The sequence below is a fragment of the Acinetobacter sp. AS167 genome, assembly GCF_037152175.1.
GTDB lineage: Bacteria > Pseudomonadota > Gammaproteobacteria > Pseudomonadales > Moraxellaceae > Acinetobacter.
Window position 1 is genome coordinate 57,672 of sequence record NZ_JBBCMP010000014.1, and the last position, 48,192, is coordinate 105,863.

Annotated in this window: 46 protein-coding genes and 4 tRNA genes (1 of these 50 cut by a window edge); 35 read left to right on the top strand and 15 right to left on the bottom strand. The window is 38.3% G+C overall.

Features of this window, described 5'->3' with window-relative positions; genetic code table 11:
* The 10 genes from WFN33_RS17715 to WFN33_RS17760 form a co-directional block, all read left to right on the top strand.
* On the top strand, nt 1-59 hold the 3' end of the coding sequence (locus tag WFN33_RS17715; RefSeq protein WP_336954347.1) for a hydrolase. Its footprint begins 661 nt before the window's first position; only the last 59 of its 720 coding nucleotides appear in the window; its start codon lies off the left edge, out of view; it ends in the stop codon at nt 57-59.
* A 104-nt stretch (nt 60-163) separates the two neighbouring features.
* Nucleotides 164-1,498, top strand: coding sequence for an adenosylmethionine--8-amino-7-oxononanoate transaminase (gene bioA / locus WFN33_RS17720; RefSeq protein ID WP_336954348.1), 1,335 nt, complete (start codon nt 164-166; stop codon nt 1,496-1,498).
* On the top strand, nt 1,495-2,664 hold the full coding sequence (locus WFN33_RS17725) for an 8-amino-7-oxononanoate synthase (protein ID WP_336954349.1): 1,170 nt from the start codon (nt 1,495-1,497) through the stop codon (nt 2,662-2,664). Before bioA ends, WFN33_RS17725 begins: the two co-directional genes overlap by 4 nt.
* Before the next feature lie 7 nt (nt 2,665-2,671).
* A complete protein-coding gene (gene bioC, locus WFN33_RS17730) occupies nt 2,672-3,448 on the top strand; it encodes a malonyl-ACP O-methyltransferase BioC (protein ID WP_336954350.1) in 777 nt (258 codons plus the stop codon).
* Entirely contained in the window at nt 3,445-4,089 is a 645-nt protein-coding gene (gene bioD / locus WFN33_RS17735; protein WP_336954352.1) for a dethiobiotin synthase, read from the top strand. Before bioC ends, bioD begins: the two co-directional genes overlap by 4 nt.
* Nucleotides 4,090-4,204: 115 nt before the next feature.
* Entirely contained in the window at nt 4,205-4,663 is a 459-nt protein-coding gene (locus WFN33_RS17740; protein ID WP_336954353.1) for a hypothetical protein, read from the top strand.
* A gap of 241 nt (nt 4,664-4,904) precedes the next feature.
* On the top strand, nt 4,905-5,246 hold the full coding sequence (locus WFN33_RS17745) for a YegP family protein (RefSeq protein ID WP_336954354.1): 342 nt from the start codon (nt 4,905-4,907) through the stop codon (nt 5,244-5,246).
* 637 nt (nt 5,247-5,883) lie between these two features.
* Complete coding sequence (locus tag WFN33_RS17750) at nt 5,884-6,348, top strand: YybH family protein (protein ID WP_336954398.1); 465 nt, start codon at nt 5,884-5,886, stop codon at nt 6,346-6,348.
* Nucleotides 6,349-6,525: 177 nt separating this feature from the next.
* Nucleotides 6,526-7,695 (top strand): low temperature requirement protein A, encoded by a 1,170-nt coding sequence (locus tag WFN33_RS17755; RefSeq protein WP_336954355.1) that lies wholly within the window; start codon nt 6,526-6,528, stop codon nt 7,693-7,695.
* 22 nt (nt 7,696-7,717) lie between these two features.
* Nucleotides 7,718-8,122 (top strand): NUDIX hydrolase, encoded by a 405-nt coding sequence (locus tag WFN33_RS17760; RefSeq protein WP_336954356.1) that lies wholly within the window; start codon nt 7,718-7,720, stop codon nt 8,120-8,122.
* Between the two features lie 143 nt (nt 8,123-8,265).
* Here WFN33_RS17760 and WFN33_RS17765 read toward each other — a convergent pair whose 3' ends face one another.
* From WFN33_RS17765 to WFN33_RS17775, 3 genes are all read right to left on the bottom strand, one after another.
* Nucleotides 8,266-10,653, bottom strand: coding sequence for a glucose/quinate/shikimate family membrane-bound PQQ-dependent dehydrogenase (locus WFN33_RS17765; RefSeq protein WP_336954357.1), 2,388 nt, complete (start codon nt 10,651-10,653; stop codon nt 8,266-8,268).
* A gap of 153 nt (nt 10,654-10,806) precedes the next feature.
* Complete coding sequence (locus WFN33_RS17770) at nt 10,807-12,060, bottom strand: carbohydrate porin (protein WP_336954358.1); 1,254 nt, start codon at nt 12,058-12,060, stop codon at nt 10,807-10,809.
* A 377-nt stretch (nt 12,061-12,437) separates the two neighbouring features.
* Nucleotides 12,438-13,556, bottom strand: a complete 1,119-nt coding sequence (locus WFN33_RS17775) for a CaiB/BaiF CoA transferase family protein (RefSeq protein WP_336954359.1) — start codon at nt 13,554-13,556, stop codon at nt 12,438-12,440.
* A gap of 211 nt (nt 13,557-13,767) precedes the next feature.
* On the opposite strand from WFN33_RS17775, the gene WFN33_RS17780 reads away from it, so the two are divergent.
* The 6 genes from WFN33_RS17780 (at nt 13,768) to WFN33_RS17805 (ending at nt 21,255) form a co-directional block, all read left to right on the top strand.
* The gene (locus WFN33_RS17780) at nt 13,768-14,778 is read left to right on the top strand and encodes an AraC family transcriptional regulator (protein WP_004724010.1); all 1,011 of its coding nucleotides are present in this window, start codon (nt 13,768-13,770) and stop codon (nt 14,776-14,778) included.
* 148 nt (nt 14,779-14,926) lie between these two features.
* A complete protein-coding gene (locus tag WFN33_RS17785; protein ID WP_336954360.1) occupies nt 14,927-15,388 on the top strand; it encodes a GNAT family N-acetyltransferase in 462 nt (153 codons plus the stop codon).
* Between the two features lie 114 nt (nt 15,389-15,502).
* Nucleotides 15,503-16,021 (top strand): GNAT family N-acetyltransferase, encoded by a 519-nt coding sequence (locus WFN33_RS17790; protein ID WP_336954361.1) that lies wholly within the window; start codon nt 15,503-15,505, stop codon nt 16,019-16,021.
* Between the two features lie 153 nt (nt 16,022-16,174).
* On the top strand, nt 16,175-17,380 hold the full coding sequence (locus tag WFN33_RS17795; RefSeq protein WP_004724005.1) for an acetyl-CoA C-acetyltransferase: 1,206 nt from the start codon (nt 16,175-16,177) through the stop codon (nt 17,378-17,380).
* Between the two features lie 11 nt (nt 17,381-17,391).
* The gene (locus WFN33_RS17800) at nt 17,392-19,524 is read left to right on the top strand and encodes a 3-hydroxyacyl-CoA dehydrogenase NAD-binding domain-containing protein (protein WP_336954362.1); all 2,133 of its coding nucleotides are present in this window, start codon (nt 17,392-17,394) and stop codon (nt 19,522-19,524) included.
* Between the two features lie 735 nt (nt 19,525-20,259).
* Nucleotides 20,260-21,255, top strand: a complete 996-nt coding sequence (locus WFN33_RS17805) for a DUF2804 domain-containing protein (RefSeq protein WP_336954363.1) — start codon at nt 20,260-20,262, stop codon at nt 21,253-21,255.
* Nucleotides 21,256-21,283: 28 nt separating this feature from the next.
* Here the strand turns inward: WFN33_RS17805 and WFN33_RS17810 are convergent, their stop codons facing one another.
* The gene (locus tag WFN33_RS17810; RefSeq protein ID WP_336954364.1) at nt 21,284-22,159 is read right to left on the bottom strand and encodes a metal-dependent hydrolase; all 876 of its coding nucleotides are present in this window, start codon (nt 22,157-22,159) and stop codon (nt 21,284-21,286) included.
* A gap of 71 nt (nt 22,160-22,230) precedes the next feature.
* Nucleotides 22,231-23,106 carry a metal-dependent hydrolase gene (locus tag WFN33_RS17815; protein ID WP_336954365.1) on the bottom strand — a complete coding sequence of 292 codons (876 nt, stop codon included), beginning with the start codon at nt 23,104-23,106 and terminating at the stop codon, nt 22,231-22,233.
* Nucleotides 23,107-23,260: 154 nt separating this feature from the next.
* Here WFN33_RS17815 and WFN33_RS17820 point away from each other — a divergent pair, with 154 nt between their 5' ends.
* Nucleotides 23,261-24,295 (top strand): AraC family transcriptional regulator, encoded by a 1,035-nt coding sequence (locus WFN33_RS17820; protein WP_336954367.1) that lies wholly within the window; start codon nt 23,261-23,263, stop codon nt 24,293-24,295.
* Nucleotides 24,296-24,454: 159 nt separating this feature from the next.
* Here the strand turns inward: WFN33_RS17820 and WFN33_RS17825 are convergent, their stop codons facing one another.
* On the bottom strand, nt 24,455-25,786 hold the full coding sequence (locus WFN33_RS17825) for a Na+/H+ antiporter NhaC family protein (RefSeq protein WP_336954369.1): 1,332 nt from the start codon (nt 25,784-25,786) through the stop codon (nt 24,455-24,457).
* Nucleotides 25,787-26,207: 421 nt separating this feature from the next.
* On the opposite strand from WFN33_RS17825, the gene trpA reads away from it, so the two are divergent.
* Genes trpA through WFN33_RS17845 form a run of 4 tightly spaced genes read left to right on the top strand, consistent with a single transcriptional unit; the run spans nt 26,208 to nt 30,191 of the window.
* On the top strand, nt 26,208-27,011 hold the full coding sequence (gene trpA, locus WFN33_RS17830) for a tryptophan synthase subunit alpha (protein ID WP_336954370.1): 804 nt from the start codon (nt 26,208-26,210) through the stop codon (nt 27,009-27,011).
* Nucleotides 27,008-27,904 carry an acetyl-CoA carboxylase, carboxyltransferase subunit beta gene (gene accD, locus WFN33_RS17835; RefSeq protein WP_336954371.1) on the top strand — a complete coding sequence of 299 codons (897 nt, stop codon included), beginning with the start codon at nt 27,008-27,010 and terminating at the stop codon, nt 27,902-27,904. Before trpA ends, accD begins: the two co-directional genes overlap by 4 nt.
* A complete protein-coding gene (gene folC / locus WFN33_RS17840; RefSeq protein WP_336954373.1) occupies nt 27,901-29,190 on the top strand; it encodes a bifunctional tetrahydrofolate synthase/dihydrofolate synthase in 1,290 nt (429 codons plus the stop codon). Before accD ends, folC begins: the two co-directional genes overlap by 4 nt.
* The gene (locus tag WFN33_RS17845) at nt 29,181-30,191 is read left to right on the top strand and encodes an SPOR domain-containing protein (protein ID WP_336954374.1); all 1,011 of its coding nucleotides are present in this window, start codon (nt 29,181-29,183) and stop codon (nt 30,189-30,191) included. The genes folC and WFN33_RS17845 overlap by 10 nt, the downstream gene beginning before the upstream one ends.
* 10 nt (nt 30,192-30,201) lie before the next feature.
* Here the strand turns inward: WFN33_RS17845 and WFN33_RS17850 are convergent, their stop codons facing one another.
* From WFN33_RS17850 to WFN33_RS17870, 5 genes are all read right to left on the bottom strand, one after another.
* A complete protein-coding gene (locus WFN33_RS17850) occupies nt 30,202-30,807 on the bottom strand; it encodes a dual specificity protein phosphatase family protein (protein WP_336954375.1) in 606 nt (201 codons plus the stop codon).
* Entirely contained in the window at nt 30,800-31,618 is an 819-nt protein-coding gene (locus tag WFN33_RS17855) for an MBL fold metallo-hydrolase (RefSeq protein WP_336954376.1), read from the bottom strand. Before WFN33_RS17855 ends, WFN33_RS17850 begins: the two co-directional genes overlap by 8 nt.
* Before the next feature lie 105 nt (nt 31,619-31,723).
* A complete protein-coding gene (locus tag WFN33_RS17860; protein WP_336954377.1) occupies nt 31,724-32,179 on the bottom strand; it encodes a hypothetical protein in 456 nt (151 codons plus the stop codon).
* Between the two features lie 357 nt (nt 32,180-32,536).
* Entirely contained in the window at nt 32,537-33,154 is a 618-nt protein-coding gene (locus WFN33_RS17865) for an L-threonylcarbamoyladenylate synthase (RefSeq protein WP_336954379.1), read from the bottom strand.
* Nucleotides 33,155-33,238: 84 nt separating this feature from the next.
* Nucleotides 33,239-33,901 (bottom strand): elongation factor P hydroxylase, encoded by a 663-nt coding sequence (locus WFN33_RS17870; protein WP_336954380.1) that lies wholly within the window; start codon nt 33,899-33,901, stop codon nt 33,239-33,241.
* A 97-nt stretch (nt 33,902-33,998) separates the two neighbouring features.
* On the opposite strand from WFN33_RS17870, the gene WFN33_RS17875 reads away from it, so the two are divergent.
* The 6 genes from WFN33_RS17875 (at nt 33,999) to lysM (ending at nt 37,800) form a co-directional block, all read left to right on the top strand.
* Nucleotides 33,999-34,562: a YceD family protein gene (locus WFN33_RS17875; RefSeq protein WP_336954381.1), complete on the top strand. Its 564-nt coding sequence runs from the start codon at nt 33,999-34,001 to the stop codon at nt 34,560-34,562.
* 74 nt (nt 34,563-34,636) lie between these two features.
* Nucleotides 34,637-34,822, top strand: coding sequence for a 50S ribosomal protein L32 (gene rpmF, locus WFN33_RS17880; protein WP_004723964.1), 186 nt, complete (start codon nt 34,637-34,639; stop codon nt 34,820-34,822).
* Nucleotides 34,823-34,986: 164 nt separating this feature from the next.
* Nucleotides 34,987-35,973 (top strand): ACP S-malonyltransferase, encoded by a 987-nt coding sequence (gene fabD, locus WFN33_RS17885; protein WP_336954383.1) that lies wholly within the window; start codon nt 34,987-34,989, stop codon nt 35,971-35,973.
* Nucleotides 35,970-36,704 (top strand): 3-oxoacyl-ACP reductase FabG, encoded by a 735-nt coding sequence (fabG, locus tag WFN33_RS17890; protein WP_336954385.1) that lies wholly within the window; start codon nt 35,970-35,972, stop codon nt 36,702-36,704. Before fabD ends, fabG begins: the two co-directional genes overlap by 4 nt.
* An 86-nt stretch (nt 36,705-36,790) precedes the next feature.
* Nucleotides 36,791-37,027, top strand: coding sequence for an acyl carrier protein (gene acpP, locus WFN33_RS17895; RefSeq protein WP_004723957.1), 237 nt, complete (start codon nt 36,791-36,793; stop codon nt 37,025-37,027).
* 299 nt (nt 37,028-37,326) lie between these two features.
* Nucleotides 37,327-37,800 (top strand): peptidoglycan-binding protein LysM, encoded by a 474-nt coding sequence (lysM, locus tag WFN33_RS17900; RefSeq protein ID WP_336954387.1) that lies wholly within the window; start codon nt 37,327-37,329, stop codon nt 37,798-37,800.
* Nucleotides 37,801-38,002: 202 nt separating this feature from the next.
* Here the strand turns inward: lysM and WFN33_RS17905 are convergent, their stop codons facing one another.
* Nucleotides 38,003-38,641, bottom strand: a complete 639-nt coding sequence (locus WFN33_RS17905; protein ID WP_336954388.1) for a peroxiredoxin — start codon at nt 38,639-38,641, stop codon at nt 38,003-38,005.
* 336 nt (nt 38,642-38,977) lie between these two features.
* Here WFN33_RS17905 and secA point away from each other — a divergent pair, with 336 nt between their 5' ends.
* The 8 genes from secA (at nt 38,978) to WFN33_RS17945 (ending at nt 45,378) form a co-directional block, all read left to right on the top strand.
* Nucleotides 38,978-41,695 (top strand): preprotein translocase subunit SecA, encoded by a 2,718-nt coding sequence (gene secA / locus WFN33_RS17910; RefSeq protein WP_336954390.1) that lies wholly within the window; start codon nt 38,978-38,980, stop codon nt 41,693-41,695.
* A 148-nt stretch (nt 41,696-41,843) separates the two neighbouring features.
* Complete coding sequence (locus tag WFN33_RS17915) at nt 41,844-42,206, top strand: hypothetical protein (RefSeq protein ID WP_336954391.1); 363 nt, start codon at nt 41,844-41,846, stop codon at nt 42,204-42,206.
* 165 nt (nt 42,207-42,371) lie between these two features.
* Nucleotides 42,372-43,592 (top strand): bifunctional glutamate N-acetyltransferase/amino-acid acetyltransferase ArgJ, encoded by a 1,221-nt coding sequence (gene argJ / locus WFN33_RS17920; RefSeq protein ID WP_336954392.1) that lies wholly within the window; start codon nt 42,372-42,374, stop codon nt 43,590-43,592.
* A 149-nt stretch (nt 43,593-43,741) separates the two neighbouring features.
* Complete coding sequence (gene nadA, locus WFN33_RS17925; RefSeq protein ID WP_336954393.1) at nt 43,742-44,809, top strand: quinolinate synthase NadA; 1,068 nt, start codon at nt 43,742-43,744, stop codon at nt 44,807-44,809.
* Nucleotides 44,810-44,961: 152 nt separating this feature from the next.
* Nucleotides 44,962-45,038 (top strand) — tRNA-Pro (locus WFN33_RS17930).
* Between the two features lie 45 nt (nt 45,039-45,083).
* Nucleotides 45,084-45,160: transfer RNA gene (locus tag WFN33_RS17935), tRNA-Arg, on the top strand.
* Between the two features lie 41 nt (nt 45,161-45,201).
* Nucleotides 45,202-45,277: transfer RNA gene (locus tag WFN33_RS17940), tRNA-His, on the top strand.
* Between the two features lie 24 nt (nt 45,278-45,301).
* Nucleotides 45,302-45,378: transfer RNA gene (locus WFN33_RS17945), tRNA-Pro, on the top strand.
* A 141-nt stretch (nt 45,379-45,519) separates the two neighbouring features.
* On the opposite strand, the gene WFN33_RS17950 is transcribed toward WFN33_RS17945, so the two are convergent.
* Genes WFN33_RS17950 through WFN33_RS17960 form a run of 3 tightly spaced genes read right to left on the bottom strand, consistent with a single transcriptional unit; the run spans nt 45,520 to nt 47,740 of the window.
* Nucleotides 45,520-45,999 (bottom strand): OmpA family protein, encoded by a 480-nt coding sequence (locus WFN33_RS17950; RefSeq protein ID WP_336954394.1) that lies wholly within the window; start codon nt 45,997-45,999, stop codon nt 45,520-45,522.
* Nucleotides 46,000-46,014: 15 nt separating this feature from the next.
* Nucleotides 46,015-47,232 (bottom strand): sensor domain-containing diguanylate cyclase, encoded by a 1,218-nt coding sequence (locus WFN33_RS17955; protein WP_151958163.1) that lies wholly within the window; start codon nt 47,230-47,232, stop codon nt 46,015-46,017.
* Nucleotides 47,233-47,236: 4 nt separating this feature from the next.
* Nucleotides 47,237-47,740 (bottom strand): YfiR family protein, encoded by a 504-nt coding sequence (locus WFN33_RS17960; RefSeq protein ID WP_442892816.1) that lies wholly within the window; start codon nt 47,738-47,740, stop codon nt 47,237-47,239.
* Between the last annotated feature and the right edge of the window lie 452 nt (nt 47,741-48,192).

A 48,192-nucleotide genomic window follows, 5' to 3' on the forward strand; every position in this document is an offset into this window, starting at 1 on the left:
TTTTTGATTTTTTAAGTCTAAGTGACAAAATCTGCCAATATTTACAAAAAATAGAATAAATCTATGGATCAGTGGTGAATCTCGCAATTTATTTTTATTGCGCGCAGGTTTAACATCGCTAAACTGTTTTTTGCTGTAATTGTAATGCACATGGAGTGAACGGATGACCGATTTAAACAATGGGTTTGATGATGTCAATCTTGAACAATCAAAGTTAGATGATCTGGACTTTGATCGGCAACATATTTGGCATCCATATACTTCTATGACCAATCCGTTACCGACCTTCAAGGTTAAAAAAGCCTATGCTGCAACTATTGAACTTGAAGATGGCCGCCAATTGATAGATGGGATGTCTTCGTGGTGGTGTGCCATTCATGGTTATAACCATCCTGAGTTGAATCAAGCGGTGACAGATCAGTTAAAGGATATGTCACATATCATGTTTGGTGGATTTACTCATGATCCTGCGATTCAGCTTGGAAAATTACTGGTTCAACTGACCCCGCCTAATTTAGATAAAGTGTTCTTTGCCGATTCTGGTTCTGTCGCTGTAGAAGTGGCATTAAAGATGGCGGTACAGTTTTGGTCTTCACAGGGCTATACAGAGAAAACTAATTTTGTCACTCCGCGATCTGGCTATCATGGCGATACTTGGAATGCGATGTCTGTCTGTGACCCTGTAACAGGCATGCATCAAATTTTTGGTTCAAGTTTGCCCAATCGCTTATTTGTTCCAGCACCCCAAGTCGGATTCTATGAGCAATGGGATCAAAGTGATATTACTGAACTTGAGAAAAGCTTGGCTGAACAACATGCAACGATTGCAGGTTTAATTCTTGAACCGATTGTGCAAGGTGCGGGAGGGATGCGTTTTTACCATCCTGAATATTTGCGTCAAGCCAAACTACTTTGCGAAAAATACAATGTTCTGCTGATTTTTGACGAAATCGCTACGGGTTTTGGGCGTACAGGGAAACTATTTGCTTGGGAGCATGCACAAGTTGAACCTGACATTATGTGTATCGGTAAAAGTTTAACCGGTGGCTATATGACGCTTTCTGCGACATTAACCACCAAACATATTGCTGAAACGATAAGTCAGGGTGAAGTGGGGGTGTTTATGCATGGCCCAACCTTTATGGCAAATCCCTTGGCATGCGCGGTTGCTGTCAAAAGTACACAATTATTAATTTCTCAAGATTGGCAGAGCAATATTCAACGAATTGAAGCTCAGCTTAGACATGCTTTACAGCCCTTACAGTCCTTTAATCATGTTCATGACGTGCGAGTTCTTGGTGCGATAGGGGTGGTTGAATTGACTGTGAATGTCGATATGAAAACCTTACAGCAGGAGTTTGTACGTCGTGGTATCTGGATACGACCATTTGGTAAATTGGTCTATGTTATGCCTCCATATATCATCACAGCACAAGAATTACAAACTTTACTTGAGCAATTGGTTGAGGTGGTCAAGGCTATGGAGCAAAGCGCATGAGCTTGATCAATACACATCTTGAACATTTTTCACAGCAGCTTGATGGGCTTAAGCAGCAAGGCAATTTACGCCAATTTCGTTCGAATGTTCAGCAAGGTCGCTATATCTGCCTTGATCAGCATCAAATGCTCAATTTGGCTTCAAATGATTATCTAGGATTGGCATCTGATCTCACATTACGTGAACAGTTTTTTGATGAAACACCCCATGATCAACGACGAATGAGTTCTTCATCCTCACGTTTGTTGACGGGAAATTTTCCAGAATATGAACTACTTGAAAATAGTTTAAGTCAGGCTTTCCATGGTCGGGCGGCATTGTTATTTAACAGCGGTTATCATATGAATATTGGTATTTTACCTGCACTTGCAGACAGTAAAACGCTGATTCTGGCAGATAAATTGATTCATGCCAGTATGATTGATGGCATTCGTTTATCCTCAGCCAAATATGTACGTTATCGCCATAATGATTTAAATCATTTGACTCAGCTTTTACAAAAATATCATGCAGATGAGGCTTTTGAGCGCATTATTGTGGTGACTGAGTCGATTTTTAGTATGGATGGCGATGAAACTGACTTAGCAGCATTGGTGAGTATTAAGCAACAATTTTCAAAAGTCATGCTCTATGTGGACGAAGCACATGCAATTGGGGTGCGTGGTGAGCAGGGCTTAGGTTGTGCAGAACAATATACAGTGATTGATGATATTGATCTACTTGTGGGGACTTTTGGTAAGGCAATCGCTTCAGTTGGCGGTTATTTAATTTGTCATGCGGTAATTCGGGAATATTTGATTAATTCTATGCGCCCTTTGATTTTCAGTACTGCACAACCGCCAATGTGTATGGCATGGACAAACTTTATTTTTCAAAAAGTTTTAGGCTTAGATCAGCGCCGTCAACATTTACAATCTAAAAGTCAGTATCTACAACAGGCTGTTCAAAACAAAGGTTTTGAGTGCCCCTCAACATCACATATTGTTCCTATTATTCTGGGTGATTCGATTAAAACGGTTGAAAAAGCCAAAGCCTTACAAGATGAGGGTTTTTATATTATGCCTGTACGTCCTCCGACTGTGCCGCAACACAGCTCACGTCTACGAATTTGCTTAACTGCTCAAATCACCCAAGCTGATCTAGATCAGCTGATTCCGTTGTTGTGAGTTGAATGTGACCCCCCCAGAAATTGATAAATCACAGGTTGCCTTGCGTTTTGCACAGGCAGGGCAGAGCTATACCGAGCATGCAGTTGTGCAAAAGAGTATTGCACAACAACTGTTTAATTTAATAAGTGAATATTGCCCAGCACAATATGAAAATGTGTTTGAAATCGGTTGTGGTTCAGGAAATTTAACTGAGCTTTTACTGCAAAATTTTCAAATTAAACATTTGATTTTAAATGATCTATATCCGGAAGTTCAGCAGCATTTTCCTGCGGATAAACCGATTAAATATCGGATTGGCGATATAGAGCAGCTTGAATTTCCAAAACATTTAGACTTAATTAGCTCAAGTTCGGTTTTACAATGGATGAGTGATTTAAATGGTATTTTTCAACAAGCCTTTCATCATTTAAATCCTAATGCGTATTTTTGTTTTTCAACTTTTGGACAGCATAATTTACTGGAAATTAAAAGCTTAACGGGGCAAGGTCTGAATTACTTATCTCTTGACGATCTGCAACAACAATTAAAGCGAAATGGTTTTGAAATTCTACATATTTCCGAGCAAATTGAGCATCTCAATTTTCCACATCCCAAATATATTTTGCAGCATTTAAAAGCCACGGGAGTGACTGCGACAGCATCTGGCTTTAGATGGACAAAGCAGAGTCTCTCCGATTTTTATCATCACTATCAACAGTTTTCACAGGCTGATCAGTCAGGCAATATACGCTACTCACTGACTTATCATCCTATTTATTGTATTTTGCGGAGAATGTCATGACTGGATCGGTTTACTTTATCAGTGGAATAGATACCGGAATTGGCAAAACCTATACCACGGGGTATTTAGCCAAATTATGGAATGAGCAGGGTCAGAAAACCATTACTCAGAAATTAATCCAAACTGGTAATACCGATATTTCAGAAGATATCGAACAACATCGTGAGATTATGGGAATGGGGTGGTTTCCAGAGGATGAAACCAAGCTGACTATGCCTGAAATCTTTAGCTATCCCGCATCTCCTCATTTAGCCAGCAAAATTGACGGACGTGAGGTTGATTTTCAAAAAATTGCAGATGCAACTCAACAACTTACAGAAAAGTATGATGTTGTCTTGTTAGAGGGTGCGGGTGGATTGATGGTACCCCTAACAACTACTTTGCTTTCAATTGATTATGTGGCAGAGAAAAAGTTTCCTGTGATTTTAGTCAGTTCAGGGCGATTGGGTAGCATTAACCATACTATTTTGAGTTTAGAAGCTTTAAAAAATCGTGGGTTAGAACTTTATGCACTTGCTTATAATTTAAATGATGAATCTCAGGATGCTGTCATTTCAAAAGATACTGCAGAATTTTTAAAGCATCATTTAATGAAACATTTTCCGAACAGTGCATGGATTGATATTCCAGTAATCTCTTAATTTGATTTCTTAATTGAGTGCTGAGACACAAGATTCACTATTTTGATTCTCTGTGTTTTTATTGCTTAAAAATTTGAATGCTTTAAAAAAGCGATGTGTATAAAAGGTAATCCTGATGAGTTTTAAAATTCAAATTGAGTTATTTAAAGAACTTGAAATAACTTACCTTGATTTTGAAAGTAATGCGGCGACACAAATCTTGAGTAGTTTTGATCAGATTGATTGGATGCAGCAAGCTGTATGGGGATACATGGAAGAGCACAATGGTGATTTTCCATTTTTTCAGATTGAGCATATTCAAACTGGACGTAAGTTTGGTGGATTATTTGTGGTTTATAGTCGCAATGAATTTAACTTTAATACACATGCTGAGCTCTACCAAAAGCAACAAAAATCGCATTTGTTTGGGCTATTTAAATCTGAAGCGATGCCAAGTTTTGATAATGATGATGTTCCTTTTGCTGTATTTCGAGATTGTTTAGAAAATTTTTTACGTGGCAATGATGTTGAAATAGAGCGTTTAATGAAAACAGTCTATCCAAGTTATACCAATACTGGTTTTTTTGATCATTAAACTTGGAATCAAAATTTAAAGTCATTTTTTGATGGCTTTAAAATTTTATATGATTTTGATAATAAAATGAATTTTCGTAATTTGGGTTTTGTGGCAATGCAGGATTACATAAAGAATAAAGTTATAACAAATTAATCTTTTTTAAACATGCAAAGTCATTTATATTTCATATCAGTAGCGTACTTTATGTTCAATCAGCGCTGTGAAATAAAATAAACCGAAAATAATGAAGAGGTGAAGCATGTCAGGATGGTATGAAATTAGTCAAGCTAAAGATGGTCAATATCGCTTTGTATTAAAAGCCGGAAATGGGGAAATTATTCTCACCAGCGAGCTTTATAAAGCTAAAGCTTCTGCACAAAATGGGATTGCATCCGTGCAAAAAAATAGCCCTGATGATGCACGTTATGATCGTTTAGAAGCGAAAAATGGTAAACCTTATTTCAACTTAAAAGCAGCAAATCATCAAATTATCGGAACAAGTCAATTCTATTCAGGCGATGCTGCTCGAGATAATGGTATTGAGTCAGTTAAGAAAAATGGTCTATCAGAGAAAGTAAAAGATTTAACAGAACAGGCATAGGATCAGCAATAAATTACCCACATCAATCACTAAAAGCATGTCATTGCAATGATGTGCTTTTTTTTGAACCAAAAACAAACGATAAAAAAATGTATTATTAAGTTGTATAGAATAATTACCCTAATCACAATATATTCGCTTTAGGTCGGTATCGGTTTAGAGAGTTTATCTATATTTTTGACTTTGAATTTCTCCTTATACTCAACAGTTAATATGATTTTTTTTCATGATCTTTTATGATTTTTTTAAAGCTTTTTAAAAGTTTAAATATGTTAGGCTAACTTCAATATTAAATAAAAGGAGAATGATTATTTAATAAAAGATTCAACATTAATTAAAATTATTATTAACTTTAATTAATGAGTTTTTAAAGTATTATTAATCAAATTAAGAGGTAAGTTTTTGATGATGAAAGACTAACTTAATATATCTATTTGTATTATTGAGTGATTTATTTTTGTGAAAGGTTTTGTTTATCTCTAAGCATAATATTGTTGTTTTATAAACTGATTAAATCGAATTAAGTAACTGTGATATTTGATTTAAATTGATTATGCTGGAAAAAATAAACAAAAAACTTCACATAATACTTATTAAGTGTTAAATTCATCACAAACAAGAATAATGAGGTTTTATGATGAAAATAGCAATCGATGGTAATGTGAAAATTGCTGACGAGATAATATCTCAAATTGAATTATGGGATGCTGCTGTTCTTGGTAATAAAATTGATCATCTCTTAGATCAATGTGCCGATGATGTCAATATGTTTGATGTGAGTATACAATTAGACGGTGTTGATGCATACAAAAAAGAATGGGAGAAGTTCAGTCCATATTTTAGTGAAAATGTGCAGATTGTACGTCGAAATATGAAAATTTATGTATCAAACGATTTAGCTGTATTGCATTGCCATTCAAAAGTGGAGAATGCTGTGCTTAAAGAAAAGATACAGATGCCATGGTGCCGAACGACATTATGCCTTAAAAAGAAAGGAGGCCAATGGTTAGTGGTTCATCAACATATTTCTATGCCAATTGATATGAGCACTGGTAAAGCCATCGTGATCAAGGATATTTCTAAATTGAAATTAGTGGTTTAGCCCAATAGATTTATTCGTTATTAAGCCCTTTGATTGGGCTTTTTATTGATGAATTTTTAAATTTTTCCGATACATTTTGGATCATTAACAAAATTGTCAAAAGAACTCAGTTTTTTACTTGAATGAAAGCTAGAGTTTTGAAAAAATCATGATAATAATCCCAATAATGTGAAAATAATGCCAAATTCATTATTTGTAAAATATGGGTGGTTAAAGCCACTTGCTCCACGAAATCCGCACGAACCACATCGCGCAGCAACCTCATTAGAATTATTATTTGACTTAATTTTTGTCGTAGCCATTGCCACAGCAGGGCAACAATTACACCATAGCATTATCGAAAATCATTTATCCCATGGCTTAACACTTTATTTTATGGTGTTTTTTGCATTGTGGTGGGCATGGATGAACTTTAGCTGGTTTGCATCTGCCTATGACAATGATGATGTATTTTATCGAATCATGACCTTTGTGCAGATTATTGGTTCACTTGTGATTGCAGCAGGGATACCTAGCGCATTTCAACAACAAGATTTTGATGTGATCATTATTGGTTATGTCATCATGCGTTTGGGCCTCGTTACACAATGGTTTCGTGTTGCTAAAAATGATCCTGAGCGTAAACAAACAGCATTGAGATATGCAACTGGTATTATCATCGTACAGATTGGCTGGTTACTTTTTCATTTTACGCCGATCAATTTCACCCTTTATTTGTTTCTACTTTTGGTGGTCGCTGAACTGACTGTGCCAATCTTTGCTGAAGCACATAATATGACGCCTTGGCATCCACATCATATTTCCGAGCGTTATGCCTTACTTACGATTATTGTCCTTGGTGAATCGATCATTGGTAGTTTTGCTGCAATTTCTGATGCATTAAACAATCAGTTATTAAGCCAAGAGTTAATCTTTTTGATGATTGGTGGGCTACTCATTATGTTTACTATGTGGTGGGCTTATTTTGATCATGATGTTGCTGAACGACTCAATAGCCGTAAGCGTGCATTTTCATGGGGCTATGGTCATTTTTTTATTTTCGTGAGTATTGCAGCTCTTGGCGCAGGTTTAGCTGCTGCCGTGGATGTTGTGACGCATAAAGCTGAAATCTCGGCTGACATTGTTAGCTATTTTGTTGCAATCTCTTTGATTGTCTATACTGCGAGCCTTTGGTTATTGCAGGAAATTCACCATCTTTCAGGGATTAAGAAATGGTTTTATCCAATTACAGCAGCCATCGTACTCTGTATTCCGATGATATTTACGCAAGTGGGTTATGCTGTTTTTGCTATGGCAATTGTTTATGCGCTACGTTTGATTTTTTCAAAATGTTATTTGGCAAGATAATAAATTAATTGGGTTCTGAGCAATGGGATTTCATGATTTTTATCGTTTGAGTTCGCACGCTGTGATTTTTAATGAAAATCGACAAGTCTTATTATTGAAAGCGACTTATGCTGATTGTGCATGGGGTTTACCTGGTGGTGGATTGGATCAAGGTGAAACAGTGCATGAAGCGCTAATTCGTGAATGCCAAGAAGAATTAGGTTGTGAAGTTTCGATCGAATATTTATCAGGGGTTTATTATCATTCTGCAGTAAATTCCCATGCATTTATGTTTAAGTGTACATTGCAGAGCGATCAGCCAATCAATTTAAGTGATGAGCATTCAGAGTATCGATGGTTTGATTTTGACCAACTTTCACCTGTGCAAAAAATTCGTATTGAAGATTGTTTTCATTTTGATGGTCAGGTAAAGAGCAGGGCATTTTAAAGATTGGATATCGCTATCAAACAGGGGATAGAATATCCGTCTCATTCAAAAAGCAGATTCACTTTCAGACAATGGTATGGGTTAAAATAAAGCAATAAAAAACAGGTCATCAAGACCTGTTTTTTATTTACCTCAATTTAATATTATTTATCTGGTAATGCATAAGCAACGATAGAGTCACCCATTTTGGTACCAAATGAACCATGACCACCCGCCATGATCACAACGTATTGTTTACCATTGCTTTCATAGGTCATTGGTGTTGCTTGCCCGCCCGCAGGTAGACGACCTTTCCATAGCTCATCACCATTGCTGACATTGATCGCTCGGATGTAATCATCTTGAGTTGCTCCAATGAACATCACATTACCCGCAGTTGAGATCGAACCACCTAACATTGGCACACCCATTTTAAATGGTGGCAATGGAATACCTGGCATACTGTCACGAATTGTACCAATACGACGTTTCCAAGCAACATCATGCGTTTTCAAATCTACACCAGCAACATAACCCCATGCAGGTTGTTTGCATGGTAAGCCAAATGGTGAAAGGAATGCACTGATTTCAACACCGTAAGGAACACCGTACATGGGTTGAACACCCGCTTCTGTGCCTGCACCTTTAGCTGTTTGTTTACGGTTAGGATCAGCAGGAATCAATCGACTGACAAAAGGTAGGCCAATTGGATTCATGACTGCGATTTGACGATCAGGGTTAAGTGATAAGCCACCCCATTCAAATACACCCAAGTTACCAGGGAAAACTAAAGTTCCGTTTTCTGAAGGTGGAGTATAAATACCGTCATAATTTAACTTGTGGAATGACACACGACAAATTAACTGGTCAAACATGGTTGCACCCCACATTTGTTTATCCGTTAATTTTTCTTGAGGAGCTAAGTTAAAGTCTGAGAACGGTTGTGTTGGAGAATAAAACTCACCTTTAGTTTGCGGACCACGTTTTACACTTTGTGGTACTGGACGTTCGTTAATCGGTACAATTGCTTTACCATTACGGCGGTCCAAAACAAAGGCATTTCCTGTTTTAGTCAATACATAGATTGCTGGAACAGTTTGCCCAGTTTTATCTTTGATATCCGCTAAGGTTGGTTGTGATGGTACATCCATATCCCATAAATCATGGTGAGTTGTTTGGAAGTTCCAGATCAATTTACCTGTTGTAGCATTGATTGCTAGCATTGAGTTTGCATAACGTTCATGCAGTTTTGTACGGTTACCACCCCAAATATCTGGTGTACCTACACCTGTTGGTACATAAACGATATCGAGTTTTGCATCATATGCCAGCGGAGCCCATGCATTCGGTGAGTTTTGGACATATTTCTGACCAGGACCCGGAATCTGATTCGGATTTTCAGCACCAGTATCAAATACCCAAAGCAATGCACCTGTATTTACATCATAACCACGGATAACACCAGAAGGCTCTTGAGTAGAATAGTTATCAGTTGTTGAACCACCAATAATAATGGTAGTGCCTGTTACAACTGGAGGTGATGTTGGAATATAACCACCTGGATAAGGGAATGGCATGTCTTTCTGTAAATCAACTTCACCGTTATGACCAAAGTCAGAACATGCTTTACCTGTTTCAGCGTTTACAGCAACAATACGACCATCATTGACTGGTAAAATAACTTTACGAGGACATTCTGTAGAAGCCGATTTTTTAGCTTGTAAACTTGCAGCGAACCCAACGGTATTGTCTGCATCGTAATAAGAAACACCACGACAAGTTAAATGTTGGAAAGTATTATCGGCTTTGAGTTTAGGATCAAATACCCATTTCTCTTTACCTGTAGAAGGATCAAGAGAAACCAATTTTTGGTGTGTTGTACACAGGTACATGTTGTTACCGATTTTAATCGGTGTGACTTGATTGGTCGTCTCGCCTGAGTCATTTTCCGTCTTGACTTCGCCTGTACGATAGGTCCAAGCAACTTTAAGATCTTTAACATTCTCTGAGTTGATTTGGTTCAAAGGCGAATAGCGTAAACCTGATTGAGTCCGACCATAAGCTGGCCAGTCTGCATCTGCAATACCATCAATCGCTGCTGGTGTTGGCTGTTTACTGGTTAATGTCCCACGAATTTCTTGTGGATCATTAAAGATAGAATAAGCCATAACCGCTATGGTGATCGCCAATGTACCTGAGAGTACAATTTTAGCACCTTTGGCATCGAAACCACGTGTCACTGCTGGAATGAGTAGCCATAAGCCAAACACACCTAAAATATCTAAACGCGGTGCAAGCGCGAAGAAGTCTGAACCGACTTCCCATAGTCCCCAGACAACTGTGCCGAGTACTAATGCTGAATAGACGTATAAAGCAGAACTATTTAATTTGCGTAATAAGATTGCTGTTGCAATGAAAAGTATACCGGCAATGATGTAGTACCAAGACCCACCCAGTGCTGCCAGCCATACTCCGCCGCCTAATAGAACTACACCGAAAACAATTGCAATCACAACTGTTAGGGTTCTGAGTCCTGAAGATGGAGTTTGCATATTGACCACCTATCTATTTGATTAATTTTCTACGCTTTACCTTCCCATTAAGGAGTGATGAAGCACATTGTTTAAATTTTTAGATTTTAAATATTTCGATGCGAGGGGAGAGAAAGAGTTAAAATGGCATCGAAATATTTATGATCTATAACACTAGAATGCAGTTTGGAATTTGATACCGCCAACCCATGCATTTTCACCATCTTTATATGCACCTACATGACGAATATATTGCACATTTGGACGGATCGTCAGCCAATTTGTTGCATGTACACCGTAGTAAATTTCAGTGTTGTACTCTTCATCTTGTTGACGAATTTGAGTGTTGTTCACATCATTGTTGATGCTGATACGAGAAAAACCAATTGCGACATCATCTTGAGGACGCGCATCGAAAGGACCTTTATAGACCAATCCAATATTTTGCATATTGTCGACAGTGTTTGTGTCTGAGTCATGAAGGGTTAAATTAATAAAACCCGTTAAGCCACGACGTGCATCACCGTGATGTGCTGTAAGTTGTTGCTTGGCAACCAGCCATCCACCTTGTTTATGATCTGTTTCATTTGGATTTTTAATGCGTTGTGTATCGACAGTACTGTAGTAATAGCCCAAACGGTATTCACCTGGCAATTTTGCAACACTGAGTTTCGGTTGCCAAACGATTTCCGCAGGAATAATTGCACCATGTGAACCATCTGTACTTAAGTTAAATCCTTTGCCACGTTCTAAGTTTTCAGGATTATATTCATAAGCGCCAACTTGAGCATATAAGTCAGATTGGATGTTATATTTAACCCGCGCAGCCCATTGGCTAACAGGCCAGTTATACCACTGATCGCCTACCCAGTTACCCACTTGAGAGCCACAAAGTGCGAGATTTTGAAAATCACAGTCAAAGCTGTTAAAATCCTCACCTTCGCCAAAACGACCCATTTTAATATCTAATTTTTGATCAAAGAATTTTTTCTTGATCCAAAAATCAGTTAAGCGCCAAGTTTGACCACGACCCCAAACTTCTTGGGTTGAGCTGAGTTGTCCTGCAAGGGCATCAGAGGTTTGAGACAATGAACGACCATTACGTTCAGTGATGGTGATTTGGGCTTCAGTGTCTTTCCATCCAAGCACTTTTTCCAAGTCTACATGACTACCAATTGCAAACTGGTCTGCATACTCAGTTCCATGGCTTGAATGGTTTTTTGAATCTAATAAGGTGGCTAATTCGCCAGTGTAGCCGAAGCTGAAGTCATAACCTTTTTGTTGGAGCTCGGTTCTTTTTCCGTTCCAATCACCAAACATCCATGGGCTTTCTGCATTAAATGCTTCAGCTGCATGAGCACTTTGAAAAGAACTACATAAAGATAATAAGCTGATAGCCCAATAAAAGTGACCTTTAGATTTATTCATATTTGGTGACCTTGATAACACTTTGTAACTAATTATTTATAATACTCTCATATTTGTATAAAAATCTATTATTTTTGACTTTTAATTGTAATTAATGTGAGTATTTTATCTCATGGTGATAATTTTTTAATAAATGAATATTGGCTTTTTGAATATTTTTGGTTAATTTAATCTATTGTTTTTAAACCACTAAATTTTATTTAAAAATTAATTAAAAACGATGGATTAAAATTGATTCGAGAAAATTAGGCCACCTGTGTAACTTATTTAGAATTAAGATTACACAGGATGCTGAGCTTACAAATTATACAAATTGTAAAGAAAATGACAGAATTGTAATTTTATTTAACTTGAATTGTGTTGTATTAACTGGGTAATTACCATTTCCCTTCACCCAATTGCTGGCCAATATAGTGATATTGCATTTGTGATCTTGAAAACTTAATTGGACAGGCTAACTGTGGTTCAGTTTGATCAGAATTGGGCTTCAATGGAACATTAACCACCCAATTGCGTTGTTGTGAAATTTGGGACTGTAGTGCTTCATCTAATCTCAGTACGGGTTCTACGCAAACGTCCAGTTGCTCAAACAGTTGATTCCATTCAGCCAGATTTTTACTTTTAATTTTATCTCGAATCGCTTGTTTGACCATTTGACGATCTTCAGTATCGAAAGAAGCACCTTTTTGTAGAAGGATTGGCAATTCTAAGGCGCTTGCCAGTCCTGTCATAAATTGTGGCTCTAAGCTACCAATAGATAAATAACGAGCATCGGCAGTTTCATAGTAATCATAAAAGGTTCCTCCATTGAGCTGTTCTGATTCACGTTGTTGGTGCTGACCACCAGCTAAACTGGCTGCTGCTGCCATATTATTGAGTCCCACCACACAATCGGTCATGGAAATATCAATATATTGACCCAGACCGCTACTTTGACGTTCCACTACAGCAGCAAGAATGCCAATGACAGCATGTAAAGAGCCTCCTGCCACATCTGCGATTTGAATCCCCATTGGCGGTGGCCCACTGTCTTGACGACCACAATGTCCAGCGATACCAGACAGTGCAATATAGTTAATATCATGTCCAGCTTTGTCTTTATATGAGCCTGTTTGACCATAACCCGTAATTGAACAGTAAATTAAACGCGGGTTAATTTCAGCCAAGGTTGGATAATCTAAGCCCAAACGTTGCATTACCCCCGGACGAAACTGTTCAACAACAATATCAAACTCGGAAATCTTTTGTTTGACTTGTTCAATACTGATAGGGTCTTTTAAATCTAAAGTGACGGATTGCTTATTTCTGTTGAGATAACTGTGTGAAGTTGCTTGTCCATTGGCATAAGGCGGGAACAAGCGAACCAGATCTGGACGCGTTGGTGATTCAATGTGGATCACTTCTGCACCTAAGTCTGCAAGGTATAAAGTTGCAAATGGACCGGGTAATAAAGTGGAAAAATCGAGTACTTTCAATCCCTTTAAAGCTGTTGTCATAATTGTTTTTACCAATAGTGTCTTGATTTTAGACCCATAATAGAAATATAAAATTAACAAAACAATGTCATGTTCAGCCATTTACCTTGATCATTTCGGCAATTTATGATGTAAAAAGGTGATCTGCACTGTTGTAAATCGCCAATAAAACATTTTTTAGCGTCATTTAGGTCAATTGTTAGTGAACATCAAAGAGAGTGAAGGATTTACCATGAGTCGTGATACGATCAGTATCCATTTTGTGAATGCCGCCTTAACAGGTGTGAAGCGTCTAGGAATGGACGTTGACACCTTACTTTCACATGTTGGCATAGAAGCAGAGTTACTTCGCCAACCTAAAGCACGTATTTCACCAGAGCAATATACACGTTTTGTAAAAATGCTGTGGATGGTGACCCAAGATGAACATGTTGGCTTTGATATCCAACCTCGTCGTTTGGGGTCTTTTGCCATTATGTGCCAATTGATTATCCACGCTAAAACTTTGGGTGATGCTTTAGAGTTATCATCACAATTTTATAAATTATTTGGGGATGAGTGGTCGGTCGCAGTTGAACGTGATAAACATGAAGCGCGTTTAGTACCACTGATTCCAAAAACCATGGATCCTGATCATTTTATTACTGAAAGTATGCTGATGATTTGGCATGGTTTAGCTTCATGGTTAATTGAACGTCGTATTCCTTTAGAACGGGTACATTTTGGTTACCCACGTCCAAATCATGCAGATGAGTATGATGCGCTGTTTTTTGCACCTGTCATGCAATTTGATATGCCACGTACTGAAATTACTTTTGCCGCTGACTATTTGGATTTACCGATTCGTCAGGATGAAGCAAGTTTAGAAGAGTTTTTAAAAGCTGCGCCTGCTCAGCTTTTGGTGAAGTTTAAAAATACCAATTCTTTAACTTCGCGTATTCGTGAAGTCTTAAAGAGTCAAATTGGTGAAGAAATGCCAACCTTAAATGATGTGGCTTCAATGTTGTATTTATCACCACAAACCTTGCGCCGCCGCTTAGCTGCAGAAGGTAAGAGTTACCAAGGCGTTAAAGATGCCTTGCGTCGTGATGCAGCGATTCATTTGTTGTTAAATCCGGATTTAACCTTGGAGGATGTAGCACAACAAGTGGGCTTTAGTGAAACCAGTACCTTCCATCGCGCATTTAAAAAATGGACAGGGGTTACCCCAGGGCTTTATCGTCAATTGCATGGTTATCATTAATCAAACATAGATGAATTCAAAAGTATTTTTGTTGATCCTAAGCCCAAGTATCACTTGGGCTTTTTTATGCCTGATCATTTCAGCTAAAATATCTTGTAAGATATAAGCGATAAAGCAAAAGAATTTTAAACAAATAGGGTATTAAAAAATGATTAGGCTGGCTGAGTTTGATGATATGCAGGTACAAGATTTACTCAGAATTCACTTACATGGTATGCATAAAAACTCACCGATTGAGCATAGTTTTGCATTAGATCTAACTGCGTTACAACAACCAGAAATTAGCTTTTTTACCCTTTGGGAGCAAAATGAACTTTTAGCTTGTGGTGCAATTCAAGAGCTTTCATCTACACATGCCGAATTAAAGTCCATGCGGACACATCCCAAACATTTACGTAAAGGTGCTGCAACAGAAATGCTGAAACATCTTTTAATGATTGCTCAACAACGTAAATACCAAAAATTGAGTTTGGAAACGGGAACACACTTATCTTTTGAACCTGCAATTTGCTTGTATAAAAAATTTGGCTTTATTAAAGGTGCTTCTTTTTCAGAATATCAGGAGTCTGATTTTAATCAATTCTATCATTTAGATTTATCCACTCAATAGCGCATTGAATAATATTAGTGATGATTGTGAAAAAAGAGAATATCGCACCTGCTTATTTTAGATTTGAGCTAAGTAATTAGGTGAGATTTGAATGTTTTTATACTGGATACATAGATGGCATGTTTAATTAGAAAAATTAATCCTTCGGATATAGCGCAACTGATCGAAATAGAAAAATCTGCTACACAAGCATTTTCAAGTATTCCCGAGTTATCTTGGCTTGTCGAAAGCCCCGTATTGTCAGCACAAGATCACTTACAATTGATTTCTTCTGCTTATGCATTTATCGCGATTAATCAAAAGAATCAAGCTACAGGCTTTTTATATGCAGAAAGACAAGCACTTGATTTATATATCATTGAACTAGATGTGAGTGCCGCATTTCAAAAACAAGGGATTGGTCGGCAATTGATTGAATATGCGATTACTATAGCTCAGGGAGAGGGCTGTGATGCTGTGACATTAACTACCTTTCATAATGTGATTTGGAATCGGCCATTTTATGAAAAATTAGGCTTTGAAAAGATCAATGCGCTTGAGATGCCTCTCTATCTTGAGCATAAACTTGAGTATGAAGTTGCATGTGGTTTTTCTCGTAACAGCAGATGTGCAATGAGATTGGCACTTAATTGAAATACGCGATTTGTTTTCGTTTTCCCATTCAGAACGAACCAGCCAATTGACAAAAAATATCAACTGACTATTTCGTTCTCGTCATTGAACTCTCAACTTTATAACGTACACTCAAAGCAGATAACAACCTAGAAGTCATAAGAAGGAACAGCTATGAGCGAGGCTTACATCATTGATGCCATTCGCACACCACGCGGAAAAGGAAAAAAAGATGGTTCACTGTATGAAGTGAAACCAATTACATTATTAACCACATTGCTCAATGAATTGAAAGATCGTCATCAGCTTGATACTTCAAAAGTAGACGATATCGTACTGGGTTGTGTAACACCAATTGCCGATCAAGGCGGTGATATTGCTAAAACTGCTGCAATTGCAGCAGGTTGGGACAATGATGTTGCCGGTGTGCAAATCAACCGTTTCTGTGCTTCAGGTCTTGAAGCCGTCAATATGGCTGCACAAAAAGTACGTTCAGGCTGGGAAGACATTGTTGTTGCTGGCGGCGTAGAGTCTATGTCACGTATTCCAATGGGTTCTGATGGTGGACCTTGGGCGTTAGACCCTGAAACAAATTTAAAATCACATTTTGTTCCTCAAGGGATTGGAGCGGACTTAATTGCCACGCTAGATGGTTATAGTCGTACAGATGTGGATGAGTTTGCTGCCAACTCCCAACGTAAAGCTGCTGCTGCACAGGCTGCGGGTCGCTTTGATCAGTCAGTGGTTGCTGTTAAAGATAAAGCTGGTGTTACGATTCTTGACAAAGATGAATTCATTAAACCAACTACAACTGCTGAAGGCTTGGCAAAACTTAATCCAAGTTTTGAAATGATGGGTGGAATGGGCTTTGATGCGATTGCATTACAACAATATCCAGAAGCGCAAAAAATTAACCATGTACATCATGCTGGAAACTCATCGGGTATCGTAGATGGTGCAGCAGTGGTGCTGATTGCTTCTGAAAAAGCAGTCAAAGAGCAAGGTTTAAAGCCACGTGCAAAAGTGTTGGCAACGGCATTGGTTGGAACAGATCCAACCATCATGCTAACAGGCCCTGCACCTGCTGCGCGTAAGGCGTTGGCAAAAGCAGGTCTTAGCATAGATGATATTGATCTCTTTGAAGTGAATGAAGCATTTGCATCTGTAGTGATGCGCTTTATGACTGAACTTAAAGTCCCAGCTGAAAAAGTCAATGTGAATGGGGGGGCAATTGCAATGGGGCATCCGTTGGGTGCAACAGGTGCAATGATTCTCGGTACGTTACTCGATGAATTAGAACGTCAAGGTAAAAAACGTGGTCTAGCAACATTATGTGTAGGTGGTGGCATGGGTATTGCGACCATTATTGAGTTGGTATAAGGAGAATAATAATGAGTGCAATTCAATATGAAAAAAATGCGGATGGTATTGTTATTTTAACGATGGACTCTCCCAACCAGTCTGCAAATACCATGAATGCTGATTTTCGTGTGGCTTTAGAAAATATTGTTTCTAAACTTAAATCTGAAACAGACCTAACAGGTGTGATTTATCGCTCTGCGAAAAAAACTTTTTTTGCGGGCGGTGATCTGGATGAGCTGATCGAGGCCACGCCAGAACATGCCACTGAATTCTTTGATATGACTGCAAAGCTAAAAGGTGATCTTCGTACAATTGATACTTTAGGTGTTCCTGTGGTTGCGGCAATTAACGGAACAGCATTAGGTGGTGGATGGGAAATTGCTTTAAGTTGTCATTATCGTATTGCTTTAAATGATCCTAAAACCAAATTAGGTCTACCTGAAGTAACACTGGGCTTACTTCCTGGCGGCGGTGGTGTCGTGCGTATGGTGCGTTTGCTTGGTTTGCAAAATGCATTCCCATTCCTCATGGAAGGTAAGCAATTTGGAGTAGATAAAGCCAAGTCTCTAGGCTTAGTCAATGAGCTTGCAGATAATGAGCAAGACATGATGAATAAAGCGATTGCTTGGATCAAAGCCAATCCAAAATCACAACAACCTTATGATGTAAAAGGTTATAAAATTCCGGGTGGAGACCCAAAAACCCCTGCAGTTGCTCAAGTTCTCGCAATTGCTCCTGCAATGCTACGTGATAAAACCAAGGGCTGTTATCCGGCGCCTGAAGCGATCATGGCTGCTGCCGTTGAAGGGGCTCAAGTTGATGTAGATACAGCTTTCCGTATAGAGGGGCGCTACTTTACTTACCTTGCAACAGGGCAAGTTGCAAAGAATATGATTGGAACATTCTGGCACGGCTTGAATGCAATCAAAGCAGGTGTAAGCCGACCTAAAAATATTGCCAAGTGGCAAGCGACCAAAGTCGGTGTTCTTGGTGCTGGCATGATGGGGGCTGGTATTGCGTATTCGACAGCAATCAAAGGTATTCAAGTCGTTCTAAAAGATGTATCTACTGAAAATGCTGAAAAGGGTAAAGCATATAGCCAAAAACTATTAGATAAACGTGTTTCACAAGGTCGTATGACCGCTGAAAAACGTGATCAAGTTTTAAGTTTAATTACAGCAACTGCATCCGCAGAGGATTTAAAAGGCTGCGATCTGATTATTGAAGCGGTTTTTGAAAACCAAGAATTAAAAGCCAAAGTGACGCAAGAAGCGGAACAATTTCTTGCAGATGATGGTGTTATGGCTTCCAATACATCAACATTACCGATCACAGGTTTAGCTAAAGCTTCTAAAGACGATACGCATTTTATTGGTCTACATTTCTTTAGCCCTGTCGATAAAATGCAACTGGTCGAAATCATCAAAGGTAAAAATACCTCTGCTGAAACTTTGGCAAAAGCCTATGATTATGTGCAACAAATTGGTAAAACACCTATTGTAGTCAATGATAGTCGTGGATTTTTTACCAGCCGTGTGTTTGGTACATTTGTGCAAGAAGGTTTACGCTTGCTGCATGAGGGTGTGCATCCTGCGCGTATTGAGATGGCTGCACTTAAAGCAGGAATGCCAGTTGGTCCATTGGCAATTCAAGATGAAGTGGCACTCACACTTTCTGAACATGTTGCTAAAGAAACTCGTAAAGCACTTCAAGCAGAAGGTAAAGACTTACCACTTTCAGGCGCAGATGATGTCATTGAAACCATGATTCATACATTTGAACGTAAAGGAAAGGCTGCAGGAGCAGGATTTTACGAGTATCCAGAAGGTGGCAAAAAGCATCTGTGGGATGGTTTAAGTCACTGGAAGAAAGATGTTGATATTTCAGAACAAGAAATGATTGACCGTTTCTTATTTGTTCAGGCTTTAGATACTTTACGTTGCTATGAAGAGAATGTATTGGAATCTGTGATTGATGCCAATATTGGTTCAATTTTTGGTATTGGTTTTGCACCATGGACAGGAGGTGCGATTCAATTTTTGAATCAATATGGTTTAGAGAAAGCTTTAGTTCGAGCGAACACGCTTGAAGCAAAATATGGCGAGCGTTTTAAAGCACCACAAAAGTTAATTGATCAAATTCCACATGGAAAGATTATCTGATTTTATATATTGCTTTAAAAGTTGTAGATGAAGAGTCAATTCTAGGTCAGACAATGATTTAAAAAAGAGGCCAAGCGCCTCTTTTTTTGACTAGATTTAACTTTTAATTAAATAAATGTGTGAGAAAAATAGGCAGAACCCGTTAAGATTGACTACAGCTTGAGTGCAAAAACTCTATTAACATATATAACATAAACGGAGAAAATCAATATTACACAATAGAACTAAAAATTAATATAATTCAATCGATTGGTTTAAAAATATCTAAGTAACTACATCAACTTTTCTGAACTCGCTCGCCATAATGAATAAAAGTTCTTGATGTGGATACAGTTGGGTGCGCTTATCATTGTAGTGATTATCTATTCAATCATTTTTAAGAAACTATCGTTATTGTATCTTATCTCTTCAATAGCATTTATAGTGCCTAGAATATCAGTCCTTTCTTGTCGTTTACATGATGCGTGAAGAGTTGGTGGGTGATACCTGATCGTTTTTATTCCCTTAGGTGTTTGGTATTAATCTACTTGTAAATTTCAGATATCAAGCCTCAGACAAAACTGTGGCAGGCTACAAAGTAATATTTTACATATCAACCAAATGGTCGATAGGTTTAATCATGATAAAAATGGATTGATTGGGTGTGAGATAGTGTTGCTATATTCAAAAAAATAGCAATAATCAAAGAACCGACTAAAGTCTAATATTTCCCTTATAAAAGGATTGGGAATTCACATGGATTTAATACAAAGCAATGGTCAACCCCGTTATGGGCGTTTTAAAGATATTCCAAGTAAGATTAATGTCAATCAATACATCTACAAAACACCGTATGGCAAAGTATTAACTGGTTGGCGTAAACATTTAAAATATAAAAAATTTAAATTTTGTGGTATCCAGCATGAACATTATTCAATTGGTATCGCAATTGCAGATATTGGTTGGGCTGGGCATGGTTTTATTTATATATATGACCATTCTAATAATGACGTTTTTGAATGGAATGCCAATACAATCTTAGGGCGTGGCACAGCTTTAGATGAACAACCTTTATACAGCCAAAGCCACTTTAATAAGTCACCTTTTGAATTTGAAATGCAACATGCGAATGGTGTGCGTTATATTCGAGCGACAAGAAGTGGAGAAGAGCAGTTAAAAGCCCGCATTTTCTGTGCAGGAACAGAACCTTTAAGCTTATGTAGCCCCAACGGCATTAATGGTTGGACCTATACGCAAAAAAAAACAACATTGGCTGTAGAAGGTTTCTTTATCAATAAAAATAAAGTGCGTATAGATTTTAATGAAAAAACATTGGCATCTCTAGATGATACTTGTGGGTTTTTAAGACCAGAAACAGCGTGGTTTTGGCTATCGTGTAACTTTTGGGATACGCAAGGAAATCGTATAGGGTTAAATCTAGCTTCAGGGGTGAATGAGAGTTTTGGCAATGAAAATTGTCTTTGGGTCAATGGTATTCTATACCCAGTTGCAGATGTGCTTTTTGAAAAGTTAGATGTAAACGTGTGGTCAATTCGTTCTTTAGATCATAAATTAAATCTGACAGTGGAAACAGGCTGGCGTAGGTTTGAAAATCTAAATTTACGTTTGGTAGGAAGCCAGTTTAGTCAATGGCAATCACGTATTAGTGGAACTGTAGAATCTGAAATTGGTGAGTGTATTCAATTAAATCAAGTCTATGGTTTGTTGGAACAGCATTATGCTAAATGGTAAAGCTGTTCCGACTCTAAGGTTTTTAATTTTATAAAGCTGCTTTCCAAAAAGCTTCACCGGCTTGAATAGGATCATTGGTTTCAGCCAACACATCTATCCAAACCTGATATTGTCGTATCACAGGATGTTGGCTAGGATGAAAATTAGGCTTAAACCAGTCTAGATATTGTTCACGCATTGCAGATAATTTACCTTGTTTCCCAAAAAACCATGGAATGCCTTTGATAGCAAATTTAGCGCGTTGGAAACGACTAAATCCATCATATTTGAGCATGACATTGGCACGGTAGAAGGTAAATCCAAACATTTGTAAAGTGACAAAGGCAAGCGCAAATTTACGTAAGTTTTCAGGGACTTCTCCAACCTGTTTCATGACATCAAAAGCAACATCTCGATGTTCCATTTCTTCAATTGCATGCCAAGCAAATAGGGCCCGCACAAAAGGATGAACATCGGCTAAAGTTTCCCTTTTACTATAAAAAGTTTCTGCCATTAACGCTGTGAGATGCTCTGCTGCGGCAGTCATAGCAATGTTGTACTGTTTGGAACGATGTTTGAGTATATGTTCGAAATGCGCACTCATAAATTTTACAAACTGGTCAACAGGCATGCCTTGGTGCAGCATTTCTTCATTCATTTTGTCATGTGCAATACCATGCTGTGCTTCCTGTCGAATAAAATCTGTGACACGTTGCTGTAAATTTGGATCGGTAATTTTGTCACGCAGTGCCCGAACACTTTGAATGAAATATCTTTCCCCTACAGGAAAGGTCAAACTCAGGGCATCAAACATACGGGTACGAAAAGGGTCATTATCAAACCAAAAGCGTGGAACTTCATTCAATCTAAAATCTAAATTGCTGCGAACCACAGGATCAACTTGGTGTTTTACATATGCATTCATTGTTTTATTTCTCGCATTATTCAGTTCAAAGCCTTATTCAAGACAGAACTGATCAGTTTATATCAAGACGGCTATAATCCAGCCTGCCAAAATGCTTCACCTGCTTGAATAGGATCATTGGTTTCAGCCATCGTATCGACCCAAACTTGATATTGTCGAATTACAGGGTGTTGACTAGGATGAAAATCTTTTTTAAACCAGTCCAAATATTCACCTTTCATTGCAGATAAAATCCCTTTTTTACCGAAGAACCAAGGTAATCCTTGTGTTGCCATTTTTAAACGTTCTATACGGCTGAATCCATCATGTTTAAGCATGATATTGGCACGGTATAGGGTAAAGTTGAACATCATTATTGTGGTAAAGGCTAAAGCAAATCGACGTAAGTTATCTGGCACCTCTCCAACCTGTTTCATGACATCAAAAGCAACATCACGATGTTCCATTTCTTCAATAGAATGCCATGCCAGTAACGCTCGTACATAAGGATGTGCTTCAGATAGCGTTACTTTATGGCGATAAAATGTTTCTGCCATCAAAGCAGTTAAGTGTTCTGCTGCTGCTGTCATAGCAATATTGTATTGAGGCGAGCGCTGAGTCAGTTCAAATTTAAAAATTTTACTTAAAAACTGGATAAATTGATCAACAGGCATGCCTTGATCTTTCATGACTTGATTCATTTTGTCATGGGCAATGCCATGTTGTGCTTCTTGACGAATAAAATCCGCAACACGTTGTTGTAAATCTGGATCGGTGATTTTATCACGAAATAGACGGACACTTTCAATGAAATAGCGCTCACCATCTGGGAAGGTAAGACTTAGTGCGTCAAATAGTCGCGTGCGGAATGGATCTCCTCCAAACCAGAAGCGCGGTACTTCTTCAAGTTTAAAGTTGAGCTTGGTTCGAACCACAGGATCGACCTGATATTTAACTAATGCATTCATTTTATTTTACTTGCATTGCTGTTGATGAATTCAGTATGTCGGGAATTTGCAAGTTTGTTTTGACAGATATTGCCATTTTTTATACATTTTACGACAAAATGAAAATTTGGAATGTCAGTTTTTTACTTTAATGATCATAAAAGAGTGCAAGACTATGCATGAATTACAGATCCCTAATGGTTATTTTCATCTCTGGCAGATGTATTTGTCTGAACAAGGGATTGATCTTGCGACCCTTGATTTCTTACAAGCGGATGAAAAAAAACATTTAATTGAAATTCTATCGCAGCCGATTGATACACAATCTTCCTATTTCTTCTTTCATCAACTGATTGAAAAAACCAAACAAGTGCTAGATTGTCCTCAGATTGTTTTTGAAATGGCAGAATATGTTCGACCTGAACATTTTGGGGTTTTGGGCTATATGGCATCGCGAAGTACAACTGTCGCAGAAGCGTTACAAAATATTATGCGTTTTAGCCGTTTGGTGATTGATGGTGATGAAGTTATTCCAATGCAAATGCGGCTCAAGGGGGAATATGTACATTTAATTTGGCCCTTTCATCATGAAAAATACATTCTTATAAATGAATTTACCAATGCGTTAATGATGCATCTCGCACGTAAAATTGTACCGCCAAATCAATTTCCATTACATGCGGTGCATTTTGCTCATGCACCACAAATGGCAATGTATCATTATCAAAAGTTCTACGACTGTGAAGTCTCTTTCCATCAACCGCAATACAGTTTTGTCTTAGCCTCAGCAGGTTTAAATTTAAAAATCCAACAGGCAGATCCATCCTTAATGCAGTTGTTGGTCAAGCAGGCAGAGGAGGCCATTGCGTCTAAACCTCGTTATGAAACCATTGCTCAACGCTTACATTTGATTGTGGCGGAATATTTAAAATTAAAACAACAAGCACCAAAAATAGAAGAACTCACTCAAGAACTTCATATATCTACACGGACTTTACAACGACAGTTAAGTGACTTACAGACATCGTTTAAGAAAATTGTAGAAATTGAGCGAATGAAACGTTGTGAATTTTTATTGGAAAGCCAAATGCCATTCAGTGAAATTGCAATGCATTTAGGTTATTCAGATCAGTCTGCTTTAACCAGAGCATATAAGGCTTTTAGTGGGCAAACCTTATTAGAGAAAAAACAAAAGTTGAAGTCAACATAAAAAACCAGTGCAAATAAAGTTAGCTTCAAAAGTCAAGCACCTTAGATCGCGTTACTGCGATCAAAGTGCTTAGTATGATTGTATTTTTTTAATTTATGCACAAAGTGCTGGTTGATCTGATTGTTGAATTGGTTTTTAAAACCCTGATTTAACATGGTTTCAAGTTCTTTTTAACTTAGGAAATCTAAATACGATTGCCAATACTGCAAATATCGCCAATACCCAACAATAATAAATTGAACCAATTAGTTCAACAGGGGACAGTTTGGCAATTGAGCATGCAAGTAAAAGTTGAGCGCCGTATGGAATCAAACCCTGAACCACACAAGAGAAAATATCCATAAATGCGGCTGCACGTTTGGGATCAACAGCATATTCTTTGGCAACTTCTCTTGCCATGTCTCCAGATAAGATGATGGCAACCGTATTATTTGCAACAAACACATTTGAGAAAACCACAAGAAAGCTAATTCCAATTTCTCCCGCATGTTGCTGACCGATTTTAAATCGGCGGGTTAAGGCATAAATATGTTGAATTAACCATTCTAACCCCCCTTCTTTTTGCATAATGGCAGATAAACCACCTAAGAACATAGAAAGTAAGGCAACTTCAAACATACCAACAAAACCATCATAAATAGCGGCATTGTATTTAAGCAGGGTAAATTCAGGATTTTCAATGATGCCAAGACAACCAGAAAGTACTATTCCAATGGTCAGTACTGCAAGCACATGCAAACGTGTAAATGCTAAAAAGAATACGATTACATAAGGCAAAATAAGCCATAGGTTATAACTTTTATATTCAATAGTTTGTGCATGATGGCTGGTCAAAATATAAATTAATATGGTGATGATCGCAGCAGGAAGTGCAATCCAGATATTTACCCGAAATTTATCACGCAGTTCTACATTTAGGCTTCGAGTAGCTGCAATGGTGGTGTCTGAAATCATGGACAAATTATCACCAAACATTGCCCCACTGACCACAGCACCAATTGCATAAATAGGTTGAATATCCGTTGCTTGAGAAAAACCAAAAGCAATTGGTGCACATGCTGCAATGGTTCCCATCGATGTTCCCATTGCTGTGGCAATAAATGCTGAAATGATGAAAAGCATCGGAAGGACAAATTCAGATGGAATAATTGATAAACCAAATTGAACAGTGGAGTCCACACTACCGATTGCACTGGTTACGCTGGCAAAGGCCCCTGCAAGCATAAAGACCATAAACATCAAAATTAAATTGGGATGGCTTGCACCATGCAAAAATGTTTCTATAGCGGCATTGATTTTCCCTCTATACAGCAGGATGGCTAAAATAATTGCAGGAAGAGCAGCAATAGGGGCTTTCACTTGATAAAAAGCAAATTCAGTACCAATGATCGTGTGATAAATACCACTGCCTAAAAAAATGGCTAAAAAAACAATAAGCGGCAAGAGCGCAAGCACGCTGGCTTGCACTTTAGCCTGAGAATGTGTGGTCATAAGAGGAGATAAAAAATCAGAATCCTGACTAGTATAAACAGCTTTTGCAATTTCTGAAAAATAATTAAGTAATGTGGGTGATAAGGTTTTTAGTTATAGGATTATGATTTAACTTTATTTTTTACTTATATTGATATTTTTTCACAAGCTTGAAAATAGGTAGCTTTGATCATTGTCCTCAACTTGAAAATAGCGCTAAATGTATCCATGGGTTGTTTTATTATTTGTGATATAAAACAAGATATGCGAGAGCGACTATGTGACTCTATCCTTTGAGTAAAAAATAGCGTTACAATGCAGTGTCTTGTATTTATACATTTGGATGATTAAACCGTAAATAAATCTATTTTGAGTTTGTTTACTGGCGTTTAATGATCTAAAAACTCCTCAAGTTTGAACAATTCAAGGAATGTACAATCCTATGTCACGTTTAGCCACTCGTTTTGCACAGCTTAAATCTCAACAGCGTAAGGCTTTGGTTTCTTATGTTATGGCGGGTGATCCTCAACCACATGTAACCGTACCATTGTTACATCAAATGGTTGCAGCAGGCGTAGACGTAGTTGAACTTGGATTGCCATTTTCCGATCCTATGGCAGATGGTCCAGTGATTGCACTTGCAGCAGAGCGCGCTTTAGCTGCGGGTACAAATACCTTTGATGCCTTGAATATGGTTAAAGAATTTCGCCAAAAAGACACGACAACGCCGGTTGTTTTAATGGGGTACTTAAACCCTGTTGAAGTGATTGGTTATGAAAAGTTTGTGGCTTATGCGAATGACTGTGGTGTTGATGGGGTACTTCTTGTGGATTTACCACCTGAAGAAGCACAAGATTTAGATGAAGTATTGCAAAAGTACAATATGGATCAAATCTTTTTGCTTGCACCAACCTCTACCGATGAACGTATTCAGCATGTAGTGAAACAAGCAAGTGGCTTTATTTACTATGTGTCTTTAAAAGGCGTAACGGGTGCAACAACATTGGATACAACGGAAGTTGCAGCACGTATTGAAAAAATCAAAACCTTTACCGATATTCCAGTTGGGGTAGGTTTTGGGATTAGTGATGCCGCTTCTGCAAAAGCAGTAGGTCAAGTTGCTGATGCAGTGATTGTCGGAAGTGCTTTTGTCAAACCATTTGCAAATCTTGCACCAGAACAAGCTGTTGAAGCAGCAGTGAATAAAGTCAAGGAGCTTCGAGCCGCGCTCGATGAGTTAGTATGAATCAAGAAGTGAAATCAGGGAAAATCCTCAGCGCAACAACGCCGTGGACAGATCGTACAGTTCCAGGCATTCATATGCCTGACCAACAACAAACACTCAAAGCGACGTTTACAGAACCAACCATTGAGTGCCCTGAATGTCATGCACTCGTGACTCGTACTGCAATGTCTTTCAATGCTTATGTTTGTCCATCATGCGATGAACATTTGAAAATGAAAGCACGTGATCGTTTAAATTGGTTTTTTGATAATGTGACCACTGAACTTGGTCAAGAATTTGCTGCAAAAGATCCTCTGCATTTTGTAGACAGCAAGCCTTATCCAGAGCGTATTAAAGAAGCGCAGGAAAAAACAGGTGAAACTGAAGCCCTTGTGGTGATGCAAGGTCAAGTTAAAAATATTGCAATGGTTGCATGCGCATTTGAATTCGACTTTATGGCTGGATCAATGGGTACTGTGGTCGGTGACCGTTTTGTACAAGCTGCTGAAAAAGCGATTAAAGACAAGCAACCACTGATTTGTTTTGCTGCTTCAGGTGGTGCTCGTATGCAGGAAGGCATGTTGTCTTTGATGCAAATGGCGCGTACCTCTGCGGCGATTCAAAAAATGAAAGATGCGCATCTTCCTTATATCGTGGTATTAACCCATCCTGTGTATGGTGGTGTAACAGCATCATTGGCAATGTTAGGTGATGTACATATTGCTGAACCTAAAGCGATGATTGGCTTTGCAGGTAAACGTGTGATTGAACAAACTGTACGTGAGAAGCTGGAAGAACCATTCCAACGTGCGGAATTTTTGCTTGATCATGGTGTAATCGATCAAATTGTTCATCGTCACGCATTACGTGATACTGTATATCGTATTGTAGCGAAACTGATGAATTTGCCTTGAACAACCAAACAACACCTTTAAATACTGATGATTTACAAACATGGCTCAATTATTGGAGCCATGTTCACGTTACAGGGATTGATTTAGGCTTAGAGCGCGTGATTCCTGTGGCAGAACAACTTGGAGTGATCAATCCCAAAGCCAAAGTGATTACCGTTGCGGGAACAAATGGCAAAGGTTCAACCACAACTACACTCGCTGCGATTCTCAATGCCCAAGGATTGAATGTTGGTTTATACCAGTCTCCACATATTTATCGTTTTAATGAGCGGGTTAAACTGGCTGGACAAGAAGTTGATGATCAAACTTTGATTGATGCTTTTGTTGCGGTTGATCAAGCCCGCCGTATTTGTGATTTATCTTTATCTTTTTTTGAAGCCACAACTTTGGCTGCATTTGTTATTTTTAAACAAAAACAATGTGATGTTTGGGTACTTGAAGTCGGTCTTGGTGGTCGTCTGGATGTGGTCAATGTGATTGATCCAGATGTGGCTGTGATTACCAATATTGGCTTAGACCATACCGATTGGCTTGGCGATACGATTGAAAAAATTGCTTTTGAAAAAGCGGGCATTATTCGGGCAAATATCCCCGTTATTTTTGCAGGTGCACAAGACATACCACAAGCTATACAACATAAAGTACAAGAAACCAATGCTACGCTATATGCGTTAAACCACGATTATTTTTATGATAACTCAGAAGATGGCCAATCTTGGAATTTTGCAAGCTCAGGAACGACTTTAAAACTTCCTTTGGGACACTTGGCACTGGAAAATATTTCTGCGGCTGTCGCTGCAATTTTGGTGAGTGGTTTAACAGTTTCACAACAGGCGATTTCGCAAGGTATCCTGAACGCACAATTGTCAGGGCGCTTTGAGATTAGAAAAATACACGATAAAACAGTAATTTTTGATGCGGGACACAATCCGCATGGTGTAGAATTTTTGTTAAAGCAATTGCGAAAATTCCTAGAATACAATAAACAGTACACAGAAGTTGTCTCTGTTTTTTCAATGTTGTCCGACAAAGATGTAGATTCTGTGGTCAAGTTGTTGAAAAATACTGTATTAAAGTGGAAAATTGCACCATTAACTGTGCCTCGTGCGGCATCATTGGAACAATTACAAACTGCTTTACAGTATGAGACAGTTGAACAGTTTGATTGTGTACAAGCAGCATTTCAATCAGCGCTTGCAGAAACCAATAATAATCAGCTGATTTTGGTGTGTGGTTCATTCCATACCTTAGAAGCGGTCTGGGAGTATTTAGACGAATGTCAATGAATAACAAACAACGCTGGATGGGTGGTGTTGTTTTATTAAGTGGTGGTGTTCTATTGGCGGCATTGCTTCTAAAAGGTAAAGAAGAAATCCACCAAAGCCAAGTAGAGACACAGCCGACAAGCCAAGCTCAGCAAAATAAAGCGACACCTGCAGGTGAGCCTGTACAATTGCAGCCGTTGACTGTCGACGTTGCGACTGAAAAACGTCTGTTAGAAGAGCAGAAGCGTGCCCGTGAAAAAGCGGTTGCTGAACAAGAAGCAAAAGCAGCTGATTTTTTACGTACGCAACAACAGGCAGAAGCAGATGCTGCACGTAAAGCAGCTGAAGAGTATGCCGCTGCAAATGCAAGACGTGGTGCAGCTGCTGCGGCAGCACAGGAAGGGGCTGATATTCCTCCTGAGCTGGTACAGGATGAAAAAGCCAAAGCGCAACAGAAAGCAGCAGAGCAGAAAAAACTTGAACAGCAAAATGCTCAATTAAAGCAAAAAGCCGATGCTGAAAAAAAGTTAGCTGAGCAGAAGCGTCAAGCTACCGCAGAAGCAGATAAAAAAGCCGCTGAAGACAAGAAACGTAAATTAGAAGAACAACAAAAAGCAGATGAAAAACGTAAGCTAGATGCTGAAAAGAAAGCTGCTGCTGAGAAAAAGCAAGCGGAAGACAAGAAAGTAGAAGCGGATAAAAAACATAGAGCACAAGAAGAAGCAAAGAAAAAAGCGGAAGCTGAAAAAGCACGTGATTTGCTTGAAAATGGTGATAAGCAATGGATGGTACAAGTTGCGCTTGCCGCCAATGAAGCCAATGCAGATGCTGTCGCTGCTAAACTACGTGCCAAGGGCTACAAAGTGACTAAGAGTCCAACCTCAAAAGGTATTCGTATTATGGTTGGACCATCGAAAGATCGAGAGACTGCTGATTCAGCACGTAAGAAGATCAATTCTGATGCGAGTCTAGGCATGAAGTCGGCTTGGGTAATCGAGTGGGTACCTCTAGACCGACGTTAAACGCTATGAATTAGGTCTTTGTGGTTAAAGATGGATTCGCGAGTTGCTCACGGATCCATTTTATATTTTCAGGGGTAAAAAGTTTTTCAATATTGCCCCAGATTGGATGGAAGCCATAACCGCCATGCTTCATTTCATTTAAAGCATCCTTCACAGACCAGTTCTCAAAAATAATTCGGTACATTGCAACACTTGCCCCAGTACGATCAGAACCATGATAGCAATGGATTAAAACCTTCTGGTTTTGGGCTTTTGCGATTTGAATTGTTTTCATGACATTGAGTAGATCATGACGATCAATTGCCCAAGTATTGATCGGGATATGAACCAATTGAAAGTTTTGTTTTGAAAAGACGGTTTTATCTTTATTGCGACTTCTTAAATTAATAACGACATCAATATGATTGGTTTTTAACTCAGGAATAAGTTCAGCACTGGGTTGTTCACTACGAAAAACGGTGTCACTGATTCGATAAAAATTATACTGTGGAGCAACAATAGTTCCCCATTGTTTTGGGCGCTCATGATCTGGAAGTGCAGCTGTTGTCATACATGCTGAAAGCTGTACGCTGAGTGCGAAGATAGTGGTATAACGTAATAATTGAGATTTAAGCATGTTTTAAATATCGGTCTAGTTCAACAGGATCGTGGGCACAGATAATTTCAATTTTTGCTTTATTCTGTGCAAGCTGTTGCAGTTGTGATAATGTTTTTAAGCGCAATGTATTATCTTCTGCTAGGAGATATTCAATTTTGTCGAGCGCGCGTAATTTATTCTTAGGGTTGAGTTCTAGATGATTAAAATAAGCATCGCCACAGAACAATAACCATCTCTCTTGTTGTTTGATCGCTATACCGCAATGTCCTACAGTATGACCGACTAAAGGAATTAATAAAATTTCATCATTGAAAATATTAAAACCTTGAACTTTTTGGAAGTTAAACCATGCTTCGCCATTTATAGGTTCAAGAAAATTCCAGTAGCGATGATTTTTAAATTGTTGTGGTCGATAGCGCAATTTATTCATGACTGAAAGTTTTTGTGCAGCATTAAACTCACTGGATAAGATGTGAACCGTGGCATTGGGAAAGTCTGAAATACCACCTGCATGATCTAAGTCTAAATGGCTGACCAAAATATGTTGAACATCGGATGGTTTAAAACCCAATTGTTGAATTTGAGAAATGGCTGTGAGATTGAAATCAGCTTGTATGCCACTTATTTTAGTAAAAGCTTTACCTAAACGTGTTTGTGGGTGAAGGTAGTCTTGCATCCCAAAACCGGTATCGACCAAAACAAGCCCCTTGTCTGTTTCAATCAATAGGCAATGACACACCATTTTTCCATACAAACCTTTTTGTCCGTATAGTGGTGCACACATCGGACACATGGTTCCACAATGTAAATGATGTACCTTATAAATCATAATTAAGCATTTGTTTTTAGGATTGTGCTTTGTTTATAAACTGAATTGAGAAAAATACCAATCTAAAAATACAATTGTTGTGTTTAATAGAGCTCAAATCACAGCTCATGGAATGAAGATTTTTAAGCGTTTACGTGTTGAAAAACCAGAGCCGTTGTTTCCCCAGATTGAAACAATATAAGTTTCATTTTTTAATAGGCACGGTTTTACTGTGGGGTGTTGAAATGCGCTTCCCCAAATACTCAGTTCATCATTGATCCCTTTTTTGAGTCTGATCTGTTGCTTATTATTTGCTTGATGAATGCTTACTTGATGAGTATTAATCTTTTGCCGATCTGCAGGGTAAAGAATGTGAGGGTGTTCAATTTCACAAATAAAGGTATGATTTTGTATAGATTGAATTTTTAGTTTATTGAAACCTAAATAATACTCACCTAAGAAAATGTTTTCTAAAATGATTTCATGCTCTTCATGATAAATACGAACATTAGGTGATTTAATAAAGGGATAACTGATAAGTAATCCAAGAATAATGACCAAGACATAAAGAATTTTTTTCATATTTAATCTAAGTTTTAAAGATGTTGAATAATTTTATTTTTTTCAAGGACATGTTCGATAATTAAATAGCACAGCTCTATTAAACAAACATTTCGAGTTTCAAACTGCAAGACTAAGTGTTTTAGTTCTTTGACTACTAGATAGAACTGAAATTTTTTTGCTAAGGGATTTTTTAGCGAAAGAGACATGTAACACAGTAACTTGTGATTCAGGTGTCCAAGGCTTTTCAACAAATAAAATTTGATCATTTTGTACGTTATTAATATTTAATAACGTGGTGAATAAATCCATCGCATCTTACTTCTATCAAGCCTTGATTCTTTAATCACGTATCAGCGATTAAATGCAGTTTGGAGCTTACTCAAAAGCGCTTACATCGCCTACACCACGACGAATAATTTCAGGGTTCGCTCCTGATAAATCAACGATACTAGTGGTGGTTAAGGTACCTAAACCACTGTCAATAAACACATCAATACGTTTTTCCAGTAATTGTTCAATATCGTAGGGATCATCCATTGGTGCATCTTGACCAGGTAAAATCAAAGTACTGGTCAGTAAGGGTTCTCCCAACTCTTTTAATAGTATCTGACAGACGGGATTACTTGGAACACGTAAGCCGATAGTTTTTTTCTTGGGATGCATCAAGCGTCGTGGAACTTCACTGGTTGCGGGTAAAATATATGTGGTTACGGCTGGGGTATTGGCTTTAAGTAGACGATACATTGCATTGTCTACTTTGGCATAGGTTGCAATATCAGATAAATCTGCACAGATAATCGCGTACTGATGCTTTGCCCCTAGACCGCGGATCTGAGCAATACGCTCCATTGCACTTTTATTTCCAATTTGACAGCCGATTGCATAAGCGGCATCAGTTGGGTAAACCACAACATCACCTGCTCGAATTCTTTCGACTGCTTGGCTGATTAAACGTGGTTGAGGATTGTCAGGATGTACTCTTAAATGCAGCATATTTATTCTCCTGATTTATTGTTAATTCAATTATTACTTGGGAAAGTAAATCGTTGCAATCAATGTTTTAAAAAAATTACGGGTTTAATCAAGATCGTTACGATTAAATTCAGTGCTTTGTAATGTTTTGCCACCTCGAGTACATAGACAAATACACTGAATTAAATGTTTTGCATCGCGTGGAAGTTTGGCTTTACCCGAAAAAAATTCCTGAACTTGTACATAGACATTGTCTTTAAATGTCGAGCCGTCACCACCTTCACCAGTCAGATTATCCAGCGAAACTCGAAATTTTCGTCCAAATGCTTTGGAAAATAACCATTCAATGGCTTGAGGCTTGATTTCAACTTGCTCAAATAAGGCTTGTTGTTCAGCTGTACGACCATCGGGTGCATACCAGTAACCGAGATCAGGCAATAAACGGCGTTGTTCTCCGGCAATGCTCCAATGACTGATTTCATGCAGAGCACTGTTGAAAAAACCATGTGCAAACTGAATACGGGCAGGGCTGTGTTCGCTAGCAGGGAAATACTCTGGTTCAAAATCACCACGAACAAGCGTCACATTTAGGTGGGAAAACCAGTGATTAAAGTGTAAGATAAGCCAATCAACGTGTTGTACTTCTGTTTGTAAGTTAGCCCATGATAAGCGTTGCACATCGGCGGCTTGCAATGTGTTTTCAGAAGTTGAATGCGTATTGAATTGTAATGAAGTAGTGACTTCAGGTTGCGGCTGCAACTGATGCATGGCTTGTATTACTCAAGAGATCTGTCTAAATAAGTACAAAATTGTATCTTAATCTTTGACAGAGTACCTATGAATTTGTAGAATTGCCGCCTTAATTATGTCAGCAAATACCTTTCCGGCACAGATAGAGCCGTTTAAATGGGCTGAACAAGGCTTTACATGGTCAGGTACCCTGCCATTGTCTCGCTTTGTTCGTATTTCCCGTGAAGCTGTTGGATCAATTGATGATCAATTGATCAATATAGACTGTAAGCTATCAATGGATGCGTATCATCGTATTGTTTGGCTAGATGGTCATGTAGATACTAAAGTTCCAATGGAATGTCAGCGTTGTCTGGATTCTGTTGAAATTACACTAGTTTCTGATTTCCATTTAGCTTTAATAGATGATGAGTCACTGATAGAGCGCTTGGATGAGGATGCTGATTTCATCGTACTAGGTGAAAGTGAAGCAACAATTAAAGGGGATTATTTAACCAATACTCCTGCAACTGTTGATTTACTTGCACTTTTAGAAGATGAATTGTTATTGTTGATGCCTCTGTCTCCTAAGCATGATGCTTGTGAACATAAGCACCAACCAGCCGTTCAGGACACTGTTGAAGAAAAACGGGATAATCCGTTTGAAGTTTTGGCAGGTTTGAAGGGTAAACTTAACTAAATTTTGTGTTATACTGTTAAGTTAAGACAACCGAATTTGTTCTGATCCATTTTTTCGATTTGTAAGGAGCCATCATGGCCGTTCAGCAAAACCGTAAAAGTCGCTCTCGCCGTGACATGCGCCGTTCACATGACGCTTTAACCGAGAATGCACTAACTGTAGACCAAACTACTGGTGAAACTCACCGTCGTCACCATGTGACTAAAGATGGTTTCTACCGTGGTCGTCAATTATTCGCTAAAGCAGCTGATGCTGAATAATTGGTAAGTATTAAGCGCAAGCTTAGTAAAAAATGGGAGCGAAAGCTCCCTTTTTTTGTTTTGAATGACTGGTTTTTTTGTTGTATTTCGCAATTAAATTAATTTTTTTTTAATGTAAAATTGCGCCATCGGAAACGATCAAGATTAAATAAGGGACTTTTTATATGTCTGCCAAACGATTCGAACAAGCAGCTCAAGCAACAAAAACTGCATTTTTGTTTCCAGGTCAAGGTTCACAAAAAGTGGGTATGCTTGCTGAACTTGCAGAACAGTTTAGTGGTGTACAAGAAACCTTTACTGAAGCATCAGATGCCATCGGTTTTGATTTATGGCACATTGCACAAAGCGGTGAAGGTTTAGATCAAACTGAAAATACCCAACCTGTTTTATTGACAGCAAGTATTGCTTTATGGCGTGTATGGTTAGATCTTGGTGGTGTTGTACCAAAATACCTCGCAGGTCATTCATTAGGCGAATACAGTGCTTTAGTTGCTGCAGAGTCGATGACTTTGGCAGATGCAGTCAAGTTGGTAAATTTACGCGGTAAATTGATGCAAAGCGCTGTGCCTCAGGGGCAAGGCGCAATGGCCGCCATTCTCGGTCTAGATGATGCGAAAGTACTTGAATTGTGCGAGCAAGCCAATGTGCAAGGTCGTGGTTCTGTTGAAGCTGCAAACTATAATGCGCAAGGTCAAGTTGTTATCGCAGGTGACAAAACTCTAGTCGAAGCTGTCATGATCGTTGCGAAAGAAAACGGCGGTAAAGCAATTGCATTACCTGTATCTGTACCATCACATTGTTCTCTAATGAAACCTGCTGCTGTACAGTTTGCAGAAGCTTTGGAACAAACTGCCATTGAGCTACCAAGCATTCCTGTAATACAAAATGTCAATGCTGGAATCGCGACAGATACAAGCCAATTGCGCTTAGCGTTAACAGCACAGTTGTATCAGTCAGTACAGTGGACTAAAACCATGCAATTCATTCAAGACCAAGGCATTCAGTATGTTGCTGAATGTGGTCCAGGGAATGTATTGGCGAATTTAGCAAAACGTTTACCAAATATCGAAAAAGCATTTCCACTCGATACACAAAGTCGTATGGAAGATGCACTGAATGCTATCTTAGTGGCTGAAGGGAAAATTGCATGACACAAGAACGCAAAGTCGCATTAGTGACAGGCGCGAGCCGAGGGATTGGTGCTGCCATCGCTCAGCAATTAATTCAAGATGGTTATTTTGTTGTAGGTACAGCAACATCGGCAGCGGGTGCAGAAAAACTTTCAACAGTTTTTGCTGAAAATGGTGCTGGTGCATTACTAGATGTACGTGATGGTGCAGCAATTGATGCATTGGTATCAGACATTGAACAAAAATATGGTTCAGTGATGATACTGGTGAATAATGCTGGAATTACCAAAGACAATTTATTGTTGCGTATGTCTGAAGAGGATTGGGACGATATTCTCAATATCCATCTAAAAGCTGTATTCCGCTTATCTAAACGTGTATTGAAAGGTATGACCAAAGCTCGCTTTGGGCGCATTATCAATATTAGTTCTGTTGTTGCACATTTTGCTAATCCAGGGCAAGCCAACTATTCTGCTGCAAAAGCAGGGATTGAAGCTTTCAGTCGCAGTCTCGCAAAAGAAATGGGAAGCCGTCAGATTACAGTCAACTGTATTGCACCAGGTTTTATTGCAACAGAAATGACTGAGCAGTTGAGTGAAGATATTCGCAAAAAAATGAGTGATCAAGTTGCGTTAAATCGATTTGGTCAACCAGAAGATATTGCAAATGCAGTAAGTTTTTTGGCTTCTGACAAAGCCAGTTACATTACAGGCACAGTATTACACGTAAATGGTGGTTTATACATGGCGTAATGCGATGTATAAACTTTGAAAAAAGTAAATATTCAATTAAACTATCAGGCAATTAAAAGCCGCCACAAGCAATGAGGAGAATTCCTGTGAGCGATATCGAACAACGCATTAAACAAGCTGTTGCAGAACAATTAGGTATCAAAGCTGAAGAAATCAAAAACGAAGCATCTTTCATGGATGATTTGGGTGCTGATTCTCTAGACCTAGTAGAACTTGTTATGTCTTTCGAAAATGACTTCGACATCACTATTCCAGATGAAGATTCTAACGAAATCACAACTGTTCAATCAGCTATCGACTATGTAACTAAAAAACTTGGTTAATGTGTTGATTGTATAACACGGTGTTGTTATACGTAAAAAGACCACCTTTGGGTGGTTTTTTTACGCCTGAAGTTAGGGTTTCGAGCGAATCTTTGATTGGCGATGACTCAACCATTAATAACAACTAAATAAGTTTAAAATCAAAACATTGGTTACATATCGTTACCTTTTTATCACCAATGACAACGCACATCCTGATACTTTTTAGCTATAAAAATAGAGTTCGTAAATTTGTATAACAGTTCACAGTAATACATTCTCAGTAAAACAATTTTCAATAATGATATGGAGTACTAAATATGGGTCTTTTTGATTTTATTAAAGGAATTGGTAAGAAAAATACAGCACCAGCTGAGCCACAAGCAGCACCAGCAACGCCATCAGAACCATCTGCACAAGAAATAGCCAATAAGTTATTGGGACACATTAAAGCGTTAGGTTTACCAGTAACAGGACTTTCCGTAAGTTATAACGGTGCTTCTGATTTGGCGACAATTCATGGTCAAGTACAAACTCAGGCAGATAAAGAGAAAATCATTCTTGCTGTGGGAAACATTGATCATGTTGCGCAAGTTGATGACCAAATGACAGTTGCAACACCTGAACCTGAAAGTAAGTTTTATACGGTTAAATCAGGTGATAATTTGTCTAAAATTTCAAAAGAATTTTATGGTGATGCCAACCAATATAATAAAATTTTTGAAGCGAACCGCCCTTTGTTAAAAAATGCGGATGATATTTTCCCAGGACAAGTTTTACGTATTCCTGCATAATATTTGTTCGCTGATCTTTGATCATAAAAGGCACTTCGGTGTCTTTTATATTTTTTAATGATTTTATTGTTGTTTGAAGTGTTTTTTAAAGTGTATTGAAAATATTTTTTTATAACAAAAGGATGTAAAAAAAGATCACATAAAATTGCTATGTGATCTTTTGAAGTTAATCGCTTTATTCTAAAAAATTCAATATTGTATATTATTTATTGGGTTGTGGAGTAAGACGAAGATAGGGCTTAACCGCCGTATAACCTTTTGGGAAGCGTTGCTTCAGCTCCGCTTCATCTTTGATCGACGGGATAATGACCACATCTTCACCATCTTGCCAATTTGCAGGTGTGGCAACTTTATAATTGTCAGTCAGTTGTAATGAATCAATCACACGTAGAATTTCTTTAAAATTACGTCCAGTTGATGCAGGGTAGGTAATGATTAAGCGAACTTTCTTATTGGGATCAATAATAACTAAAGACCGCACGGTGAGAGTTTCACTGGCATTTGGATGAATGAAATCATACAGCGTCGACACCTTACGATCTTTGTCTGCAATGATTGGAAAGTTTACAGTGGTATTTTGCGTTTCATTGATGTCGTTGATCCAACCTTTATGCGATTCCACATCATCCACTGAAAGGGCAATGGCTTTTACCCCCCGTTGTTCAAACTCATCTTTTAGTTTTGCGGTATAACCCAACTCAGTGGTACATACTGGCGTATAATCGGCAGGGTGTGAGAATAAAACCCCCCAACTGTCGCCCAAGTAATCATAAAACTTAATTGGACCTTCACTAGATTCCTGAGTGAAATCTGGTGCAATGTCACCTAATCGTAAAGTCATTTTGAAACCTCAATATCTAAAAATGTTGTTTGTTATTTGGCTCGTCCAAACTACTATTACCCAGTTTTTTTATAATTAAAAATAGTGTTTTTGTATTTCTTTATGAAGAAAATAGATATTAATAAAAGAAGCATATGAAAAAAAACATATAATTGATCTCTACCTCACTGCAAATATCGGTTAAATTTGCTACATTAATGCGCCTTAGCTGATACGTGCTAGAACTAATCGTCAGATTTTTTTGATTGGATTTGTGCAAAACCCTTGTACTTCAAATTTCTACCACCATAATATCGTCTGAGAAAAATTTATTTCACAAAGATTTAGAGAGTTTATATGTTGGCAAGTCTGATCGGAGGAATCTTCGGTACTAAAAACGAGCGCGAACTAAAACGTATGCGTAAAATTGTCGATAAGATTAATGCGCTCGAGCCGACGACATCTGCACTCAGCGATGCAGACTTATCTGCAAAAACTGAAGAATTCAAACAAAGATATAAGAAAGGTGAAAGCCTAGATAAATTAATGCCAGAAGCGTTTGCGGTGTGTCGTGAAGCAGCAAAACGTGTCATGGGTATGCGTCATTATGATGTGCAGCTCATTGGTGGTATTACTTTGCATGAAGGAAAAATTGCAGAAATGCGTACAGGTGAAGGTAAAACCCTGATGGGTACTTTGGCTGTATATTTAAATGCAATTAGTGAGCAAGGTGTTCATGTCATCACGGTCAACGATTACTTGGCACAACGTGATGCTGAATTAAACCGTCCGCTTTATGAGTTCTTGGGTTTAAGCGTTGGTGTAATCTATTCGATGCAATCACCGATAGAGAAAGCTGAAGCATATCGTTCAGATATTACTTACGGTACCAATAATGAATTTGGTTTCGATTATCTGCGCGATAACATGGTTTTCTCTATGGCTGAGAAAAAGCAACGTGGTTTGATTTATGCGATTATCGATGAGGTCGATTCGATCTTGATCGATGAAGCACGTACACCGTTGATTATTTCGGGTCAAAGTGATGACTCATCACAGCTTTATGTTGCAATCAATAGTATTCCACCGAAGTTGCATGCTCAAAAAGAAGAAAAAGTCGCAGATGGCGGTCATTTCTGGATTGATGAAAAGCAACGCCAAGTTGAAATGACTGAAGTCGGTTATGAAACTGTTGAAGATGAATTGATTAAAATGGGCTTGTTGGCTGAAGGCGAAAGCTTATATTCACCATCAAATCTAAATCTCGTTCATCATGTGTCTGCTGCAATTCGTGCACATTTCCTTTATCAACGTAATGTTCATTACATCGTACATGATGGTGAAGTAATTATTGTTGATGAGAATACTGGTCGTACCATGCCAGGTCGTCGTTGGTCTGAAGGTTTACATCAAGCCGTTGAAGCCAAAGAGGGCTTAGAAGTTCAACCTGAAAACCAAACTTTGGCAACTACGACATTCCAAAACTATTTCCGTTTATACAAAAAACTTTCAGGTATGACAGGTACTGCTGATACTGAAGCTGCGGAAATGAAAGAAATCTATGGTTTGGATGTGGTGCTTATTCCAACCCATCGTCCGATGATTCGTAATGACCAAAACGATTTAATTTATTTAAATCGTAATGGTAAATACAATGCAATTATTGAAGAAATTCAGAAAATTCATGAAGCAGGTGTTGCACCTATCTTGATTGGTACTGCAACCATTGAAGCATCAGAAATTTTATCTGATAAGTTGCGAGATGCAGGTATTACCCATGAAGTCTTGAACGCTAAACAACATGAGCGTGAAGCAGATATTATTGCTCAAGCAGGTTCACCACGTGCAGTAACCATTGCAACGAATATGGCTGGTCGTGGTACAGATATTTTGCTTGGTGGTAACTGGAAAGCAAAACTTGCCAAAATTGAAAACTATACTGCTGAAGACGAAGCTCGTCTTAAAGCGGAATGGGAACAAAACAACGAAATGGTGTTGAGTTCAGGTGGTTTACACATCATTGGTTCTGAGCGCCATGAATCGCGTCGGATCGATAATCAGTTGCGTGGGCGTTCTGGTCGTCAAGGAGACCCCGGTGTTTCACGTTTCTTCTTGTCATTAGAAGATGATTTGATGCGTATTTTCGCAGGTGATCGTGTTGTGGCAATGATGCGTGCGATGGGATTACAAGAGAATGAAGCCATTGAACATAAAATGGTGTCACGCTCTATTGAAAATGCACAGCGCAAAGTTGAAGCACGTAACTTTGATATTCGTAAAAATTTATTGAAATACGATGATGTAAATAATGAACAACGTAAAATTATTTATTCGCAGCGTGATGAAATCTTAGAGGAAAGTTCACTTCAAGATTATATTGAAGAAATGCACCGTGAAGTCGTGAAAGGTTTAATCGAAACCTATATTCCACCTGAATCTATCCATGATCAATGGGATATTCAAGGGCTTGAAAATGCATTGAATGAAGATTTGGGGATTAATCTTCCTGTAAATCAATGGTTGGAAGAAGATCGTCGTCTAGATGAAGAAGCCTTGGTTGAGCGTATTTCTGATGAGATCGTTACACGTTACCGTAATCGTCGTGAACAGATGGGGGATGATACTGCTGCGACACTTGAACGTCACTTCATGTTGGGTTCATTAGACCGTCATTGGAAAGACCATTTGGCTGCGATGGACTATTTGCGTCAAGGGATTCACTTACGTGGTTATGCACAAAAGAACCCTGAACAAGAATATAAGAAGGAAGCCTTCAATTTATTCGTCAATATGTTGGGTGTGATTAAGTCAGACGTGGTTACTGATATTTCTCGTGTGCATATCCCAACACCTGAAGAGCTTGCTGAAATGGAAGCTCAACAACAGGCTCAAGCTGAATCTATGCGTCTTAACTTTGCACATGATGAAGTGGATGGTTTAAGCGGTACGGTCAGTAATGAAATTGTTGATGCACAATTCACTGATAGTGATGAGGTTGTTGCACCAGAAAGCCGAAATGCACCTTGTCCTTGTGGCTCAGGTTTGAAATACAAACAATGTCACGGCAAAATCTAATTAGTGAATAGACCCTGAAAGTGTTACGAAAAAGCAGAACAATTGTTCTGCTTTTTTTACAAGTTATTACCATGCGTTAATTTTTATTGCAGGAAATGTGATTAAGTGGTATTAAGTTGCTCAATTGGAAAAGATCTTTGGGAAGATAATGAAAAAATTATTAAAACCTTTATTTGTTGCAACTTTAGCAGTTCCAGCATTGGCATTTGCAGATACAGCACCACAAACGACGACAGTGGAAAAAGTACAAGCTGCTACAGGCGCAGTGACAGCCCAAGCAGAAGTAAAAAATGAAACCACGACTGTAATCAGTCCACGTACTGGTATTCGTTATACTTTAGGTAATACAGGCGGACGCCCAATTATTTTAAAAACTGCGGCAATTGCTGCGGTAACACCGGCCACGATTAATCGTGTTGTTGCTTCGAATCCAGCCTTGTCAGTATCTAGTCAAGAAAAAGTAAAGCAAGCATTGTTGGCTGCAGATACAACAACTGCTATTCAACAGTGATACGTTGCTGATGTAAAGCCAGTATATTTACTGGCTTTTTTATTTTATATTCAAATGAATAAGCTTTTCTTATAGTAAAAATAAATAAGCATTTTAATAAGCTCGATTTTTATGGAGAATTCTAATAAGCTGTATTTTCATTTTAATTCATGTGGACATTTGAAAATGGCTGTTGGTGACGTGTCTATGCCGCATATGCATGTGGTACAAGGTGTAAAAATTGGCTCTGCTGAGGCGTATGTCCGTTATCCAAATCGACGAGATTTAGTTATTTTTGAATTTGCACAAGGTACCAATGTTGCGGGTGTATTTACCCAAAATGCATTTTGCGCAGCACCAGTTCATGTGTCGAAAGCGCATTTAGCACAAGCTAATCCGCGCTATTTGGTCATCAATACTGGAAATGCTAATGCGGGTACAGGCAAATTGGGCATGCAAAATGCACAATTGACCTGTTTAAAGCTTGCTGAGTTAGCGCAGGTAGAAGAATTTGAGGTATTGCCATTCTCTACAGGGGTTATTGGTGAACAACTGCCCATTGAGCGTTTAACGCAAGGTTTACAGCCTGCACTAAATAGTTTGAATGACTCCACTTGGACAGACGCTGCGACTGGGATCATGACCACGGATACTACACCAAAAGGCGCCTCAGAACAGTTCGAGCTTGATGGTATAACCTATACAATGACTGGGATTTCTAAAGGTGCAGGCATGATTCGCCCCAATATGGCGACCATGTTGAGTTTTGTTGCAACCGATGCGCCAATTGCACGAAATCTTGTGCAAAAAATGTTAAAAATTAGTGCAGACCAATCATTTAATCGGATTACTGTGGATGGTGATACTTCTACCAATGATTCATGCATCTTTGCTGCAACCGGAATGGCTGGTGGTGTAGAAATTAGCAGTGAAGATGATGCTCGTTATACTGTGGTCTTGGATGTTTTATCGCGTGTGATGAAGCGTTTGGCGCAACTGATTATTCGTGATGGGGAAGGGGCGACCAAATTCATTACTATCACGGTTGATGGTGGAAATGACACACAAGAATGCTGTGATATTGCTTATAGCATTGCCCATTCACCATTGGTTAAAACGGCAATTTTTGCGTCTGATCCAAACTGGGGGCGTATTCTTGCTGCGATTGGTTATGCTAGCGTGAAAGATTTGGATGTTGAAAAAATTCAAGTCTGGTTAGACGACGTGCAAATTTGTAAAGATGGTGGTGCTGCTGAAGACTATACCGAAGAAGCTGGTGCGCGTGTAATGTCACAGACAGAAATGACCATTCATGTAAACCTTGGTCGAGGGCAGGCCAAAGATACGGTATATACCTGTGACCTATCATATGATTATGTGAAAATTAATGCGGACTATCGTTCTTAATTACTGATTTTTTAAGGAGCCTCATTCGTGAGGCTTTTTTATAACAAAACATTTTTCGTGGTGAATTTATGTGCGCTAAACCGTACAATCAATTCACAAGTGTATAAACGCTAGCATGATGCCAGCGACAAGGAAAGAGAAGACCTCTTATGAATGATGCGAATAATTTAATTGCCAACGAAGCAAAATCGGTTGTGCAAGCGCATTTAGATCGTTTAGGTGAACCTAAGGACAATAGTCTGAGTCCAGTGGTAAAACAGCAGAAGTTTGCGCAAATTAAAGCTGAGTTGCAAAAAAACAATGCTGTTTTGGTGGCACATTATTATTGTGATCCAGATGTACAAGAACTTGCGGAAGCGACGGGTGGTTGTGTTTCTGATTCTTTGGAAATGGCACGTTTTGGACGTGATCATGAGGCAACTACTCTGGTTGTCGCTGGGGTTAAATTTATGGGAGAAACCTCAAAAATTCTTTCTCCTGAAAAAACAGTACTTATGCCAACTTTGGAAGCAACCTGTTCGCTTGATCTAGGTTGTCCTGTAGATGAATTTACTGCATTTTGTGATGCGCATCCTGAACATACTGTTGTGGTCTATGCCAATACCTCAGCAGCAGTTAAAGCACGTGCTGATTGGGTGGTGACTTCAAGTTGTGCTGTAGAGATCATTGAACACTTAGACAGTTTGGGCGAGAAAATTATTTGGGCACCAGACCAACATTTAGGCCGTTATATTCAAAAGAAAACTGGTGCTGATATGTTGCTTTGGGATGGTGCCTGTATCGTGCATGAGGAGTTTCGTGCCCGTGGTATTGAAAAGATGAAAGCACTGTATCCGAACGCAGCTGTATTGGTACATCCTGAGTCACCAGAATCAGTGATTGATATTGCGGATGCGGTGGGAAGTACTTCACAACTAATCAAAGCAGCTCAAACATTGCCACAAGACACTTTGATTGTGGCTACAGACCGTGGCATTTTCTATAAAATGCAACAAGCTGTACCGCATAAGACCTTGATTGAAGCACCTACAGCAGGTGAGGGTGCAACTTGTCGTTCTTGCGCACATTGCCCGTGGATGGCAATGAATGAATTAGATGGCATTTTGTCAGTTTTGCAAAAGGCTGATCAAGAAATATTCGTAGATGCAGCTTTGGCTGAACGTGCTAAATTACCTTTAGATCGTATGTTGAACTTTAGTGCTCAATTAAAACGATAGAAATTGTATAAAAAACATCTGAAATGTTTGATTAATATACATTTGACGTGTTTTTTTAACTTTTTTTCAAGATAGGTGTTGACGTCTTGTGGCGTCACGCCTAGAATGCACACCGTACCGCACGATGTGCGATACACAAAAGCTGAGATGAACGGAGCATAGCACAGCCTGGTAGTGCACCTGGTTTGGGACCAGGGGGTCGTAGGTTCGAATCCTACTGCTCCGACCAATTCTTCAAGGCAAGTTAATCTGTGATATTAGTATCATTGGTCATGCGCCTGTAGCTCAGTTGGATAGAGCATCCGCCTTCTAAGCGGATGGTCACAGGTTCGAATCCTGTCAGGCGCACCATATGTTGCTTGATACTATAGATCCTAAAACTTAATGTGACGGTGGATGTAGCTCAGTTGGTAGAGCCCCGGATTGTGATTCCGGTTGTCGTGGGTTCGAGCCCCATCATTCACCCCAATTCCCTTAAGTTTGTTGTAAATTCGGAGCATAGCACAGCCTGGTAGTGCACCTGGTTTGGGACCAGGGGGTCGTAGGTTCGAATCCTACTGCTCCGACCATTTAAGTATTAGCTTAAGTATAAATTATCCGCTTAGATGCGGTTTTTTTATGCCTAAAATTTGTGCTTGTCAACGAGTGTCAAATTCTATAGATCTAAAAAAAGATCTCCGTAGAGATCTTTTTCAATAAAGAGAAGATTATCAAGGAATAATAATCACAGCAACACGACGGTTTTCAGCTTTATTTTCTTCTGAATCATTTGCTTTAAGTGGCTGGTCAGCCCCTTTTCCAATCACTTGGATATTTTGTGGATTGAATTTTTGCTCAATAAATATATTTGAAACATTTTGAGCACGTTCTTTGGATAATTTTAAATTGTATTCAGGATTTCCGATATTATCGGTATGACCTACAATTTTAAGCTTATCGAGATGATATTTGTTTAATTGCGTGGCTAAACGAACCAATTCAGTTTGTCGCTCGGTATTAATATTCGATTCATTAAAACCAAACAATAAACGTTCTGGTAGTCCTAGACTCCAGCCTTCATCCGTTAATACAAAACCTTCTTTCTTGAGTACACGAGCTTGTTTATAGCTCAATCCACCTAGATTCATACAACCCGTAAGTGCTAGGCAGAGTATTGCAAGAATAGAAAGTTGTACGTTTTTTAAAGTCATAAAAACCCCCTAATATTATGAATGGTAAATAAACCAATGATGCTGTAAAGATTTTGCTTTGTACATGGCTTGATCTGCTTGAGAAATTAAGTCTTCTGGGCTTGATGCCTGACTAGAGATGGCAATACCGATACTAAAGCTAAAAGAAATCGATTGTCCTTTATAAATTAAAGGATCTTCACAACATTTAATCAGATTTTCCGCAATAGAGATGAGGTGTTCAATTTTAGAAATGGAACGTAATATAATTGCAAACTCATCTCCCGCAAGGCGCGCGACAAAATCATCTTGACGAATATGGCGTCTTAATCGTGAAGCCATTTCTTTTAAAACTTCATCACCGACCAAATGTCCATATTGATCATTAATGGCTTTAAAATTATTATTATCAATAAATAATAAAGCTAAATTCTCACGTTGATTGGTATCTTCATATAGATTACATAACACTTGATAAAAATAATTACGATTAGGTAATTCGGTTAAATGATCATGTTGAACTTGATAAGAAAGTTCACTATTCTCGTTTTGAAGATGGGTGTGCCAAGATTGAATTTCATCTAAGAGTTGGTTGAACACACTGTTTAAGTCTTGAAATTCTTTTACATCACTTTTGGGGAATCTTAAGTTGTATGCTTTCTGATTCCTTAATAGTTGTGCAATTTGTATAATCGGTAAAAATGACCCCATAATATGGCGATAAGTTAAGTTTACTGACCACCATACAGCAAAAACCATAAATAGCATGCCAAATGCTAAGCCCGTAAAAATTTTAAAAATAAACATTAAAATTTCATTGGAACTTCCATAGAGCACAACTTGGCCGACAAGCTTTCCTTGATGTTGCACGTTTAGCTTGATGGCATCTTTTAAAAAGATATGGTCAAAAAAGTTTTGAATATAGGAATAGTGTTCAACATTTTTTAGGCTTTCAGCAACTTTATGACCTTGATTATCATAAACCTCAATCAGACGTACTGAATGTTGAAAGGTATATTCATTGATAATCTGTGAAATCGCGATTCTATCAGAGAAGACTAGCGCAGGTTGAACACGTTCAGACACGGTTCGACTGATTAATAATAGGTTTTGTTTCGCATAAGATTCAACGGTAAATACTGAAATCGTGACAAAAGTAGACGTACTAATAAATAAAGTGATTGCAAAGGTCGTAAATTGAGATTTACGAAACAATGTTTGTAAGGAACTCGATTTAAAAAATTTATTCATCATTATTTTAATCCGAATTCTTTGCCAGCAATAAAACACGTGGATCAACATGTATTTTAGACTGAGCTAAACTATCTAAATTCACTTTAAAAATAGTATTTCCTGTTTTGTTGGTGGATAAGCAAAAAACGCTGCCAATTTCACATTCAGAATTACTTGAACTAAACGATAAAATAGATGAATTTAATGATTTCCCAATAAGGGCCTGTTCGGTTTGTGCTGAAGTATTCGAAAAAAATACCGCATCACAATGACGATTTTTTAGATCAGCGGAATGTATTGAATTTATATTAAAAGGAGACTTATTTGATTTGATATAAGCAGAAAATTGGTTTGCATAGGATGCATTATCAACGACGCACAATTCTGGATTAGGAGTGTTCCATTTGGCATAGCTTAATATAGACAATGTCATCATGAAAATATTATGTGACGAATTGGCTGAGGAATAGTTGCAACATAAGAGCAAAATTCCTAAACAGAAGCTTCTTCTATTTATAAAACGGGCCATATTCGACTTAATTTATTAAATGATAAAATTATTTCAAATAGTTTAAAGAAAAAAAACAAATATAAATAGCTTAAAATTTAAATAAAAACATGAAAGGGGTTGCTCTTATGATGAAAAAAGCGACAAAAAATAGCGGAAAAAGGACTTATTTTGCCATTTTGGTCGAAAAAATGTCCAACTGATAAAAAAATTTAAAAAAAGGGGTTGTGTTGAGTTGTTAATGCTGTAGAATGCACATCCATCGGCGGTGATGTTAAATAAAACTTCTGATAAATCAGGCACTTGATTAAGTTATTAAGATTTCGAATTGAGATTTTAAGATGAGATTGGAGTTGGGTTTATTAGAAAAAATAATTAACATTATAGATTGACTTTTTAGAGATAGAGAGTAGTATAGCCGACCTAGCTTGATGCTGACGAAGCATTGAGAAGATCATTAAGAGAATATGAAG

Excerpts from the sequence above, each read along its gene's own strand:
- bioA (WP_336954348.1), top strand. The coding sequence starts at position 164 with ATGACCGATTTAAACAATGGGTTTGATGATGTCAATCTTGAACAATCA.
- WFN33_RS17725 (WP_336954349.1), top strand. The coding sequence starts at position 1,495 with ATGAGCTTGATCAATACACATCTTGAACATTTTTCACAGCAGCTTGAT.
- bioD (WP_336954352.1), top strand. The coding sequence starts at position 3,445 with ATGACTGGATCGGTTTACTTTATCAGTGGAATAGATACCGGAATTGGC.
- WFN33_RS17740 (WP_336954353.1), top strand. The coding sequence starts at position 4,205 with ATGAGTTTTAAAATTCAAATTGAGTTATTTAAAGAACTTGAAATAACT.
- WFN33_RS17745 (WP_336954354.1), top strand. The coding sequence starts at position 4,905 with ATGTCAGGATGGTATGAAATTAGTCAAGCTAAAGATGGTCAATATCGC.
- WFN33_RS17750 (WP_336954398.1), top strand. The coding sequence starts at position 5,884 with ATGAAAATAGCAATCGATGGTAATGTGAAAATTGCTGACGAGATAATA.
- WFN33_RS17755 (WP_336954355.1), top strand. The coding sequence starts at position 6,526 with ATGCCAAATTCATTATTTGTAAAATATGGGTGGTTAAAGCCACTTGCT.
- WFN33_RS17760 (WP_336954356.1), top strand. The coding sequence starts at position 7,718 with ATGGGATTTCATGATTTTTATCGTTTGAGTTCGCACGCTGTGATTTTT.
- WFN33_RS17765 (WP_336954357.1), bottom strand. The coding sequence starts at position 10,653 with ATGCAAACTCCATCTTCAGGACTCAGAACCCTAACAGTTGTGATTGCA.
- WFN33_RS17770 (WP_336954358.1), bottom strand. The coding sequence starts at position 12,060 with ATGAATAAATCTAAAGGTCACTTTTATTGGGCTATCAGCTTATTATCT.
- WFN33_RS17775 (WP_336954359.1), bottom strand. The coding sequence starts at position 13,556 with ATGACAACAGCTTTAAAGGGATTGAAAGTACTCGATTTTTCCACTTTA.
- WFN33_RS17780 (WP_004724010.1), top strand. The coding sequence starts at position 13,768 with ATGAGTCGTGATACGATCAGTATCCATTTTGTGAATGCCGCCTTAACA.
- WFN33_RS17785 (WP_336954360.1), top strand. The coding sequence starts at position 14,927 with ATGATTAGGCTGGCTGAGTTTGATGATATGCAGGTACAAGATTTACTC.
- WFN33_RS17790 (WP_336954361.1), top strand. The coding sequence starts at position 15,503 with ATGGCATGTTTAATTAGAAAAATTAATCCTTCGGATATAGCGCAACTG.
- WFN33_RS17795 (WP_004724005.1), top strand. The coding sequence starts at position 16,175 with ATGAGCGAGGCTTACATCATTGATGCCATTCGCACACCACGCGGAAAA.
- WFN33_RS17800 (WP_336954362.1), top strand. The coding sequence starts at position 17,392 with ATGAGTGCAATTCAATATGAAAAAAATGCGGATGGTATTGTTATTTTA.
- WFN33_RS17805 (WP_336954363.1), top strand. The coding sequence starts at position 20,260 with ATGGATTTAATACAAAGCAATGGTCAACCCCGTTATGGGCGTTTTAAA.
- WFN33_RS17810 (WP_336954364.1), bottom strand. The coding sequence starts at position 22,159 with ATGAATGCATATGTAAAACACCAAGTTGATCCTGTGGTTCGCAGCAAT.
- WFN33_RS17815 (WP_336954365.1), bottom strand. The coding sequence starts at position 23,106 with ATGAATGCATTAGTTAAATATCAGGTCGATCCTGTGGTTCGAACCAAG.
- WFN33_RS17820 (WP_336954367.1), top strand. The coding sequence starts at position 23,261 with ATGCATGAATTACAGATCCCTAATGGTTATTTTCATCTCTGGCAGATG.
- WFN33_RS17825 (WP_336954369.1), bottom strand. The coding sequence starts at position 25,786 with ATGACCACACATTCTCAGGCTAAAGTGCAAGCCAGCGTGCTTGCGCTC.
- trpA (WP_336954370.1), top strand. The coding sequence starts at position 26,208 with ATGTCACGTTTAGCCACTCGTTTTGCACAGCTTAAATCTCAACAGCGT.
- accD (WP_336954371.1), top strand. The coding sequence starts at position 27,008 with ATGAATCAAGAAGTGAAATCAGGGAAAATCCTCAGCGCAACAACGCCG.
- WFN33_RS17845 (WP_336954374.1), top strand. The coding sequence starts at position 29,181 with ATGTCAATGAATAACAAACAACGCTGGATGGGTGGTGTTGTTTTATTA.
- WFN33_RS17850 (WP_336954375.1), bottom strand. The coding sequence starts at position 30,807 with ATGCTTAAATCTCAATTATTACGTTATACCACTATCTTCGCACTCAGC.
- WFN33_RS17855 (WP_336954376.1), bottom strand. The coding sequence starts at position 31,618 with ATGATTTATAAGGTACATCATTTACATTGTGGAACCATGTGTCCGATG.
- WFN33_RS17860 (WP_336954377.1), bottom strand. The coding sequence starts at position 32,179 with ATGAAAAAAATTCTTTATGTCTTGGTCATTATTCTTGGATTACTTATC.
- WFN33_RS17865 (WP_336954379.1), bottom strand. The coding sequence starts at position 33,154 with ATGCTGCATTTAAGAGTACATCCTGACAATCCTCAACCACGTTTAATC.
- WFN33_RS17870 (WP_336954380.1), bottom strand. The coding sequence starts at position 33,901 with ATGCATCAGTTGCAGCCGCAACCTGAAGTCACTACTTCATTACAATTC.
- WFN33_RS17875 (WP_336954381.1), top strand. The coding sequence starts at position 33,999 with ATGTCAGCAAATACCTTTCCGGCACAGATAGAGCCGTTTAAATGGGCT.
- rpmF (WP_004723964.1), top strand. The coding sequence starts at position 34,637 with ATGGCCGTTCAGCAAAACCGTAAAAGTCGCTCTCGCCGTGACATGCGC.
- fabD (WP_336954383.1), top strand. The coding sequence starts at position 34,987 with ATGTCTGCCAAACGATTCGAACAAGCAGCTCAAGCAACAAAAACTGCA.
- fabG (WP_336954385.1), top strand. The coding sequence starts at position 35,970 with ATGACACAAGAACGCAAAGTCGCATTAGTGACAGGCGCGAGCCGAGGG.
- lysM (WP_336954387.1), top strand. The coding sequence starts at position 37,327 with ATGGGTCTTTTTGATTTTATTAAAGGAATTGGTAAGAAAAATACAGCA.
- WFN33_RS17905 (WP_336954388.1), bottom strand. The coding sequence starts at position 38,641 with ATGACTTTACGATTAGGTGACATTGCACCAGATTTCACTCAGGAATCT.
- secA (WP_336954390.1), top strand. The coding sequence starts at position 38,978 with ATGTTGGCAAGTCTGATCGGAGGAATCTTCGGTACTAAAAACGAGCGC.
- WFN33_RS17915 (WP_336954391.1), top strand. The coding sequence starts at position 41,844 with ATGAAAAAATTATTAAAACCTTTATTTGTTGCAACTTTAGCAGTTCCA.
- argJ (WP_336954392.1), top strand. The coding sequence starts at position 42,372 with ATGGCTGTTGGTGACGTGTCTATGCCGCATATGCATGTGGTACAAGGT.
- nadA (WP_336954393.1), top strand. The coding sequence starts at position 43,742 with ATGAATGATGCGAATAATTTAATTGCCAACGAAGCAAAATCGGTTGTG.
- WFN33_RS17950 (WP_336954394.1), bottom strand. The coding sequence starts at position 45,999 with ATGACTTTAAAAAACGTACAACTTTCTATTCTTGCAATACTCTGCCTA.
- WFN33_RS17955 (WP_151958163.1), bottom strand. The coding sequence starts at position 47,232 with ATGATGAATAAATTTTTTAAATCGAGTTCCTTACAAACATTGTTTCGT.
- WFN33_RS17960 (WP_442892816.1), bottom strand. The coding sequence starts at position 47,740 with ATGGCCCGTTTTATAAATAGAAGAAGCTTCTGTTTAGGAATTTTGCTC.